Below are 57,671 nucleotides of genomic sequence, written 5' to 3'. Positions count from 1 at the left end.
GCGTCCACCTGCGGCACATGGCTACCGACAACGCCGAGCTGGCCGGCGATCTCGCTGCCGCCGGTCTCGTCGAAGGTGCGGCCCAGCAGGAAGATCAGCTCGCCTGGCCGCTTGAGGTCCGAGGTCACGCAGCGCTTCACGTCCGGCACGATGCCCACCACGGAATAGAGCACCGTGGGCGGGATGGAGATCTTCTTACCGCCGCCGTAGTAGTCGTTCTTCATGGAGTCCTTGCCCGAGATGCACGGCACGCAGAAGGCCCGGCAGTAGTGGTCCAGGGCCTCGTTGGCGCGCACGAGCTGGGCGAGCTTGTACTCGCCGTCGGGCGTCTTCTCGCTCTGCACCGGATCGCACCAGCAGAAGTTGTCCGTGCCGACCATCTGGTCCGGGTCCGCGCCCACGGCCACGGCATTGCGAACGGCCTCGTCGACGGCGTTGGCCGTCATCCAGTAGGCGTCGAAGTCGCTGAACTTGGGGCAGATGCCGTGGGAGATAACCAAGCCGCGCTCGCTGCCCAGCACGGGCCGCAGGGCTCCGGCGTCGGACGGGCCGTCGCGCAGCGCACCCACCATGGGCTTGACCGCGCTGCCGCCCTGGACCTCGTGGTCGTACTGGCGCACGGCGAATTCCTTGCTGCAGACGTTCAGCCGGCCAAGCATGCTCAGCAGCAGCTCGCCATGGCTCTGCTTGGGCTTCGGCAGCTCCTGGCCGCCGATGGCCGGCCGTTGCCACACGGCGGACAGCTCCATCTGGGGCACGCCGTCGTGCAGGAAATTCATTTCCAGAAAGGCCACCGGCTTGCCGCCATATGTAACATGGAGGTAGCCCGTGTCCGTGAACTCGCCGAGATCCGTGGCATCCACGTCCATCTCAGCGGCCAGGCTCAGGAAGGCTTCGATCTTGTCGGCCGGCACGGCCAGGGTCATGCGCTCCTGCGCTTCGGAGAGCAGGATTTCCCAGGGCCGCAAACCGTCGTACTTGAGCGGCGCTCGCGCCAGATCAAGGCGTGCTCCGCCCGTGTCCTGGGCCATCTCGCCCACGGACGAGGACAGGCCGCCCGCGCCGTTGTCGGTGATGGCGTTGTACAAGCCGGTGTCGCGGGCGCGCATGAGGAAGTCGTACATCTTGCGCTGGGTGATGGGATCGCCGATCTGCACGGCCGTGGCAGGAGAGCCCTCGTGCAGCTCCTCGGAGGAGAATGTCGCGCCGTGGATGCCGTCCTTGCCGATGCGGCCGCCGCACATGACGATGCGGTCGCCAAGGAGGGCCTGCTTGTCATGGCCCGGCTTGCCGTTGACCATGGTCGGAATGGTGCCGAGGGTGCCGCAGTAGACCAGCGGCTTGCCCAGGTAGCGTTCGTCAAAGACGATGGAGCCGTTGACCGTGGGCACGCCGGACTTGTTGCCGCCATGCTCCACGCCCTTCTGCACGCCCTGGAGCACGCGTCGCGGGTGCAGCAGACGCGGGGGCAGTTCGCCCTCGTGGAAGGGCGAGGCGAAGCAGAACACGTCGGTGTTGCACACTAGGTTGGCGCCCATGCCCGTGCCCATGGGATCGCGGTTCACGCCAACGATGCCGGTCAGCGCGCCCCCGTAGGGGTCCAGGGCCGAGGGGCTGTTGTGCGTCTCTACCTTGATGCACACGCTCACGTTCTCGTCGAACTTGAACACGCCGGCGTTGTCCTTGAACACGGACAGACACAGGTCGTCCTTGCCCTTGGCAGCGCGGATGGCCTTGGTGCTTCCGGCGATGAAGGTCTTGAACAGACTGTCGATCTCGTATTGCTGACCGTTCTCGCGGTTATCGTAGCGGATCCTGGCCTGGAAAATTTTGTGCTTGCAGTGCTCGGACCAGGTCTGGGCCAGGGCCTCGACCTCGGCGTCCGTGGGCTCGGCAGGCAAGCCCTGTTTGGCGCGGGCCGCGCGCACTTCGGGCCGTCCATAGTAGGCGCGGATGGCCCGCATCTCCTCCAGGCTCAGGGCCAGGGTATTCTCGCGGCTGAAGGCCAGCATCTGCTCGTCGCTCATGGTCGACAGGGGGATGACAGCCACCTCGTCCACGGAGCGGCCCTTGACCTGCGATGCGCGGGGATCGGTGATGGGGCCTTCCTGGCGCGAGCGCACCTCGATGCATTCGATAAGCTCGTTGGCCAGCAGGTCCTTGCCGATATGCTCCACCTGCTCGCGGGACAGCGCGCCCTTGAACAGGTACTGCGTGGCCGTGTACACGGCCAGGCCCTTGGCCTGCTCGGGCGTGAAACCCAGCACCAGGGCTACCGAAGATTTGGCGGTGCGGCCTTCGTTGTCTGTCACGCCGGGCCGAAAGCCCACTTCCAGCAGCCAGTCCCAGTCCAAGGACGCGGCAAGGGGCGTGCGCGAGGCCGCATGCAGCACGGGGTCGTGCAGCACTGCCTTGTCCAGCACCGTGCCGATCTGGGCCTCGTCCACGCCGTCCACGGTGTAGACCTTGACCACGCGCGCCGATTCCACGGCCATGCCCAGGGCGTCGCGTATCTCGCCCGGCAGGCTCCTGCCCCTGGTATCGGCAACGCTCGGCCGCGTCGCTACTTCAACTCGCCACTGCATGACGTCCTCGCTTTGTGCCTGATGTTGCAGTCGGAGAAGCGGAGCTCTGCCCCGCGCCTCGCCAGGGTCTCTATCCCGAGAAGAGTCCCTGAACCCCGCCGCTCGACTCGCTGACCCGCGAGTTTCGGCGCGGATGCGCCCACGGGGTGAGGAGATAAACATGATATGCCCCTTGGCCAAGCGGCCAAGAGGTCGTAACAAGCCAGAGCAATACTGGGAGGAGAGGTCGCTATCCGCTTGGCGGACATGCGCCGGAGCGGCCGGTTGGAAACGGCTGCGCCGGGGCTATCCGTGCCTTGCGCCATGGATTGTCTCTCCGGCCAGGCGCCTCTGTGTCGTTTATCTTCGTGGGGCAGTCAAGGGCAAAGAGAATGGGGCCGCGGACTGCCCGGCGGAGAATGGAATCCCTGCACGGGCCATATGGAAACACCCGAATTGCACATAGGCGGCGCAAGGCGATGGCGGCAGACTGGCGCGCATGCGCTCAGCGGCTATTTTTCCCGCTGCAGGACGAACTCCAGGGCGCAGTCCAGCACTTTTCTTTCCTCGCTCTCCGGGAAGGCTTCCAGGGCGCGGGCAGCCTTGGCTGCGTACTCGCCGGCCAGGGCGCGGGCGCGCTCCGTACAAGAACTGGACTGGATGTCGGCCAGGAGCTGAGCCAGGGCTTCCTCGCTCAGCGCCTTGGAGCGGATGTCCGACAGCAGGGCTTCGCGCCGCGCGGGGCTCAGGGACTCCAGATGATAGATGAGCGGCAAGGTCAGCTTGCCTTCGCGCAGATCTCCGCCGGCCGGCTTGCCAGAGACGCTGCTGGCCGAGGTGTAGTCCATGGCGTCGTCCACGATCTGGAAGGCGATGCCCATGTTCAGGCCGAAGACCGAGGCGGCTTTGATCAGCTCGTCGCTCACGCCGGCCAGCAGTGCGCCGACCACGCAGGAGGCTTCGAGGAGATAGGCGGTCTTGCCCGTGATGATGTGCAGGTATGTTTCCAGGGAGGAATCCATCTCCCGGGTGTTGACGATCTCGGCCACCTCGCCCGCCACGGTGCGCATGATGGCTTCGGAAAGGCAGGTCGTCAGCCGGGGATCGCCGTAGGAGGCCACGAGCTGGTTGGCCAGGGCCAGGAGCACGTCGCCGGCCAGAACGGCCTCGGTGCGCGAGAATACGATGTGCGCCGCGGCCTTGCCTCGGCGGAGCACCGCGCCGTCCAGGATGTCGTCGTGCAGCAGGGTGGCCGAGTGGAGGAACTCCAGGGAGCAGGCCAATGGATAGATCGCCTCGCCCTTGTGTCCCAGGGCCCTGGCGCAAAGAATGGCCAGCACCGGACGCAGCCGCTTGCCGCCGGCCGCGAGCACGTGCGCGGCGGCAGGGCGCACCAGGGGGTCGAGCTTGTCCGTTTCCCTGGCCAGGAAGTCGTTAATGGCCGGGAGTTGCTGCTCGATATAGGCGGCCAGGACTCGCATGGCCGCATGGTACTGTTCATTGGATCGGCTTATCAAGGCATTTTCTCCTGTCCGGAGCTAACCGGAGCGGGGGTCAAGAGCGTTCGCGCCGCGCGTTCCAGCGCTCGAAGCGCCAGGGGCATGTCCCAGCCCTGGGGCGGGCGCAGTCCCACGAAATTTGAGATCGAGCGGATTTCCAGGAACGGTAGTCCGGCCCGCAGACAGCCCAGGGCCAGGGCGAAACCTTCCATGCTTTCCACGTCGGCCGCATGGCGTGCGCGCAGTTTCTGCGCCCGTGTCGCGCAACCGCTTACTCCGGCCACGGTCAGCCCGTGGACGGACGGCCAGCCGGGCAAGTGCAAGCCCATGGCCGAGGCCGCAGCAGACGGCTTCAGGCCGATGCGCCCGAAGACAGGCCCGTCGGGCGTCAGGGCCTGGGCCAGTTTGAGGCCTCTGGGATCAAGGCCGGCTTCGCCGTACAGGCCGAATTCGGGCCACGTCTCGCTGGCCACCACGGCCAAGCTGCCCAGGGGCAAGCGCTCGGGATCGAAGCTGCCGGCCAGTCCAAGGTTGAGCACGCCGCGCACCCTGTGGCGGGCCAGGGCCATGCCCAGGCCGAAGGCTGCGTTGACCGGGCCGATGCCCGTGGCCGTAGCCAGCACTCCACCTGGGATTGCCGGCAGGTCCAGGCGCACAACCAGCCCTTCGCCCGCAGGGAGAGGCTGGCCGGTCCAGCCGAGGGCGGCCTCAAGCTCCAGGAGCGTGGCCGCCACGATCAGGGCTGCCATGGACCTTCCATCACCGAAAGTTTCAAAGGTGTTCTCAGCTATAGTATTACCGAGGCACATTGACGCAAACCGCTTGGATTGTCCATGTCGGACGCCACGAGGGCTGCTGGTTCCGTCTTTCCGGAGCCGCCCGGCGGCGTCGGAAGAGGTCCTCATATGTGTCTCGGCATGCCGTGCGTTGCGGCCTGAAGCCCGAGCGCTTGGATGTGGACAAGCGCGGCGGCCGCGGCTAGGGTTCCGCCATGCACATAGATTGGACGCACGTGCTGACCGCTCTGGGACTGGCCTTTATCTTCGAGGGCCTGCCGTATTTCCTGTGGGCCGAGAAGATGCCCAAATACCTGCTGCTGCTTTGCACCCGCCCGCCATCCATCCTGCGGCGCATGGGACTGGCCGCCATGCTTGGCGGCCTGCTGCTGATCTACATGGCCCAGAACTAGCGCTCTTAGAGCATTTTGCTTTAGAGAATACTCTGCAAGCCATGCGTCAACATGGTTTGCCGCCGCGTAGGCGCAATTCACTTGCGCCGTCAACGCCGGAGCGAGCGTCTTAAAAGTAATCTGCTCTAGGTCGGCTCGCAGGCCTTGCGGGCTACGTGCAGCACAACTATGCCTGACAGCAGCGGCTGCCAGTAGACCTCGGCGAATCCCGCCGCGCGCATCTCCGCCGCCAGTTCCTTGGCGGGAGGAAAGCCGCGAATGGTTTCTGCCAGGTAGGCATATGCGCTACGATCGCCCGAAATCACCCGTCCCACCGCAGGCAGAATCATATCAAGATACAAGTTGTAGAGCCCTTTCCATACGCGGCTCTTGCCCGAACCGAATTCGAGCACGCACAATCGGCCGCCGGGCTTGAGCGCCTGGTGGATTTCGGCAAAGGCCTCGGAGCGGGGCACGATGTTGCGGATGCCGAAGGCGATGGTCGCGGCGTCCAGGCTGGACGCGGGCAGGGGCAGGCGGCGTCCGTCGGCCAGCACCGGCTGCGCGGACCTGCCGCGTGCCGAGGCCTTGGCCTTGCGCTGTCCACGGCGCAGCATAGGCTCGGTAAAGTCCATGGCCAGCACTCGCGCGCCGGGATATTGGCGCAGGATTTCCAGGCTTACGTCCATGGTTCCGGCGGCCAAGTCCAGGACAAGGCCTGCTTCAGGCAGGCGTAAAGTGCGCACCAGGCGGTAGCGCCAGTAGATGTCCTGGCCCAGGCTCAGGGCGTGGTTGAGGAAATCGTACCAGCCGGCGATGCGGCCGAACATGGAGGCCACCCGCCTGCCGTGCTCCTCGGCTGAGTTGTCCGCGCCATACGGTCGCGCCGGTTGATGGCTCACGATTTGCGCTGCTCCTTGGCCTCGTGCTCGCCGCGTGCGGTTTCGCCGGGAGTCGGCTCGGAGATCGTGCGCAGCACCTCGGAATAAATGGGCTTGAAGTAGTCGGCGAAGTTGGCTGGAGAGATTCGGCCGCCCTCGATGAACTTGACCATGATCTCCTTGGCCACCTGCAGCGCCTGAGCCTTGAGTTTGTCCACGTGACCTCCGGCAAAGAAATTCAGAAAACCCGCCCGTGGGAAACGGTCCTGACCGACGCGGACAAGACCGAGCGGGAAAGGGAACGAAACGCTTAACGCCACGCCCTCTTTTTGCCGGGTCTGTAGCACTTCAGGCTTTAGGCGTCGAGGGAAGACTGCGCGCGGCGGCTCGTCGGGATGGGAAGCATGGTCGGGGCATGGGCTGATCGGCATTAATGGAGCGCGAAAAAAAAAGCAGGGGCATGGCCCGTAGGACCATGCCCCCTGTCATGGCGCGGAGCGCCGAAATTACATGCGGCTCTTGATGGCCTCGATCTCTTCGCGAACGACTTTGGCCGTGGCTTTGGGCAGGGTTCGCCGGATCTCGTCCATGAGCTCGTCACGCAGGGAGCCCATGACGGTGCCTTCCAGGAACTCTTCGAGCTTATCGCGCAGTTCCGTGCCAAAGCGTTCGGCAAAGCTGGACTCCAGGCGTTCGGCCAGGGGTGTCTCCAGGCTCTCGGCCAGGGTTGTCTCCAACTCCAGGCCGACGGTCTTGAGGCGCGCGGACAATAGCTGCTCGACCTTGACGGCCATCTGCCGCTCCAGGCTCGGGGCCAGCTTGTCAACTAGTCGCGCGGCCAGGGCCTCCTCGTCCACGGACACCGGAGCCGGAGGCTGGCGCTTGGCCATGATCTCTTCGATCTGGTCGGGCAAGGAGTTCTCCAGACGCTCGATCTGGTCGATCATGCGGCCCGAGAGGACGATTTCCACCCGGTCGAAGACCTTGTCTTCCACCCGTTCGGCTACCTCGGTCACGATTTCGGCCATGGCTGGCTTGGCTGGCGTGGCGGGTTGGGATGCAAGCCCGGATTCCATGGCTGCCAAGCGTTTTTCCAGCTCGGCCATGCGCTCGGCCTGCACGGCTTGCAACCGGTCCTCCAGTCCTTCCATGCGTTCGGTCAACGACCGCACTTGCGTATCGCCTTCGGCGGCGCCAGATTTGCCGGCCGCTTCCGCGGCTTCCAAGGCCGCGAAGCGCTCCTCCAGGCCGCTCAAGGCCGCCGCTGCAGCCTTTCCGTCCAGGCGGACCGTCAATTCATCCAGGCAGGCCACGGTCTGTTGCAGATCGGCGGCCGTGACTTCGGGGGGGCGGGATTCGAGCATGGCCAGGCGACCATCCATGGCGGCCACGCTGGAGACCAGCGACGCGGCTGGGACCAGATCCTCGTACCCGGCCTGCAAATCGGTAAGCTTCTGGCGCAGGTCGTCCAGATTGCCCAGGGCGGCTTCGTCGAGAACGGGCCGGCTCTCCAGGGCCGTAATCCGCTCCTGCAAGGAGGAGAAGGATTCGTCCAGCTGGGCGGAGGAGGCCTTGCCTGCCAGGGCTGACTCCACTTCCGCGATGCGCGGAGCGAGCGAGGCCAGGTCGTCCAGGCGCTTGGCCAGCGGGGTCAGGTCTTCCTGCGTCAAGCCTTCGGGACGTTCCGCCAGGGCGGCCAAGCGCTGTTGTAGTCCGTCGAAATCGGGAGAGGGCAGGACATCCAGGCGCTGTCCCAGCGTCTCAAGAGCTTGGCGCAGGCCCTCGATATCCTTGACGCCGACTTGATTGGCCTGCTCCTCGATACTTTTCAGCCGGTCTTCCAATTCATCGGCGATGGCTGGAGCCTTGGACAGCTCGGATTCAAGCGTGTTCAGGCGCTCGCGCAGGCCGGAAATTTCTTCGGGATCAACGGACGAAGCCGATGGGACAGATCGCAGAGTCGATACGGCCTCCATGATTTCGGTCCATTCCTCAGGCTTGGGCGCGGCCATGACGTAAACTTCGACGTCGGCCACGCGGTCGGCCAGGGTGCGCGCTTTGGCCAGCTCATCCTTGACCAGTGTCTCCAGGGCTTCCATGCGCCAGCCCATACGTTGCTCGGAAGCCGACGTAGTGGCGGGCTTGGAAGGCGTTTGGAGTTCCGGGGCACGCACCTCGTCCACCGTGGCCATGGGAGCTTCTTCCGGCTCGCGGAGCAGATCGCCGGGGCCGCGCGTGGAGGCAAATGCGGCAGTGGCTTGCCAATCGACAAGTTCCACGGGAATTTCGGGCACCGGGCTCTTACTGAAGTCCGGGACCTCGGTCGGCAGTTCCACCACGGGCGCTCCCTGCGTCGCCGCCTCGACAGTGGCGTAATCGTCCACGTCGGTGAGCAGAAGCACATCTTCCTGCGGATGCCGGATATCTTCCTCGTCGTCACCCAGGAGCTTGGCCAGCTGTTCGTCCTCGGTCAATGCGTCGAGTTCCCCCAGCTCGCCCAGCGCATCGGGCTTTGCAAATTCCTCTGCCTCGGACGGTTCGGGCTGCACAGCCACGTTCATGGTGCGCAGTTCCGTGGGGGCCGCCGCATCCATTTTGTCTTCCAACCCGGACAGGATGTATTCCACCGTGGCTGTACCAGGCTCAGGCTTGGCTCCGGCATAGGCCTCCAAGCCAGCGGGAATGAGGTCGGCCTCGGTGTTGCCGCCGTCCTCCTCCAGTTCGCGCAGAAGCGAGTCGATATCGGCGAGGTCAATCTCCTGGTTCGCTCCTGACAGCCCGTGCAGGTTGAGCTCCCCGTCCTCACCCTTTGATGCGGCGGCCAGGGTGTCTTCGTTCTCGATGTCCCTGAGCAGCTCATCCAGTTCGGCCAAGTCGATTTCCTCATCAATCTCCCGGCCGGCGGAGGAGATTTCCTCGGTGCTGGCCCTGGAGACAGGCGCGTCGCCAAGATCCTCGGTGTCATCCTCCAGGGGGTCGGTCAGATCAAGAATGCCTTCATCCTCCACCAAGCCGGAGTCTTCGTCCAAGGCTTCGGTCAGCTCAAGGACATCATCGTCCAAAGGCTCGATGACCACGTCATCCAGGAGCAGGGCGTCGGCCTCTCCGCCGCTGGGGCGCGAGCTCCCGCCATCATGGAGGGCGGTACCTTCCTCCATGACGTCCATGAGTTCGATGATGTCCTCTTCGGGACGGCTGCCGCGCGTGGTCGGGCACATGATGAAGCTCCTTGATGCGTACGGCGCGTACGACGCGTACGAATGCGTAACGATGGCGTTAAGGCTTGGCCGGCGACCGCCTTCGCCTATTAACTATTATCCGATTGGATTCAACGGGTATCGACCCGGCTTCTTTCGCACTCGCACTTGAGAAAAGCGTGAGTGAAAAAAGGGGCCGCTCAGCGGCCCCGATGCGCACTTGAAACTACTTCTGGTTATGGCACTGGGCGCAGGCCGTGGGGCCGGTCGTCTTCTTAGCCGTCTTCATCTCCTTGTGGCAGCCCTGGCAGCTCATGGGGCTTTTGGAGTGGAAGGCGGTCATGAGGAACTTGGGATCCTTTTCCGTGGCCTTGAAGCTGGTCGTGTCGGCATGACAGCCCTCAGTGGCGCAACCGCCGATTTCGCTCTTGCCGTCCCACTTGTGGTGGCACTTCTGACAGGCCGCTGCATCGGTGCCAAGAGAAGCGTGGGCCTTGTGCGAGAACTTGACCTTGTACTCCAACTTGGCGTTCGGGTTGCTGAGATGGTCGATCACGACATCGGCAGGAACTTGAGGAACGGCCTGAGCAGCCATGGCCATGGTGCCAACCAGGGCCGCGGCGACGAGCATGCTGAATAACTTTTTCATCCCGGATCTACCTCCTTACACCGTTGTAAAGCCTCGCCTAAACACAATTTCCGCTTACACCGCATAGGTAAGGTCCGCCGCGCTTGTCAAGGCGGAGCCCTCACTCTCGGACGATTACGCCCGTGTCAATGGGGCGTCTAGCACTTTTTACCGTATTTATCCATATAGCCGCGAGGTGTAAGCATGCGGCGTCCGCCTGGAGCGGACACGAAGCGCGTTGCGTTATTGCCCACGATCAGCAGTGAGAGCATGTCCACGCGCTCGATGTATGCACCATCCATGCCGTCCAACGCGATGACGTCCACGAGTTGATTCTGGCGATAGCCGTTGCGCACATGCCCAACCGGTGTTCGTGGTCCGCGGTGGCGTCGGATCAGCTCCAGGGCGCGGGGGAGCTGCCAGTCGCGTCTTTTTGAGCGGGGATTATAGATGGCCAGCACGAAATCGGCCTGGGCGGCCAGCTCCACGCGGCGCTCGATGACCTCCCAGGGCGTGAGCAGGTCCGACAGGCTCACGGAGGCGAAGTCGTGCATGAGCGGTGCGCCCAACAGCGCGGCGGCCGCGCATAGCGCAGGGATGCCAGGCACCACCGACAGCTCGATGTCGGCCAGCGCGCCGCATTCCTCGGCCAGCTCCCAGGCCAGGCCGGCCATGCCGTACACGCCCGGATCGCCCGAAGAGACGAGCACCGAGTCCTTGCCGGCACGAGTGGCGTCTATGGCGGCTTGCACACGCTGCATCTCGCGCATCATGCCGCTTTCGATGATCTCCTTGCCGGCCAGCAGCTCGGGCTCAAGCAGGTCCAGGTAGGTGCCGTAACCGGCCACTACGTGCGCGGACTCCAGGGCCTGTCTGGCCATGGGCGCGAGGAGCGCGGCTTCGCCGGGCCCAAGACCCATGATCGTCAGTCTCGCCATGTATTCTCCACTGTCAGTGGCTGCGGGCTCAGGGCCACGGCCACAGTCACGTTGCCCATGATTCGCTTGGGGATCAGCAACCGGGCCCCAGGGCCGGCCGCCAGCAGGGCTGAGGCTTCGGATACGCTGGCCGTGCCCACCTTGTCCTTGACGCGCGGCGATGCGCCGGGCGCGTCCATGCGATCGAGTTCGGCCGCCGGGAAGGTGCGCAGTTGCAGATGCAGTTCGCGCGCCGCGGCCACAAGCCCAGGCTCGTGGGCCTTAAGGTCGATGCTGGCCAGGCAACCCAGTCCTGCCAGGGCATAATCCCGCTGCCTCAAGGTCATTTCGATAGCCTCAAGTATCTCGTCCTTGGATGCGCCACGGCGACAGCCCACGCCGGCTGCGAGCACCCGCGGGTGCAGGGCCAGAAGCAGTCCGGCGTTCAGCGCACGAGGCGGCTGCTTCCAGTGCGCCCACACGGAGGGCTGGTCCGGGTCAAGCAGGGCAGGGTCCGACACATGCTCGAAATGCTCGGCCATGGCCGGATCGTCGCGCGCCCCCAGGTGGTCTTCGGGATCGAACAGGGTCACGCGGCGGCCTTCCAGCAGGGCCGCGCTGACATGTTTGATCTTTGAAGCATCGGCCACGGCCATTCCACGTCGCCGGGCCAGCAGGTCCACGGCGGGCACACCGGCGTTGTCCGTGGCCGTGGTCACGACCGGGGTAGCGCCCACCGCCTCGGCCACGGTCATGGCCAAGTCGTTGGCCCCGCCCAAATGGCCGGAGAGCAGGCTTACGGCGAAGCGGCCCGCTTCGTCCAGCACTACCACGGCCGGATCGAGCGCCTTGCTCTGCAGATGCGGAGCGATGGCGCGCACGGCGATGCCAGCCGCGCACACGAAAATGTGTCCTCGAAATGCGTTGAATGTCTCGGCCAAGCACTCCGGCAGCGAGTCGAAGCTTTTAACGCCCGGCTCACCCGCCAGACGCCGAGGCAGGAACTGCTCGCCGTCCAGGGCTTCGGCCAGCCTGCGGCTCAGCCGCGCACCTTTGCGGGTCACGGCGTACACGGCCACGGCGGGCATGATTATTCCTCTGACTCCTTTTCCGGCTGAGCCTGGGCCAATACCTTGTCGATGCGGTTGCCATCCATATCCACCACCTCGAAGCGCAGCTCATGCCAGACAAGCACGTCGCCCGTTTGCGGTATGCGTCCCAGATGGTGCAGAATGAAGCCGGCCAGGGTCTGGAACTGGCCGTTCATGTGCGCCATGAGTGAGGGCGGGATGCCTAGCAGCGAGACCACTTCGTCCATGGGCATGAGCCCGTCCAGCAGCCAGGAGCCGTCCTCGCGTCGCACGGCCCCGGGCTCGGACATCTGGTCCGCGCCGGGGATGTCGCCCACGATGGCTTCAAGAATATCGTTCAGGGTCACGATGCCGCGGATGTCGCCATACTCGTCCAGGACCATGGCGAAATGCATGCGCTCCTCTTGCTTGAATCGCTCCAGCAGAGCCAGCACCCGCGTGGTTTCCGGCACGTAGATAGGCTGGTGCAGGAACCTGGGGTCGGTGAAGCTTACGCGCCTGTCTTCGGCATAGATCGCCAGGAAGTCCTTGGCCTTGATGACTCCAACGGCTTCGGACAAATCCTCCCGCGCCACGGGGAAGCGCGAGAAGGGACTGGTCATGACCTTGCGCACGTTTTCCTCATATGGGTCGTCCAGATCGATCCATTCGATCTTGGCGCGGTGGATCATGATGGCCTCCACCTGCCGGTCGCCCAAGCGGAAGATGCGCTCCAGCATATCCCGCTCGCCGTGCTCGATGGCTCCGGCCTTGACCGCCTCGCCGGCCATGCCGCGCACATCCTCCTCCGTGACGCGCGGCTCCGCGTGCGGGGATTGGCCCAGCAGGCGCACCACCAGCGCCGTGGAGCCGCTCAAAAGCTTCACGGCCGGCAGGGACAGGCGCATGAGCAGGGTCATGAGCGGCGCGCAGAAGGCGGCCATGCGCTCGGGCGCGCCGAAGGCCAGACGCTTGGGCGCCAGCTCGCCCAGCACCAGGGTCAGGTAGGTCACGGGCGCCACCACCAGGGCGATGGCCAAGCCGCCGGCATACGGGGCCAGGGCCGGGAAATCCGTCAACCACAGCTCCAGCCGCTCGGCCAGCGTGGCCCCGCCGAAGGCGCCGGTGAGCACGCCCACCAGAGTGATGCCGATCTGCACCGTGGACAGGAAGCGCTCGGGCTGCTCCTTGAGACGCAGGGCGAAACGCGCCCCGCGCGCACCGTCCCGTGCCCGGCTCTCCAAGCGTATCTTCATGGACGCGACCACGGCCATCTCGGACATGGCCAGAAAGCCATTGAACAGGATGAGCAGCAGGATCGCGCCGACTTCCAGTAAAACCCTCGTCATGAGCACTCCATCGGCCTGCCCTGCGCGGTAGCAGACCCTGGGTTGCGTATACCCGCAGAGCCGCCGAATTACAAATGGGCGGGCGCGGAATTCGTCGGGAGTCCCTTGAGAATCCCACGGGAATCCCAAGATGCAAGGCTGCCGTGTCGGCATTAGCAGGTCGGGGCGGATGAATCCTTGTTATGCCGTGTTCACGCACGTATGAAGGAGAAAGTCCAACTCCCGCCTTCTGATGCGGGACGGGGAGAGAAGGCCGTTCCGAGACTGTAAATTTTGGACGCGACCGTTCGATAACGGAGGCCGACATGGTTAGCGGACCGAATCGTCCAGGCATGCGGGGCAAGGCAGGCTGCGCGCGGAGTGCATTCATGGCCATCCTGAGTGCCTGTACCGCATGTGCTTTCGTTATCGCAGGGTGCTGGCAGGACGAACCCGCGACGCAGCAGGCCCAAGCTCCGATCACGGTTCTAGTGGCCGAGGTCAGCCAGAAGGACGTTCCCATCTACAAGGAATGGGTCGGGGCCACAGAGGGGCTGGTCAATGCGCAGATACGCGCCCAGGTCAGCGGGTATCTCATAAAGCAGGCCTACCAGGAGGGCCAGCGCGTGCGCCAGGGCCAAGTCCTCTTTCTCATCGACGCCCGTTCTTTTGAATCGGCCATGGCCGAGGCCCAGGAGCAACTGGCCGACGCGCAAGCGCAACACGAAACGGCCAAGGCCACGCTCGCGCGCATCCAGGCCTTGTATAAGGTCCGCGCCGTGAGCGAGCAGATCCTGGACGAGGCAATCGGCAACGAGAAGTCCCGAAGGGCTGAGGTCGGCAAGGCCCAGGCGGCTCTGGAGCAGGCGCGTATCGACTTGAGCTTCACGAGAATAGCCTCGCCCATCGAGGGCATCGCGGGGCTGGCCCAGGCGCAGATCGGCGACCTCGTGGGACCGGCCAGCGAGCCCCTGACGACCGTGTCCACTCTGGATCCCATCAAGGCCTATATCGCCGTCAGCGAGCGCGAGTACCTCCAGGCCGCGCAGGGCGAGCGGAAGCAGGAAGGACCAAGGGACATCCCGCTCACACTGACCCTGGCCGACGGCAGCACATATCCGTATGAAGGCCGCTTTTCCTTCGCCGACCGCAGCGTGGACCCCAATACGGGCACCATCAAAATCGCCACCCTGTTCCCAAATCCAGAGTACATATTGCGGCCCGGTCAATACGCCAAGGTCCGGGCGCGGATGCGCACGGCCCAGAAGGCCCTGCTCGTGCCCCAGCGGGCGGTCAGCGAGATTCAGGGCACGTACCAGGTCGCGGTGGTGGGGCCGAACAACACCGTGGAGGTCCGCCCGGTGCAGGTTGGGGAGCAGATCGGCCAGGAGTGGATTGTCACCGAAGGCCTCAAACCGGGCGAGCGGGTCGTGGCCGAGGGCATCCAGAAGGCCAAACCGGGCGCGACGGTGACGCCCAAGCCTTATGTCCCGGAAGAGCCTGCAGCCGGTTCGCAGGCCAGCCCTGACGTCAGCTCACCGCAAGACGCGCCCGGCGCTCCCGCAACATCCGGTAGGAAGGGCTAGGCCGCCATGGCGCGCTTCTTTGTCGATCGGCCCATCGTGGCCATGGTCATTTCCATCATTATGGTCATCGTGGGCCTTGTGTCCATGCTCGGCCTGCCCATCGCCCAATACCCGGACATCGTGCCGCCCGAAGTGCTCATTTCGGGCACATACATCGGGGCCGACGCGCTCACCGTGGAGCAGTCCGTGGCCACGCCCATCGAGCAGCAGATGAGCGGCGTGGACAACATGAACTATATGAACTCCATAAGCTCAAGCGATGGGCGCATGAGCCTGCGGGTCAACTTCGCCGTGGGCACGGACCCCAACACGGACCAGGTCTTGGCCCAGATGCGCCAGTCCCAGGCCGAGTCGCAGCTTCCGGCCGAGGTGCGCGAATACGGCGTGACAGTGACCAAGTCCACGGCCTCCCCGCTCATGGTCATAGCCCTGACCTCTCCTGACGGCGCCTACGACGAGACCTTCCTGGCCAACTACGCCTACATAAACCTGAACGACCAGCTGTTGCGCGTGCCTGGCATTTCGCAAGTCACGATCTTCGGAGCCGGGCAATACTCCATGCGTCTGTGGGTCAATCCGGACACCCTGGCCAGGCTGAACATCACGGTCCCGGAAATCATCTCGGCCGTGCAGGCCCAGAACACGGTCAATCCGGCAGGTAGGATCGGCGACGAGCCCGTGCCCGCGGGGCAGGATTTCACCTACACGGTGCGCGCCAAGGGGCGGCTCACCACGCCCGAGGAATTCGAGCAGATCGTGGTGCGCGCCAACCCGGACGGCTCCATCGTGCGCATCAAGGACGTGGCCAGGGCCGAGCTCGGCGCGCAGGTCTACAACCTCAAGGGCCGCCTCGACGGTCAGCCCGCCGCGGCAATCGCCGTCTACCAGTTGCCGGGCTCCAACGCTATCCAGGCAGCCGACGGTGTGCGCAGGCTCATGGCGGAACAGGCCGAGCGCTTTCCTCCCGGCCTGGAGTTCGTCCTGGCGCTGGACACCACGCTGCCCATCACCGAGGGCATCGATGAAATCGTGCAGACGCTCTTCGAGGCCATGCTGCTCGTGCTCATCGTGGTGTTCATCTTTTTGCAGAGTTTCCGGGCCACGCTCATCCCCATGGTCGCCGTGCCGGTTTCGCTCATCGGCACCTTCGCGGTCTTCCCCCTGCTCGGCTTCACCATCAACACCCTGTCGCTGCTGGGCCTCGTGCTGGCCATCGGCATCGTGGTGGACGACGCCATCGTGGTGGTCGAGGCCGTGGAGCACCACATCAGCCAAGGCCTGTCGTCCCGAGAAGCCACACTGCAGGCCATGCGCGAGGTCACCGGACCGGTGGTCGTCACTTCGCTCATCATGGTGGCGGTGTTCGTGCCCACGGTGTTCATTCCGGGCATAACCGGCAGGCTCTACCAGCAGTTCGCCGTGACCATCGCCGTGTCGGTGGTCATCTCCTCGATCAACGCCCTGACTCTCAGCCCTGCGCTGTCGGCGCTCTTGCTCCGTCCGCGCAAGGAGATGCGCGGGCCGCTGGGCTGGTTCTTCCGTAAGTTCAACGCCGCTTTCGGCAAGGCCACGCATGGTTATGTGGGCCTGAGCGCCGGGCTAATCCGCAAGGCCTTCCTGGGACTGGTCATCCTCGGTCTGGTCGCGGCCGGGGCCTGGCTCGCGGGGCGAGATATCCCGACGGGATTTCTGCCGGAGGAGGACCAGGGCTATTTCTTCGTGAACGTGTCCCTGCCGCCGGGATCGTCCCTACAGCGCACCGATGCGGTCTGTAGGCAGGTGGAGGATATCCTGGCCAAGACGCCCGGCGTAGCGCACACGACCACTATCGTGGGCTACAGCATGCTCAGCCAGGTCTACTCCACCTACTCCGGCTTCTACTTCGTGACTCTCAAGGAGTGGGCCGAGCGCAGCGCGCCCGAGGAGCAGTACAAGGCCATCCTAACCCACGTGAACATGGCCCTGGCCGCATTGCCCGAAGCGAACGCCATGGCCTTTTCGCCGCCGGCCATTCCCGGCATCGGCACGTCGGGCGGCGTGACCTTCATGCTGGAGGACCGCTCGGGCCAGGACATCGAGTTTTTGGCGGCCAACACTGCCAAGTTCGTCCAGGCCGCGCAGCAGCGGCCGGAGATCGCTTCGGCCGTGAGCATGTTCCAGCCTGCGGTGCCCCAGGTCTACGTGGATGTGGACCGCGACAAGGCGCTAATGCAGGGCCTCGATTTGGGCGAGGTCTACAAGACCGTGCAGGCTTTCATGGGCGGAGCCATGGTCAATTACTTCAACCGCTTCGGACGTCAATGGCAGGTCTATGTGCAGGCCGAGGGCGAGTTCCGCACCTCGGCGGAGAACCTCGGCCAGTTCTACGTGCGGAACGCCGAGGGCGACGCCGTACCCCTGTCGGCCATCACGACCACGCAACCCGTGGCCGGCCCGGAGTACACCACGCGTTTCAACCTGTACCGCTGCGCCCAGATCAATGCCGCGTCCAGGCCGGGCGTAAGCTCGATCCAGGCAATGGCCGCGCTGGAGGACGTATTCCGCCAGACCATGCCCCCGGAAATGGGCTTCGACTACATGGGCATGTCCTACCAGGAGAAGCAGGCCCGCGAGGGCGTCCCGGCCTCGGCGATATTCCTGCTTTCCCTCCTGTTCGTATTCCTGCTGCTGGCCGCGCAGTACGACAGCTGGAGCCTGCCTTTCAGCGTGCTGCTCGGCACGCCAATCGCTGTCTTCGGAGCCTTTGCCGCCCTGTGGCTGCGCGGGCTGGAGAGCAACGTCTACGCGCAGATCGGCCTGGTCATGCTCATTGCTCTTGCGGCCAAGAACGCCATCCTCATCGTCGAGTTCGCCAAGCTGGAGCACGAGCAGGGCAAGCCCCTGATCGAGGCGGCGCTGGGAGCCGCGCGGCTGCGTCTGCGGCCCATCCTGATGACATCATTCGCCTTCATCCTGGGCTGTATTCCCTTGTGGACCGCCGCCGGCGCGGGAGCCCTGTCCCGCCGCGTCATCGGCACGGACGTTGTCGGCGGCATGCTCGCGGCCACGCTCTTGGGTGTATTCCTGGTGCCGATGCTGTATGTGCTGGTGCAGGGATTGAGCGAAAGAGTAGGAAGGAAGAAGGGTAAGTAACGCGTGTTGCTCCGGCGCAACACTACAAAAAAACGCGGGGTCCAGGGGAATCATTCCCCTGGCGGGAGAGGGTTCGGGAGAGGGCAGGGCCCTCTCCCGATTTCATTTTCCTACAACTGCGCCGAGCGCACCGCTTCCAGGGTTATGTTGATGTCGCGATCGCTGTGCGCGAAGGACAGGAAGGCGCACTCGTAGCCTGACGGCGCGAGGTACACGCCTTTCTCGCGCATGTGCGCGTAGAAGCGGGTGTAACGCGCCGAGTCGGCCGTGCTGGCCGTGGGGAAGTCCACGATCTCGGGTGTCTGGGTAAAGAAGACGGTGAAGATCGAGGCGATCTGGTTGATGACCACGGGCACGGACTTTTCCGCGAATATGGACTTCAGTTCCGCCCCCAGGGCCTGTGTGCGCTGCTCCAGCCCCGCGTAATCGGCGCGGGAGAGCAGTTCCAGGGTACAGGTGCCGGCGGCCATGGCCACGGGGTTACCGGACAGGGTGCCGGCCTGGTACACGTCGCCGCAGGGCGCGACGCGCTGCATGATATCGCGCCGTCCGCCGTAGGCCCCCACGGGGAAGCCGCCGCCGATGATCTTGCCCAGGCAGGTCAGGTCGGGCTGGATGCCGAAGCGCTTTTGGGCTCCGCCGAAATCCACACGGAAGCCGGTGATTACCTCGTCGAAAATGAGCAGCGCGCCGTACTGGCGGGTGATCTCGCGCAGCCCTTCCAGAAAGCCGGGTTTGGGCAGCACCAGTCCCATGTTGCCGGCCACGGGCTCCACAATGATGCAGGCGATGTCATCGCCGTGACGCTCGAAATGGGCCTTGACCTGCTCCAGGTCGTTGTACTGTGCGAGCAGCGTGTGGGCCACCACGTCGGCGGGCACGCCGGGCGTGCCGGGAATGGCCAGGGTGGCAACGCCCGAGCCGGCCGACGCCAGGAACGGATCGCCGTGGCCGTGATAGCCGCCGATGAATTTGAGCACCTTGTTGCGGCCGGTGTAGCCGCGGGCCAGGCGCAGGGCGCTCATGGTGGCCTCGGTGCCGGAGTTGACCATGCGCACCATCTCCACCGTGGGCAGGGCATGGCAGACGGCCCTAGCCAGGTCGATCTCGGCCTCGCAGGGCGCGCCGTAGCTGGCGCCCTTCTTGGCGGCGGCCACGGCCACTTCGGTCACGTCCGGATGGGCGTGGCCCAGGATCATGGGACCCCAGGAGAGCACGTAGTCGATGTAGGAGGCGCCCTCCACGCTGGTGATCCTGGATCCTTCGGCCTTCTTGATGAACAGGGGCGTGGCGTCCACGGACTTGCAGGCCCGCACGGGGCTGTTGACCCCGCCCGGTATGTACTTCTGGGCTTCCTGGAAGAGAGTTTCAGATAGGCTCATGCTTCGTTCCTCACTTGCCGGATTGGCCTGAGTGGGCCGTCTGTGGGTTTTGGTCCTCGAAGTAGCGCATGGATGTCTTTTTAAGTTCCCGCACGGATTCCAGCACGTCGTACTGGTCCACGCCCGTGGCCACGGCCAGTTCGCGCGCCAGGCGCAGGCAGTCGCCGGGGTTCTGGCCGTGGATCATGGTGTACAGATTGTAGGGCCAGTCCAGGCAGTCCTTGCGGTGGTAGCAGTGGGAGATCTCGGGCCGCTCGGCCATGATGTTGGCCACCTGGTCCATGTCCTTGTCGTCCTCGACATACCAGGCGACCATGGCGTTGTGGCCGTAGCCGGCTTTCTGGTGGCGCAGGGTGGCCCCGAAACGGCGGATGACTCCCGTCGTTTTTAGGCCGCGCAGCAGCTCCAGGACTTCGTCCTCGTCGAGGCCGGCCTGGGCGGCAATGTCCGCGAAGGGCGTGGCGGAGTCGGGCAGGTCGGCCTGGACCATGGCCAGGGCGCGTTTCTGGGCTTGGCTGAAGGTCGGATTGCTCATGTATTGTCCGTGATCATGGTCGGGTTTTGGCGCGGTTTTGTCTTGCAGAGTGCGTAGTGATAACCGCTTCATGACGAGCTGGCAACACGGCTTGCCTGGTTGCCGACACGTCGCGGCCATTATGCCCTGGCGCATGCATCTCTTCAACGGCCTGCGATGGCCGCCCGAAGCGGCGGCCCTTGCGTACATTGGGCGAGCTCGACGTTCCGGCCGCTCCGGGCTTGCCATGCGACCAAGGGCCGCGTACTCTGCCTGTCTTGATCGGCCTGTGCCGCACTAGCTCGCGCATAGAGCCTACGCACAATTCCCTTCCTTTCAAGGAGTGAGCGCATGCGATTTGCTGTCTTAGGCAGTGGAAGCTGGGGCACCACGCTGGCCAACCTGCTGGCCAAGAAAGGCCATGAAACCCGCTTGTTGGTCCGTGAGCAGGAGCTCCTGGCGGAGATCGTCTCCAAGCGTGAGAATTCGTGGTACATGCCCGGCATCAAGCTGCACGAGGGCCTGGAGGCCAGCACCGACCCGGCCGTGGTTATGAAGGACGCGGAGGTCTTCCTGTGCGCCATTCCAAGCCAGTTCCTCCGTTCGGCGCTCATGAGCATGCGCGATCTCATGCCCAAGAAGCCCGTGGTGCTCTGCGCCAGCAAGGGCATCGAGCTGAACAGCCTGCACACCATGTCCCAGGTGGTGGAGGACTCGCTGGCAAGCCTTAAGCCGCGCTTCGCCATGCTCTCGGGACCGAGCTTCGCCCTGGAGGTCAGCCGCGAACTGCCCACGGCCGTAACTCTGGGCTGCTGCTACAAAAAGCTGGGCATCATGCTCCAGGAGGCCCTGGCAACGGATTACTTCCGCGTGTACACCACCACCGACTATCGCGGCGTGGAGTTGGGCGGAGCCATCAAGAACATCATCGCCATCGCCGCCGGCATTGCCGACGGGCTGAGCTTCGGCTCCAATGCCCGCGCCGCGCTCATCACCCGTGGGCTGGCCGAGATGAGCCGCCTGGGCGTGGCCATGGGCGCCAAGCCGGCCACGTTCATGGGCCTGTCGGGCATGGGCGACCTCGTGCTGACCTGCACGGGCGAGCTTTCCCGCAACCGTCAGGTAGGCCTGCGGCTGGGCAAGGGCCAGAAGCTCCTGGATATCCTGGGCCAGATGAAGATGGTCGCCGAAGGCGTCAAGACCACCGAGGCCGTGCATGGCCTGGGCAAGATGCTCGAAGTGGAGTTGCCCATCACCGAACAGGTGTACGAGGTGCTCTATAACGGCAAGGACCCGGAGCAGGCCGTTCGGGAGCTGATGGGACGCGAGCTGAAGCAGGAAGCGTAAGCGCGGCAAGTCAACGTCGATCCAAATACGAACGCCGGCCGGAAACATTTCCGGCCGGCGTATTCATTTCGTCCCCGCACGCTCAGTTCACCCCTCGCTCGACGCGTCCGGCTCCTTAAGTTCATCCGGGGCTGGCGTCTCCGCGGTAAGCTCTTTCGCTTCGCCGGCATGTCCCTCGTCCGCCAGCTTCTGGGCCATTTTGCTGGCCTCCTCATGGTCCGGGTTCAGCTTGAGAGTCTGGGTGAAGTAGAACATGGCCATGGGCAGATTGCCCGCGCGCCAGAAAATATAGCCCAGATTGTAGCAGACCGTGTCGTTGTCCTGGCCGAACTCGCCGTTCGTAACCAGCGCCCGCTCGACTTCAGCCGCTGCATTCTCGTATTCCTCGCCATCCATGAAGGCCAAGGCCAGATTGTAGCGGATAATCTCGTCCTCGGGTGCGATGTCCAGGGCCTTGCGGTATTCCGCCACGGCCTCGCGCCACTTGCCCTGCATGCGCAGCACCAGCCCCAGTGCGTTGAAGGTCTCCATGTCCGAACGGGACAGGATTTTTTGCTTGGCCTCCAGACTGTAGCGCAGGTAGCGCTCGGCCAGTTCCGGGGCTTGGGCCATGCATTGCTCGGCAATGTTGCGGGACAGCCCGCTGATGAGGCTCATGGCCTGGTCCGTGGTGAGCTTGACGGCCTTGCCGAATTCCCGGTCCGCGGCGGACAGGTTGCCGAGCTTGAGCTTGAGGCCGCCGATCTGCACCTTGCGTTCGACATTGAGCGGGGAAAGCCTGTCCAGTCGCTCCAGGTACTCCAACTCCTTCACCGAGTCGCCCAACTCGCTGTAGGTCTGGATGAGCCGCTTGATGGGCTCCAGGTACAGTTCGGCCGAGTGGTGGGCTTCGGCATAGGCGGACAGGGCATCCTCGTGGCGCTCCATGGCCCGCAAGGCGTCGCCCACGAGCATGAGCGCGGACGGGCTGTCGGGCTTGTGGCGCAGAGCTTCCTCGCCCAGAGTCATGGCCATGGACGTGTTGCCGCGCAGCAGGTGGCTCTTGCCCTTTTCCAGCAGGTCTCCGAGCTTGCCCATGGGCCGTATGGCATTGGCCAGCTTCTCGGCCAGGGCGCGTTCTCCAATGGGCTTGGTGATGACGCTGTCCGTGCCGAGTTCGTGAAGGAGGATGAGCAGGTCCTCCTGGATTTCGCGCGTGAGCAGAATGATGCGCACCAGCGGGAAGAAAAGCTTGACGTGTTTGATGAGCTGGATGTGGGAAATTCCCTCGATCTCCCGCTCCACGAGGAGCACGAGCTTGCGGTCGCGCGCGGCGAGTTGGCCGATGGCTTTCATGGCGTCCTCGGCCGAGGTGTGAATGCGGCAGCAGACCGGCTTCAGGGCCAGGACTTGAACCACTGTCCGCGTGAATACGTTCAGGAAGCCGGCATCCTTGGTGAGCAGGAGAAACAGGCCGTTTTCCTGCAAGACGAAATTCTGTACAGGCTGTGCGAGCCTGGTGAGTACTTCCATGGAGGCGACTTGTCCTGTTATGATGTCTTGTGGAGCCCGCCGTGACAGGCGGATCGGAGCGCCAGAGTCTGGCGTTTGTACTCGCGCATGAGCGTGGGCGTCAAGTTTCGCCGGAACCGGCCTGGTTTGGCCTGAAACTGATCGAAAGGTGGGCCGCGCGGGCCGTGATGGCCCGCTGGAAGCTTCGCATCCAACTGTGATACTCGGACAAGGCGTTATCAGCGCGGAATTGGAAAGTCCGGGACGGACTGCGACCGTCCGCCAAACCAGAGGGGTCCATGGATCAGCTCGTGCTCGGCGCCAAGTCACTGGCGCTGCTCCTGTTCGTCAATTTCGTCCCGCCTGCCCTGGCCCTGAAGCTGCGGCGGCGTTGGGATCGTCCACTGGACCTGGGGCGGCGCTTCATGGACGGACGGCCCCTGCTCGGTCCGCACAAGACCGTGCGCGGCCTGGCCGGCTCGGTCCTCGGCGGCGGCCTGGGCGGCCTGCTGTTGGGCCTGCCCCTGTGGCTCGGCCTGGCCACGGGGCTTGCGAGCATGGCCGGAGACTTGCTTACGAGCTTCATCAAGCGCCGCCTGGACAAATCCAGCGGTCAGGACGTGCCGGGCCTGGATCAGTTCCTGGAAGGCTTCTTGGCTGTGATCGTGCTGGCCCATGCGCTGCCGTTGGGACCTGTCGTATCAACGCTGGTTCTGGCCGGCTTTTGCCTGGCTGCCTACTATTCTTCGGCCTGGTACAAAAACGTGTTCTACAGCCGGCCAAGGCCCGGATATCCGCGGCCTTTCCATCCGCGCACTCGCTGGCGCGAGTACCGCTGCTGCCGTCTGTCCAGCCGGCCGCTCATGTACCTGTTCAATCTCAAGGAAGGACTGCTTTATAACGGATTCATCACCAGTGTTTTCCATTTGGCGGGATTGACGCCTCATGGCCGCCGCAATGCTCTGGAAGTTGGCCTGACCTCCATCGCCCCAACCTTGCCTGGGCTGCCGCTGGCCTTTGGCGGCTACCGCATCCTGTTCGCCACGGACCTGCACCTGGACGGCCTGGACGGCTTGGACGAACGGCTGCGGGCGCTGGTGCGCGACGAACGCTTCGACCTGTGTCTACTGGGCGGTGATTTGCGCTACGGGACCTTCGGCAACTTCGGCCCTGCGCTCGATCGGTTGGCCCGCGTCCTGGCCCGCGTCCAGGCCCGCGACGGCGTGCTGGCGGTCATGGGCAATCACGACTGCCTGGAGATCGTGGGCCCGTTGCGCGACATGGGCGTGCAGGTGCTGCTAAACGAGGCATGGCCCATCACACGGGGCCGCCATCGGCTGTGGATCGCCGGGGTGGACGACCCCCACGCCTACCGTTGCGCCGACCCGAGGGCTGCCATGCAGGATGTTCCGCCTGACGAAACAGCCATCATGCTGGCGCACAGCCCCGAGGCGGCCGTGGAAGCCTCGGCCCTTGGCGCGGCGCTCTACCTGTGCGGCCACACCCATGGCGGCCAGATCAGTTTGCCGCGTATCGGCCCCGTGGTGACCAACATGCGCGGCCCGCGTTCCATGGCCGCGGGTTTGTGGAGCCTGGACGGCATGGTCGGCTACACAAGCACGGGCGCGGGGGTGTCCGGCGCACCTGTGCGCTTCGGCACGAGAGGGGAGATAGTGTCGGTGACCTTGCGGCGGGAGGAGCCTGTTATCCAAAAGGATGATGTTGCCTAGGCCACATTGCATTTGACCTGGGAGAGAGCGCTGCCCTCCCCCAGACCCACTTCCGCCAGGGAAATGATTTTCCTAGCTCCCCATTTTATTTGCAAACGGCTTTAATGCTGGGTGCTTACTGCCGCATCTGTTCGATGATGCCCTTTAGCTCCTGGGCCAGGCGGGCCAGGTCGGCCACGGCCTGGGCGGACTGGTTCATGGCGTCGGATGTTTCGGAAGAGATGCGGCTGATCTCCTCGATGCTGCGGTTGATCTGCTCGCTGGCGGCGGACTGCTCCTCGCTGGCTGTGGCGATGCCGCGCACCTGGTCGGCGGTCTGCTCGACCATGGTCACGATGCCCTTGAGGGCCTGGCCCGAGCGGCCGGCCAGTTCCGTGGACTCCTGGATGGCCGAGGTCGTGGCATCGGTGTTGGCGACGCTTTTGCGCACGCTGTCCTGAATGGACTTGATGGAATCTTCCACGTCGCGCGTGGCGTTCATTGTCTTTTCGGCCAGCTTGCGCACCTCGTCCGCCACGACCGCGAAACCTCGACCGGCCTCGCCCGCGCGGGCCGCTTCGATAGCCGCGTTGAGCGCCAGCAGGTTGGTCTGGTCGGCGATGTCCGAAATGACGCCCAGGATCTGGCCGATGCCCTGGGCCTGCTCGCCAAGCTTGGTCATGTCGCCCTTGAGTTCCGTGGCCTTGGAGTTGATGCGGCCGATGACCTGCACCACGGAGGCCACCACGGTCTCGCCGTCCTTGGCCATGCCCTTGGTGCGCTCGGCAAGGTCGGCCACACCGGAGGCGTTGCGGGCAACCTCCAGCACGCTTGAGTTCATCTGCTCCATGGCCGTGGCCGCCTCTCCCGTGCGCGATTGCTGCTCGGCCGCGCCCTGGCTGGACTGCTCCACCTGGGCCGAGAGTTCCTCGGAGGCCGAAGAGACGCGTTCGGAGATCAGGTCGGCCTCTTGGGCCACGCGTGCCATGCTTTCGTTTTGCTGGCGGATGAGTGCTTCCTGTTCCTTGCTCTTGCTCAGATCCACATAAATACAGAACCCGCCAATGATCCGGCCGTCCAGGTCCGTCAGCGAAGCTATGTTGGCAAACGCATGCACGAGTCCACCCTTGTGACCCGTGACCTGGAGTTCCTGGTTGCGTACGGTTTCACCCGTTTTCATGCACTTGCCCACAAGGGTCGAGCGTGTGGCGTCTTTGTAGAAGACCTGAGCCATGATCTTGCCGAGATGACGCTCCGGCGGGCCGTCGAGCTGGAGCATGTCCAGGCAGGGCTGGTTGATGAAAGTGATGTGCTCGTTCGTGTCCACCACGAGGCAGGGCACGGTCATGCCGTGCATGAGGCCCTGACTCATGCCCAGCTTGTTCTTTAGCTCGGCCACCATGGCCGCCACGTTGCCGCTCAGGGCCGAAAATTCGTACTTGAACGTGCCGTCGAGCTTGGCCTTGAAGTCGCCCTGGGCGATGCGCTTAGTGAAATCCTCGATGGCCTGCACGGGCCGGGTCACCGTGCTACGCATAACCAGGGCCAACAGGCCGACAAGACAGGTGATGATGGCCACGCCGATGCCTAGAAGCGCGAGGGTCTGGTGTTTGGCAGTCGCGGTCAGCTCGTCGGTGTAGGCGCTCATGCACACGATCCAGCCCGATTCCGGCTCGTGCAGCACGCTCAGGAACTTATCTTCGCCTTCCCATTCGTACTCGCTATTGCCGTCCTTGGTGCGCAGGGCCTGCCGAACGAAATCGTGCTGCGAGATGTCCTTGAGGAGGAGATTCTTGTCGGCGGCATGGGCGATGAGCACGCCAGTGGTGTCCAAAATGAAGCCGTAGCCCCGCTCGCCGAAGCGGATTGGGTCAAGCATTTTTTCCGTGAAGCGATTCCAGAGCGGCAGGAAAGCCACGCAGCCCAGGATCTGGCCAGTTGCTCCGCGCACCGGCGCGGCCACGGCAAAGACGAGCTGCTCGCCTTCCCGGAATACGGAGCTGGAGATTTGCGGCTCATGGCTGCCCAATGCCGCGCGCACGTAGTCCTTGTCCGACAGGTTCTGGCCGGCCAGGCTGCGCATATTCTGATCGAAGCCCGTCAGAACCACGCCGTTGCGGTCGAGGGCCAGCATGCTCCAGATTGAGTCGCCGTAGGAGCGCATGTAGCTCTCCAGCCGTTCGGTCGCCCGCGCGGGATTGCCTGTTTGCAGGGCCTCTTTGATGGCAGCCTGGCTTGCCAGGGTTGCGGCGCGATCCTTGTGCTCGGCCATTTGCCAGCTCAAGGCATCGGATACGGCGTGGACGGAGTGCTCCATCGATTGTTCTTGCAGCTGCAAGGCAAGTTCATAGGAGGTCTTGCTGACATACATGACCATGGCTGCCACGGCAGATACAATAGCCAGCGAGACAATGGACAAGACGACGGTGCTGATATGCCGTGCTTGAAATTTCATGCAGCATTTCCTTTGGGCAGTTTTATAGTGAATGCAAAATCTACAGTAGCTGAAAATTTGCGTCAACGTGAGAGGCAATAAATAGGTTTTTGACAGTAAATTTATTGATAGTGTATTGTATAGAGTCAAGGCTATGGCAAGATATTGGTTGTGGCAGTTTGAATGCGGCGGTAATTCCTTATGCTATGACGGAAGCGCGAAGGCATGGGCGGTTCGATGAATCCAAAGAAGCGAGAGTGCAATGGCAGGGCGGATGCGTAACGGGACAAGGCAGACGGTAAAGGCCGAATGGTTTAAAACAGGGCTGCCTGCGTGGCAGGCAGCCCTTCAAACCTAGTGCAAGTCGTTACTCGACTGAGCCAGCTGGAATTACACGGTATGATTGCACCGATTGATCGGTAATGCCGTTTGCAAGTTTGTTCAGTTCAAGCTGCTTCCAGCCGTGCGTCTAGATAGGCGGAGCGATATGCACGAGCACGCGCATGTCCGTCGTGGCCCGCACTCCGTGGGGTACGCGGATGTCGCACACGAGCACGTCGCCGGTGTGCGCGGGCATGGCTTGGTCGTTCTCGGCCAGGAATTCGCCCTCGCCCTCGATGATGGCGATGGAGACCTGTCCGTCCAGGTCGTGGGCGTGCACGGGCAGGCTCTGGCCGGCCTTGAAATTGAAGTTGATGATCTTGAAATCCGGAGATTCGTGCACCAGCAGCATGGAGAAGGCCTTATCCTTGAAGCCGTTCTCCTTGAACATCTCGATCTTGCGCATGTAGTCCTCCTTGGCTGTCGTGGCTTCGCGTTGTCTTCGAACAGAATATAACAACACACGTGAGCATTGACCGTGACCCGCGTCACAAGGCATGATTTTTTTAGTCAGGAGAATGCAATGAGTCTAGCTAACACATTGTCCAGCGTGCCGTTGTTCACCGGGCTGCAGCCGGATCAGCTCGAACGCATCGCGCGCATAGCCGTGGACAGGCCAGTAGACAGGGGACAGATGCTCTTTTTCGAGCGCGGCGAGGCCGAAGGTTTCTACATCGTGGCCGAGGGCAAGGTGAAGATCTTTCGTTCCGCGCCCGACGGACGCGAGGCCGTTCTGCATATCTACGGCGTGGGCGAGTCCTTCGGCGAGGTGCCCATGTTCATGGGCGGACGTTTTCCGGCCAGCGCGGCGGCCGTGGAGAAGGGCAAGGTAATTTTTCTGCCCCGGGCGGAACTGGCGCGGCTCATCCGTGAGGACGCGACTTTGGCCATGAACATGCTGGCCTCCCTATCGGGCAAGCTGCGCGAATTCGCGGGTAAGATCGAGGCGTTGACCCTACAGGAGATCCCGCAGCGGCTGTCGGCATACCTGCTGGACCTGAGCGAGCGCGAAGGCGATGCGGATGCGGTGGAGTTGGACATGGCCAAGGGGCTGCTGGCCAGCTTCCTGGGAGCCACGCGCGAAACACTCTCGCGGGCCCTTTCGCGCATGGCCGAGCAGAGCTTTATCGAGGTCAAGGGCCGCACCATCCGCCTGCTGGACCGGGCTGGGCTGGAAGACCTGGCCAGCGGCGAAGTGCGGCTGTAAGCAAGCCTAAGAGCCGGGAAGGGCGTCGCCCTCCCCGGACCCCACCCACCAGGGAGCGCGGCTCCCTGGACCCTTTATTCGGAATCGGCCCTTTCCAAGTGGAGGAACCACTTGGAAAGGGCCGATTCCGCGTGCTCATGTTTCTTTTTCACAAACATTTGAGCGGATTCATAGCCGTTTAGGCTATGAATCCGCTCAAAAAAACGGGGGCTGGGGGGATGATTCCCCCCAGCCGCCGGAGGCCTCTTCATTCTTGATAGCTACAGGGACAAACAAGCCTTTTACCAGTTGGTCTTGAGCAGCTCGAAGTGGGCTTGCGGGTGTATGCAGGCGGGGCAGAGCTCTGGCGCGCTGAAATCCTCGTGCAGGTAGCCGCAGTTGCGGCAGCGCCAGACGACCTTCTCGGGGCGGCGGAACACGAGACCCTTGTCGATGTTCTCGGCCAGCTCGCGGTAGCGGCGCTCGTGGAACTGCTCTGCCACGGAGACCTTGCGGAAGACCAGGGCGATTTCCGGGAAGCCTTCGGACATGGCCACCTCGGCATAGCCGGGATACATGTCCATGTGCTCGTGGCGCTCGCCGTCGGCCGAGGCGATGAGGTTGTCGCGGGTGGCACCGATGATGCCGGCCGGGAAAGCGTACTCGACCATGGCCTCGCCGCCTTCGAGGAACTTGAAGAAGCGCTTGGCGTGCTCTTTCTCCTGATTGGCGGTCTCCTCGAAGATATGCGAGATCTGCACGTAGCCTTCGCCCTTGGCCTTGGAAGCGAAGTAGGTGTAGCGGTTGCGGGCCTGGGACTCGCCAGCGAAGGCGGTCAGCAGGTTTTTCTCGGTCTGCGTGCCGCGCACGGACTTCTGTGACATGCCATCCTCCTGAGGATTGCTGCTTGTTTGCAAAGAAAAGGTCTGATTTAGCAATCAATTTATCAGGTTTTGGGCCATTGTCCAGAGCTTAGGAATTGATGTGCAGCGAATGCGCCGAAAGCTAGGCCGAGCAGCCTCGCACGGGGGCACCGCCCAGTCGGCAGCGGCAGGGCGTGCGGCGGGGGCTTTCTCCGTCGCATCCTCGGCGGAAGGCACAAGCTCCAGATCGGCCCGCAACTTGACCAAGAGCTCGTCGCGGCGGTAGCCGATATCCTTAAGGATGTGGTCGTCCAGCGTCTGCAACTCGCGTAGCAGCGCCCATTCGCGCTGTTTCCGCCGCCAAGACCGCAATCCGGCGGCGATGGTATTTCCCAGCCGCAGCAATACACCACCCTCAATTCCCGAAGCGTTCCTCCCGTTCATGGCCGCACCTCCTTGGTCGCCTTGACTTCCAGGGCACCATGGGTCAAACCTGCTGATAAGACAAACGAATAGGTTTCATGTCTCCAATAAGCACAGCTAATGGAGTGTGCCATGCAACTGCCCAACGACTTGCTCAGGACGTTCATGACCGTAGCCGACACGCAGAGCTTCACGCGAGCTGGTCAGGCGGTTAATCTGACACAGTCGGCAGTGAGCCAGCAGATCAAGCGGCTGGAGCAGGAGCTAGGCCAGGAGCTGTTCGCGCGTAACGGCCGCGAGGTGGCGATCACCCCGGCCGGCGAAGCATTGCTGCCTTATGCCCGGCGCATGCTGCTCCTGCACGACGAGGCTGTTTCAGCTTTGTCCAGACCCGAGATGGTCGGCCTGGTGCGCTTGGGCTCACCCGATGACTATGCCGCGCGCTTCCTGCCTTCAATCCTGGCCCGTTTCGCTCAGGCCTTCCCGCGCGTGCAGGTCTACGTGCGCTGTGAGCCGAGCTCCCGCCTTCACCATCTGCTCGTCGAGGGCAGCCTGGACCTAATCGTGGTTACGGCCTGAGAAGATCCCTGTCCGGGCGAGGTCGTCGCCCACGAACCCGTTGTATGGGCCGCCTCAGCTCATCATCTGGTCCATGAACAGGATCCGCTGCCCCTAGCCGTGTTCCACAAGGGCTGCACTTTTCGGGAGTGGGCCGTGAGCGCCCTCGACGCCATTGGCCGCTCTCACCGCATCGCCTATGTAAGTCCGAGCATCGCCGGCATCCAGGCCGCCATGGCCGCAGGATTGGCCGTGGCACCCATCGGCCTTAGCGCCGTGCCCCATGGCGCGCGGCTGCTCACGCCGGACATGGGCTTCCCGGCCCTGCCCACGGCCCGGCTCATGCTGCGGCGCAACCCCGAATCACGCTCGCCCGCGGTGAACTGCCTGGCCGAGCACATGGCCGAAGGCTTCCGCGAGAACCAGGCCGTGCTGCCATGAGGGCCACCGTCAGGAGTTTTGCACAAGAGCCGGAAAAGGCGCCGCCTTCCCCGAGCCCAGCTATCGAGGGCTATTCCCGTTAAGGGGACGCTCTGGGGCCCACATTTCATTTGCGAACGACTTTGGCGCAAAAAAAGCCCCCGGAATCTTCCCGGAGGCTTTGCCTTTTGGAAAAATGAATCGGCTCTACGTCGTGGGCAAATATTTCTCGATTTCGTAGGCCGAGACGTGCATGCGGAATTCGTCCCATTCGGCTTTCTTGGCCTTTACGTACTCGCGGTGCATGTGCTCGCCGAGGATTTCCTTCAGCACCGCGGACTTCTCCAGATTAGCCACGGCCTCGTTGAGCGAGCCGGGCACGGCCGATATGCCGCGCTTGAGCATCTCATCCTCGGTCATCTTGAAGATGTTGTCCTCCACGGGTGTGCTCAGTTCGTAGCCCTCATCGATGCCCTTGAGGCCGCAGCCGAGCATGACCGCAAAGGCCAGATACGGGTTGCAGGTGGGGTCCGGGCAGCGCAGTTCGATGCGCGTGGCGGCCTCCTTGCCGGGCTTGTACATGGGCACGCGGATGAGCGCCGAGCGGTTGCGGTTGGCCCAGGCGATGTACACTGGCGCTTCGTAGCCCGGCACCAGCCGCTTGTAGGAGTTGACCAGCGGATTGGTGATGGCCACGAACTCGGGCGCGTGCCGCAGCAGGCCGGCGATGTAGCTCTTGCATTCCTTGGACAAGTTATGAGACTCGCCGGCGTCGAAGAAGGCGTTGCGGCCGTTCTTGAACAGTGATTGGTGCACGTGCATGCCCGAGCCGTTCTCGCCGAACAGGGGCTTGGGCATGAAGGTCGCGTATACGCCGTGCTTGCGGGCCGTCTCCTTGACGATGACCTTGTAGGTCACGGCGATGTCGGCCATCCTGAGTGCTTCCTGATAGCGCAGGTCGATTTCGTGCTGCGAGGGCGCGACTTCGTGGTGGCTGTATTCCACGGCGATGCCCATGCGATCCAAGTTGAAGATGATGTCGCGACGGATATCGTTGCCAAGGTCGAGCGGCGGGGCGTCGAAGTAGCCGCCCACGTCCATGATGGTCGGGTCCGTGGGGCTGGCGAAGATGAAGAATTCGAGCTCCGGACCGACGTACATGGTGTAGCCCTTGGCCGCGGCCTTCTCCAACTGGGTCTTGAGTACGTGGCGCGGATCGCCGGCAAAGGGCGTGCCGTCGGGGTTTTTTATATCGCAGAACATGCGCGCCACAGGCCGGTCGCTTGGCCGCCAGGCTGCGAGCTGAAATGTGCTCGGGTCAGGGAAGGCCACCATGTCCGACTCCTCGATGCGTGTGAAGCCGAGGATGGAGGAGCCGTCGAAGCCCATGCCCTCCTCGAAGGCGGCCTCCAGTTCGTTGGGGGTGATCTGGAAGCTTTTGAGAGTGCCCAATATGTCGATGAACCAAAAATGGATAAAGCTGATCTTGTAGTCTTTGACCGCCTTGAGCACATCGTCGGCGTTCTTGCAGTTGAATACTGGCATCTCCATATGCTGTCCTCCTGGAAACCTGTTGCGGGATATGGCCATTTTTCAGGCTTGGCGGCCGCCCCTTTGTGTTCATCAATGGTCATCACCTGGCTCGGGCAGTACATGTTGGGACTCTGGAGCCAAGGAGTCCCAAATATCGATTTCATAGCCTACTTTCCAAGGTTTTCAAAGGCTTTTAGCCTGCAAAGGTTTCAATTCAAGATGGGCATACGGTCTTTTAACTATTTTGTGAATCAATGCCCTATCAAGCCCAACAAGCCATGAAATCCTTTCGGATGAATTGGATATAGTAGGATTCTGCTTGGCTCATTCAGCGCATATCCGAGGAATGCGATATTTGTGATTTGGACACACTGCCGCTTACCAGGCCTGCTGAATTGAATAAACTCACGTTTAAGCCTTGAAAAGTTCTTGAATAAGGGCCAAAAGAGGCCACATCCAAGCACGATGCCCGCTACTGGAAGAGGATGGGCTTGACCCATATTCCAAGCTTGGAAGGCGCTTTTATAGCCAATTCATGATTTGCAAAATTGTGATTATTATTTTGAAAACCTTGTTCATTTTTGCAAGAATCCATAAGTCAAAGCCTAGCTGTCTTTCTATAAACTGTTGATAAATTTGGTTTAATAATTATTGGCGCGGAACATGATATAGAGATGCAACTCCTCTGGGAGTTGGCTGTGGTTCCGAAATTTGGAACCAGGCGGATAATTGTAAAACCATAGAAGGCCCGAGAGCCGGAACGGAGCGTAGTGCCCGTCATGCCGGCCAGGTTCCACCACATCGCGTAAGGAGAGACGAGGCATGAGCGGATCCCAGGCCCGCGTGAAAGCCATCGCGGCCATTACCAAGTACAAGGCCGAGAAGCCCGGCAAGCCTGTCGAAGGGCTCAAGCTCGAGAAGCTCTACGGGGCAAACGTCTTCAGCGAATCGGTCATGCAGGAACGGCTCCCGAAGGCCATCTTCAAGTCGCTGAAGAAAACCATCAAGACGGGAGCGAAGCTCGATCCCACCGTTGCCGACGCCGTGGCCACGGCCATGAAGGATTGGGCCATCTCCAAGGGCGCCACCCACTACACGCACGTATTCTACCCGCTGACCGGCCTGACCGCCGAGAAGCATGACTCCTTCCTCGTCCCCGACGGCAAGGGTGGCGCCATGGCCGAGTTCGAGGGCAAGCAGCTCATTCAGGGCGAGCCCGACGCTTCGTCCTTCCCTTCGGGCGGTCTGCGCTCGACCTTCGAGGCTCGCGGCTACACCGCTTGGGACGTGACCTCTCCGGCCTACATCATGGAGAGCCCCAATGGCACGACCCTGTGCATTCCCACGGCTTTCCTGTCCTGGACCGGCGAGGCCCTGGACAAGAAAACCCCGCTGCTGCGCTCGCTGCAGGCCCTGGACAAGCAGGCCAGGCGCGTGCTCAAGCTCTTCGGCAAGGAGCCCAAGGATCGCGTGACCTGCTTCGCCGGCATCGAGCAGGAGTATTTCCTTATCGACCGCAACTTCTTCTTTGCCCGGCCCGACCTGTTCATCGCCGGTCGCAGCCTGTTCGGCTGCAAGCCGCCCAAGGGTCAGGAGTTCGAGGACCAGTATTTCGGAGCCATCCCGCGCCGCGTGCTGAATTGCATGATGGAAGTCGAGGAAGACCTCTACAAGATGGGCATACCGGTGAAGACGCGCCATAACGAAGTCGCGCCTTCCCAATACGAGATCGCGCCCCTCTTCGAGGAAGGCAACATGGCCACGGACCATAACCACTTGGTCATGCACACCCTGCGCCGCGTGGCCAAACGCTATGGCCTGGCCTGCCTGCTGCACGAGAAGCCCTTCGCCGGCATCAACGGCTCGGGCAAGCACCTGAACTACTCCATCGGCAACTCCGAGCTCGGTTCCTTGTTCGATCCGGGCGATACGCCGCACGAGAACATGCAGTTCCTGGTCTTTTGCGCCGCGGCCATCCGCGCCGTGCACAAGTACGGAGCCGTGCTGCGCTCCACCGTGGCCAGCGCGAGCAACGATCACCGCCTCGGCGCCAACGAGGCGCCCCCGGCCATCATGTCCATGTACCTGGGCGAGATGCTCACCGATGTCTTCACCCAGATCAAGAACGGCGGCGCCAAGTCGTCCAAGGCCAAGAGCGTCATGAACATCGGCGTGGACACCCTTCCGCCGCTGCCCATGGATCCAGGCGACCGCAACCGCACCAGCCCCTTCGCCTTCACGGGCAACCGCTTCGAGTTCCGCGCCGTGGGCTCCTCCATGTCCGTGGCTGGTCCGCAGGTGGCCCTGAACGCCATGATGACCGAGTCCCTGGACTTCATCGCCACCGAGTTGGAGAAGAAGACCGGCGGCGACATGAAGAAGCTGAGCAAGGCCGTGCAGGAAGTGCTGCAGGAGATCATGCAGAAGCACGACGCCATCATCTTCAACGGCGACGGTTACTCCGAGGCTTGGCACAAGGAAGCCGAGAAGCGCGGCCTGCCCAACCTGCGCTGCACGCCCGAGGCTCTGCCCGCGCTGACCACGCCTGAGACTCTCGATCTGTTCACCAAGTACGGCATCTTCTCCGAGCGTGAGCTGCGCTCCCGCCAGGACATCTACGTCGAGTACTACTGCCGGACCGTGATGTCCGAGGCCAACCTGGTGGTCAAGATGGCCAAGACGACCATCTACCCGGCCGCCCTGCAGTATCAGAAGGACCTTGCCGGCACTGGCTCGGCCCTGGAAAAGCCGGTCAAGGACAAGGCCGCTGCTCTGCTCGATGCCGTAGCAAGGCTGGAGAAGGCCATGGCCATGCATCTGCCCGACATCCTGGAAGAGGCCAAGCACCTCTGCGGCGTCGTGCTGCCGGCCATGAACGATGTCCGCGCCGTGGCCGACGATCTGGAAGGTCTGGTGGCCGACGATCTGTGGCCCCTGCCCAGCTACATGGAAATGCTGTTCATCAAGTAGACCCCAAGCCCTGCTTACGTCGAAAGGCCCGCCGCAAGGCGGGCCTTTCCTGTTATTAGAGCATTTGCTTTTGAAAATGCTCTGCAAGCCATGCGTCGGCATGGCTTGTCGCCGCGTAGGCGTAGGCGCAATTCACTTGCGCCGTAAACGCCGTAGCGGGCGTCTTAAAAGCAATCTGCCCTAGCCTGTTGCATAAGAGCCGGGAAGGGATTGTCCTTCCCGGCTCCTTCAAATCATTTCCGCATGCTGATCGCTTGCGTCGCAAGTCCGTGTGTTTTTTGTCCTGAACTAGGCAAGCGACACCTCGCGCGAATCGAAACAGCGTGGCTATATCGCCTCGAAGCTATCCAGCCACACACCCGGGCCGCTCGCACCGGAATTCTCGGCTTCGGCCACGCGAACGACCCGGCCCTCGCGGTAGACGACCACGATATCGGCCAGAGCCTGCACGTCCTCGGGATCATGGGTCACGAGCACGGCGGGGATGTTCAGCATGTCCAGCAGCCGGCGCGTCTCGCGACGCACGCGCACCCGCAGTGGCTGGTCCAGGGCAGAGAACGGCTCGTCCAACAACAGCAGTTCTGGGCTGGGAGCCACGGCCCTGGCCAGGGCTACGCGCTGACGCTGGCCGCCCGAGATCTCCCCGGGCAGGCAGCCCGCCAATTCGGCCAGGCCGAACAACTCCAGAACATCGTCCACGCGTTTGGATTGCGCTGCCGTGAGCCTGCGGAAGAGCCTCCGCAAGCCGAAGGCCGCGTTCTGGCGCACGGTCAGGTGTGGAAACAGGGCGTAGTCCTGGAATACGAAGCCGACCCTGCGCTGACTGGGCGGCACGAACAAGCCTTGTTCCGAGTCGAACAGCACGCGTTCGCCCATGGCGATGCGCCCCCGGTCCGGTCGCAGCAGCCCGGCCAGAGCCAAGAGCGTCAGCGACTTGCCCGAGCCCGAGGGACCGAACAGGGCCAGCCGCTCGCCGTGGGTCGTGATACGGCTTTGCAGTGTGAACTGGCGGGACTGGTTCGAGAGCCGTTTCTCTATATCGATGTGAAACAACATGCTGCACCTACGGCATGGCCGAGCCGCCGGAATTTACGGCTTCTTGAAGCCCCATTTGGACAGGATGGCCCGACCTTCGTCGCTGCCCAGGAAGTCCAGAAAGGACAAGGCAAGATCCTTATGCGTCGAGTCGGCCATGACAGCTATGGGATAAGTCACCGGCTGTTCCAGTTCGATCTCGGACAAGACATAGACCTTTTCCCGTTCTTTGGCCGCATCGGTGGCGTAGACGAAACCGGCGTCCACCTCGTCGCGAGCCAAGTAATCGAGCACCTGGCGCACGGACTCGCCATAGATGAACTTGGGCGCAAGGGCATCCCACTTGCCGGCCTTGACCAGGGCCTGCTTGGCGTACTGGCCGGCGGGCACGGTCTCGGGCGTGCCCAGGGCGATGCGCTGGACACCCTTCTTCTCCAGGTCGGCGGTGGACCGGATCTTGGCCGGGTTGTCGGCTGGCACGGCCAGCACCAGGGCATTGGCAGCGAAGTCCTTGCGCGTGCCGGCTGCAACAAAGCCTTTCTTTTCGGCTTCATTCATCCATTTCTGGTTGGCCGAGGCGAACACGTCCACGGGCGCTCCCTGTTCGATCTGCTTGTAGAGTGGCCCGGAGGCTGCGAAGTTCATGACCAGCGTGTTGCCGTGGTGCGCGGCCTCGAACAATGGTTTGATTTCGTTGAAGGCGTCGGTAAGGCTGGCCGCGGCTGAAACGGTCAACTCCGCGGCTCGCGCCGGGATCACCATGGTCAGGGCGAGGAAACAGGACAGAATCAGGCGTTTCATGGCGTTCTCCTTATTTATGAACGGAACGGCTTATGCCTTGGGCTTCACGAGTTTGCTTGTGATCACGAGGATAAGAGCGCAGACGATGGAGATGGTAACCACCAGGACGTTGGCCAGGTCGTCTTGGCCTGCCTGCGTGGCGCTGTATACAGCCAGTGACAAGGTCTGGGTCCTGCCGGGCAGGTTGCCGGCGACCATAAGTGTGGCCCCGAACTCTCCCATGGCCCTGGCCAAGGCCAACATGGTTCCGGCCATGATGCCGCGCAGTGCCAGCGGCAGCGACACGCGCAGGAAAACCTCCAGTTCGCTCGCGCCCAGGGTGCGCGCGGCGTTCTCCAGGTTTGCGCTTACGCCCTCCAAAGCGGCTCGGGCGGATTTGAACACGAGGGGGAAGGCGACCACGGATGCGGCTATGACCGCGCCCTGCCAGGTGAACATGAGGTTCAAGCCGAAATTGTCGTACAGCCATTTGCCCAGCAGGCCGCGACGGCCGATGAGCACGATGAGGTAGTAGCCCAGCACCGTTGGCGGCAGCACCAAGGGCAGGGTCAGCACGGCGTCCAGCCAGTCGCGGCCCGGAAAGCGGTAGCGCGCCAGGACATAGGCGCAGGCCACGCCCATGAGCAGTGCGGCGGCGGTGGCCAGCCCGGCCACGCGCAAGGTGAGCAGCAGGGGGGACAGGAAGGCGTCAATGCTCATGCACTTCTCCTGGCTGACGAACCAAGGCTGGAACCCTTAGCAGCAACAGGAATGCCAAAGGGGAAATGGCTGTTGAAGAGGCAGAGAATCAATCCTGTCATTCCATATTGGCTACTATAATGTAACTGCATGCTTCAAAAATGAATGCTTAAGCAAGTACCCTTTTGTCACATTGTATAGATAAATAATTTATCATGCTTCTGAATATTAATTCAATCAAAAGTTAGATTGATCACGAATTGAATATGAATCGTGACGGTGTCCATGCCTGCCAATGCATGCATTGGATGTTGGGGATGTGTATCCAGGTGATGGATGTCGCTTGATTTCTTGTTATCAGGGCTGATTAAGGCCACCGAGCCAGTTATCGGTCGTCTGGATGTCAGCTATGATTGATTCAGACGTGCTGATGACTTTCAAATTGTGCCTGAAATACGATCTTTCACACCAAACCTTGGTCATGGTGCAAAAATCATTGAAGTGCGGCCAAGCGTGCATGATGCTTAGGGGAAATAGCGATCTATTGCGCGGTGGTTGGCAAGAGCATATGCATATTTAGAGACGTATCAATGAACATGATGCAAGGCACGCGTGCGATAGGATAGGTTGTTTTTCCGAGTTGAATATCAAATAAGCAGAGGATGACCGCTTGGCCGATCTCGCCAGGGAAAATGAACGTCTCCGCGCGGAAATCGATCGATTGGCAAGCTACCGAGACATGATCGAGAGCTCGCCTGACCTCGTCATGCGCTTCAGCGCGGAGGGGCGCATCCTTTTCGCCAATCCCGCCATCGAAGGGCTGACCGGCCTGCGGCCCGAAATGACTCTTGGCCTTACGCCACAGGAAATCGGCTTCCCCGAGGATGATTCCGAGCGCATTCATCAGGCCGTGCTGGAGGTCATCGCCACGGGCCGGGGCTTTCTGGACGAAGTGACCCTGTACACGCTGCAGGGCGAGGTGATCCTCCAGTTCCGCTATGCCCTGCAACGGGATGCGCAGAGGCATGGCGCGGCCGTGCTTGGCTTCGCCCGGAACATCACCAGGGAAAAGCGCCTTGAGCGCTCGCACAGGCTGGCCAAAGAGCAGGCCGAGGCCCTGGCGAGCGAGGTGTCAACCATTCTGGCCTCCATGGTCGACGGAGTCGGCGTTTACGGGCCGGGCGGCGAATTGCGCTACATGAACCGGGCCGGCGAAGCCATCCTTGACCGCTCGCTCGAAGAGAGGTGCATGAGCATGCGCGATCGCTGGGCTCTGCTGCGCCTGGAGACGCCGGATGGCCATGTCCTGCCCGATGACCAGCGCCCAGTTTTCCGTGCCCTGCAGGGCGAGACGGTGCACTACGAGCGGCTGGTAATTCGCAGGGGATGCGGCGGCAAGTTGATTTGCCTGAGCGCCGCGCCCATCAGGAACGCCGAGGGAACCCTGCTCGGGGCCGTGGCCACGTTCAAGGACATGACCCACAAGCATGCGCTGGAGCAGCAGCGCGAGGAACTCCTGGCCGCGCTCAAAGCCGAGCGGGCCCTGCTGCAGGCCGTGTTTAAGAGCGCGCCCGGGGGCATACTGGTCACGGATCCCTTCGGACGGCTGACCATGGCGAATCCCGCGGCCGATAACATCCGCGGCGAGCCCTATCCGATAGGCAGGACTGTCTGGGAGATTGAGGATTTCACTATTCTACGTCCCGACGGCAGGCCCTGGCCAAAGGATGAACTGCCCCTAGAGCGTTCGGCCCTGCATGGCGAGATCAGTGAAAGGGTCAGGATGTCGTTCGTCCAACCTAATGGCGCTCGTCGCGAGATCCTGTGCAACACCGCGCCCATTCGCGACGAGCAGGATCGCCCTACCGGGGCCGTGGGCGTATTCCAGGACATCACGGAACTCTGCGAAACCATGGAGGCTTTGCGCGTAAGCCGCAACGAAATCCGCACGCTTGTCGAGAACGTTCCGGACCTGATCGTGCGCGTGAACCGGCAGTACTGCCGCACGTACATCAATCATGCCTGGGAAAAGTACACGGGAAGGTCCGCCGCAGAGTATATCAATACGCATATTTCCGAGCCCTTCCTGCCAGAACGTGCGGACTACCTGGTCCCATACCGCAAGGCTCTGGATGAGGCCTTCGCCACGGGCGAGCGCAGGAGTTTCGACTGCTCCTACCTCACCCGCTTGGGTGTGGCCCATTTAAGCACCTTCATCATCCCGGAGTTCTCCTCCGATGGGGAGGTCGAGAGCGCCCTGGTGATGGCCCGCGATGTGACCGCGCTCAAAGCGCTGGAGCACGAGTTGCGCCAAGCCAAGGAGATTGCCGAGGAAGCCAGCAGGGCCAAGAGCGAGTTCCTGGCGCACATGAGCCACGAGATCCGCACGCCTCTGAACGGAATGCTGGGCATGGCCGAACTGGCCGAATCAGCCACCCTTGAGGAGCGGACCAGGCACTTCCTGCACCTTGCGCGCGAATCGGGCAATCATCTGCTGGGCCTCATCAACGACATCCTCGATCTGTCCAGGATCGAGGCTGGGGAGCTGCGCATCGAACGATACGGCTTCGACTTGCGGGCCGAGGTGCGTTTGCTCGCCGAATCCATGTCCGTGCTGGCGGACCAGAAGGGGCTCTTGCTGGAGTGCCGCCTGGATGAGCGCATCCCCAAGTACCTGCTGGGCGATGCCGGGCGACTACGACAGATTCTCGTCAACCTCGTGGGCAATGCCCTCAAGTTCACCCGGCAGGGAGGCGTGCTGTTGCTGGTCGAGTCGGGAGAGGGACAGACCGTCGAACAGGGCGATATCCGGCTGCTGTTTTCGGTCAGCGATACCGGCATCGGCATCGAGAAGGACAAGTTCCCCACGATCTTCGAGAACTTCGCTAAGCTGGACGATTCGGCCGAGCAGGTGGGTACGGGGCTGGGCCTGTCCATCTGTCGGCGGCTCGTGGAGATGATGGGCGGACGCATATGGCTGGAGAGCGAGGTCGGTGTCGGCAGCACATTCCACGTCAGCCTGCCTTTCGGGCAGCAGGTCGCTTCCGCGCAGGCCGTTCAGGAAAGCTTGGCTCCATGCGAGACGAAATCCGCCGTCCGGGTGCGGCCGCTGAAAATCTTGCTGGCCGAAGACAATGAGATCAATCAGTTCTTCGTCTCGACTCTTCTCGAAGACAGGGGACATAGCGTCACCATCGCGGGCAACGGCCTGGAGGCTGTGCAGCGCCTCAAGTCCGAACGTTACGACCTGATTTTCATGGACGCGCGCATGCCGGTCATGGACGGTGTGGAAGCCACGCGCATCATCCGTTCCAATCCGCCAGCGGGCGTCGATCCGGCCACGCCCATCATCGCCCTGACCGCCTATACCTTGCAGGGCGATCGTGAACGGCTCATGGCCGAAGGCATGGATGACTATCTGGCCAAGCCCGTGGATTCGAACGAACTGGATCGAATGCTAGCACGCTTATTTCCGACGGACGAGACGGACGAATAGAGCATTTTGCTTTTGAAAATGCTCTGCAAGCCATGCGTCGGCATGGCTTGCCGCCCCGCAGGCGTAGGCGGAATGTAATTCCGCCGTCAACGCCGAAGGGAGCGTCTGAAATGCAAAATGCTATAATCGACACCAAATGAGAGACACGGCGGCGACGGATAAAAGGGGAGGGCTGGGCCCTCCCCTTTTCTGGTGTGCGTTCGCCGGCTGCTACTTGGCGTTGGGCGTGAAGAGCTGCTTGCCCATGAGCTTGAAGTCGCCGATCAGCTTCTGGGTCTTTTTGCTGGCCATCCAGTCGGAGTACTGCTTGGCAAGCGCGTGCTTGGCATTGGGGCAGTTCTTCTGGCTCAGGGTGACGACGCTGTACTGGTTGAAGAGCACCTTGTCGCCCTCCACCAGGACGACCAGCGGCGGATTGCCCTTGTTGTCGGCTTCGTATTTGATGAACGTGCCGCGATCGGCCATGACGTAGCCGTTCTTCTCCGTGGCGACGGCGATGCTCTGCAGCATGCCCTGGCCCGTGGACACGTACCACTTTTCCTTGTCGGGCGTTCCGCCGCCGACCTTATCCCACAGGGTCAGCTCGGCCTTGTGCGTGCCGGAATTGTCGCCGCGGCTGACGAAGGTCGCGCCATTCTTGCGGATGGCGGCCAGGGCCTCGGCCACGCTCTTGCCCTTTACCTTGGCCGGGTCGGACTTGGGTCCCATGATGACGAAGTCGTTATACATAACCTCGGTGCGTGTATCGCCAAAGCCCTGCTCCACGAACTTCTTCTCGGCCGAGGGCGCGTGCACCAGCAGCACGTCCACGTCGCAGGTTTCGCCCAGCTTGAGTGCCTTGCCGGTGCCCGTAGCGGTCCAGCGCAGCTCTATGCCGGTGTCCTCCGTGAACTTGGGCGCCAGATAATCCAGCAGGCCCGTATCGTCGGTGGAGGTCGTGGTGGCCATCATGAGCGTTTCGGCGGCCATGAGAGGCGCGGCCAGCATCAGTGCCGCGGTCAGTGTGAGGGTCAGGCTCAGGGACAGGATGCGCAGAGTCTTCTTCATGTCCGGAAATCCTCCATGTTTTGGTTAGCCAGACGTAAGACTTCCACTATGGCAAATCTGGCATAAAGAAAAGCCCCAGTCTTTTGTATATGATGCAATCCAAGCCTCACTTTTCGACAGAGACGTGTTGGAGCACCTTGATTTGTCGCCGAGGCTTGCCTTTCCGGCAGATGAGGTTATGTTGGTGCCAAACCATGAGTAATCTACGCGTCTTTGCCTGTAAGCCCTGAAGTATGCAAGTTTCCTATTCAACAGTGGAGGAGCAATGGCGTTCGACTATGATACCGAAAAGCGCCGCTTAGAGCGCAAGTTGGCGGCGGTCGAGAAGAAGGGCTTCCTGCCCAAGGAACTGCTGGACATGGTCGGCCGCACCGCGCGCTTGCAGTTGGAGGCGCAACGCGAGGTGCGCGTGGAAGTGCCCACGGACCTGGGCGACGCCATGCGTGCGGCCCTCGGCGCGCCCCTCTTGCCCAGGGCGGAATTCGGCTGTGACCGCGAACAGGCCCTGCGCCTGTTCGGAGAGTTGCTGAGTGTGACGGCCGATGCCGGCGGAGCCTTGGCCGATGCGTCCGCAACGGTGCGCAAGGCCGTGGAAGAGGACGCGTTGGACCCTGACGAGGCCTTGTCCCGTTTTCTCGCGGGCGACGAGGCCTTTTTCCAGGAGTGGGGCCAAAAGACCCCCGGCGCGCCAAGGCTGTTGTCATTCCTGGTCCAGGCCAGCCTGACCCCGAGCCTGCGCGCGACAGCCGAGGCCGTTGCCGATCGGGCCAAGCTGGACGTGGCCCGGAACAACGGACACTGTCCGATCTGCGGCAGTCTGCCCTTCATCGGTTCTCTGCGCGAGAAGGAAGGCTACCGCTACCTGAGCTGCTCCTTCTGTCACAGCGATTACAGGGCAAAGCGTCTGGCCTGCGCCTACTGCGGCGAGGACAACCAGCAACACCTGGAATATTTCGAGTCCGCTGACGAGCCCGGCTATCGCGTGGAGTTGTGCCACTCGTGCAAACGCTATGTGAAGACAGCGGATTTCCGTAACTTCGATAGGCTTTGCGTGCCGGGCCTGGATGATCTCGAATCCCTGGCCCTGGATATTCGCGCCGTCGAGGAGGGCTACAGCAGGCCGACCCTGTCGGCCTGGGGGTTCTAGCCATGACGGCCAATCCGGCGGAAAATTTGGTCCAGGTAGCTTGTCGCCAATTCAAGAATGGCGCATGGCGCGACTTCGAGGACGTGGTCAGCCGCGAGGAGATCATGGCCGTCGCCGTGGCTGGTCAGCAGCCACGCTTCCTGTGGGCCTATCCCCACGATCTGGAGACGTTGGCCCTGGGCCATGTCAGGCTGGAGGTCTGCGGCGCGCTGCAGGAACCGGTGCTCACCACGCGCCAGGGCAACAACTTCTACCTCGACTTGCGCATGGTCCAGCCGGACCTGTCGGCTCAAGATCAGCAGCGGGCCGATCCGTTTCCCGGGCAGCTTTCGGCTCGGGACGTGCTCACGGCCATGGAGGAGCTCTTCCGCATCGAAGGGTTGTGGCAGGACACGGGCTGTTTCCATCGCGCGGCGCTCTACGATCCTGCGGCCAGGGAGTTCCCCTTCATGGCCCAGGACATCGGTCGCCACAACTGCCTCGATCGCTGTGCCGGCTGGCTGCTGCGCGAGGGGCGCGACCCGGCGTCCCTGGCCCTGTTCGTCTCGGCGCGGGTCACGGCGAGTTTGTGCCTCAAGATCCGCAAGCTGGGCGTGCCCATGGTGGTCAGCAAGTCGGCCGTGACCACAGCGTCCCTGGACATGGCAGCCAAGAGCGGCCTGACCCTGGTGGGCTTCGCCCGCGAGGGTCGCTTCACAGTCTTCGCGGACCCCAAGGGCAGGATCGGCCAATGAACCAAATGTGCGGGCGGCAGTTGGCGGGAGTAGTCCTGGCCGGCGGCAAGAGCAGCAGGCTCGGCCGCGACAAGGCCCGCATACTGTTCGAAGGCCAGGATCTCTTGTCGCGCACGGCCGGGCTGCTGCGCTCCGTGACGCCCGAGGTCTGGGTCATTGGCCGCGACCCGGCGGATCACGGCTTGAGCCTGCCCTGGAGGCTTGACGACGTCCCCGGCAAGGGGCCCGTGGGCGGCATCATCACGGCTCTGCGTGCCCTGAGTCGACCCTGCCTCGTGCTATCCTGCGACCTGCCCTTCATCGAGCGCGACTATCTGGAGCGGCTCATGGAGGCCAGGGCGGCTTGCACGCAGCCGGTGCTCATGACCACCTATGGCCAGGTGGAGACCGAATACATCGAGGCCCTGGTGGCCATCTACGAGCCCGAGGCCCTGCCCGTGCTGGAAAGCGCCGTGGTCAGGGGCGAACACAAGCTCTCGCGCATCGTGCCGCGCGAGCATCGTTGCCAGGTCCCATACAGCCAGGAGCAGGCTTTGCCTTTTTTCAATATCAACTATCCGGCGGACCTGGCGCTCATGCGCAAGCTGGAAGCCAGGGCCGACGGACAGGCGGAGGGCGCGGCATGACCGGCATCGAACGGCTGCACAAGAATGAACGCATCCTGGACAGCCACGGCAGGACCGTGAGCTACCTGCGGCTGTCCGTCACGGATCGCTGCAACCTGCGTTGCGCCTACTGCTTCTCCAAGGACATCCGCTTCATCGATCACCAGAGCATCCTGCGCTATGAGGAGCTTTTGACCATCGTGGATCTGGCCAAGGAACTGGGCATCCGCAAGGTGCGCCTGACTGGCGGCGAGCCTTTCGTGCGCAAGGATTTCCTGTGGCTCGTGGAGCATATCCTGGCCCGCCATCCAGAGCTGGACCTGCGCATCACCACCAACGCCACACTGCTTGCGGGCAAGGTCAGGACTCTCAAGGAACTGGGCGTAACGCATTTGAACGTGTCCCTGGATACCCTTGACCCGCGCAAGTTCGTGGACATCACCGGCCGCGATTTCTTCCGCCAGGTGCGCTCGGCCCTGGACGAGGTCATGGCCGAGGGCATCAAGCTTAAGGTCAATGCCGTGGCCATGCGCGGGGTCAATGACGACGAACTGCCGGCCTTCCTGGCCCTGGCCCGCGACAACCCCTTGGATATGCGCTTCATCGAGTTCATGCCCATGGGCGATGACGACCTGTGGTCGGACATGCGCTATTGGCCGGCAAGCGACATTCTGCGCCAAGCCGAGGAACTGGCCGAACTAGTGCCCGTCCAAAGCTTCGACGGCGGCCCCGACGCCGACCGCGGCCCGGCACGCGTATATTCCATCAAGGGCGGCAAAGGCAGGCTGGGGCTTATCTCGCCTCTGTCGGATCACTTCTGCGGCACGTGCAACCGGCTGCGCATAACTCCTGACGGCAAGCTGCGCACCTGCCTCTTCTCGGACCGGGAGTACCGTCTGCTGCCCATGCTGCGCCACCCTAATCTGGGCCCCGAGGCCGTGCTGCGAGCCATGCGCCTGGCCAGCACGCGCAAGCCCTTGGGCTATAAGCTGCTCGCCGCCAGGGCCAAGGGCCACTCCGTGGCCGGCAAGCGCATGTCGGCCATCGGTGGATAGACGGCGCGAGGTCACCCGCAGGACGGATAACTGAAATGCGGGACTACCACGTGACTCAACAGGTCCCGGAACAACCCGAGAACCAGGATCGCCTGGAGGATTCGGCGGCGATGTCGAACATCCAGCCTGCGACCGAGCTTGCGCAGGGCATCTTCGCTTCCGAGCCGACCGCCAGGCGCTACGTGCTGTCCCATTGCGAGCAGAATGGCAAGCTGCGCTGCCCCAAGTGCGACGAGGCCCGCGTCTATCGGCTGTCCGACGAGCGCCTGCGCTGTTCGCGCTGCCGTTACACGTTCCATGAGCTTTCGCGGCGCTGGATCAATGTGGGCGGTCTGTCCTGCCTGGATTGGCTGCGCCTGCTCAAGCTGTTCGAGCAGGAGTTGACCGCCAATCGCATGGCCCCCCAACTCGGGCTGTCCTACAATACGGTCTACAAGGCTGTAACCACCTTGCGTTTTTCACTGCTGTCACAGGCCCTGGACGCCAAGCAACTGCTTACGGGCGCCTTCGGCCTGGATCTTGGTTTCGAGAACGGCCGCATCGGCATGGAGAAGAGCAAGGAACGCATGGGCTCCTTTCCGGTCTTCGGGCTTATGGAAAAGTCAGGCTGGGCTTTCGTGGACCTGCTGCCCTACATGACCGCCGAGACGGTCCTGCACTTCCACTTCAACTTCAAGCTCAAGCTCGAGCGCATGGGCAACATCGTCTACTCCGACAAATACAAGCATTACGACGCGCTTATCTTCTGCGGCGACGAGACCATCCCCCTGCACATCATCAACGGTCGCGACCGCCAGGCCTACGTGGACTCCCTCGTCAGCGGCTTCTGGCGTTTCGCCCAAGACCGACTCCGCCAGTACAACGGCGTGACATCCCGGCGCTTTCCACTCTACCTTAAGGAGCTGGAATTCCGTTACAATCACCGCAACGAGGAGCTGTTTCCACTCCTCGTGTCCAGTCTGTGCAGGCTGGTGCCGGAGTACGAGTAAGACCTTGTTCCCCCGCCGTATCTTTTTGTCCTTTTGGCCCTGTCTGGTCAGCTTCGCGTGACATTCCGGTGAGATGCTTCAGGTGCCAAAGCTTGAGCAAGTCGATGATTTTTGACCCCGAAGCTATTCAGACCTATGCAGGAGAATACCGGAGTCCCAGTAGGATTACGACTGGACACGGGAGGTAAGTGTATGCCTGACGTCATCATGAACACGCGCTGTATCGTTCCCGCGAGCCTGCCCTTCGGCGGCCTGGGGTTTGATCTTGCGCCTGTCGTGGCCAGGGCGTGCCTGCTCGCGTGCAAGCACGGCAAGGACGCGACCGCCGTCGAGGCAAAGCCGCTCTCGAGCGCCAGATCGCATGCAGGCTACGGCCTGATGCTCTGGCTTTCGCGCGAGACCGGTGGAAGTTGATCCATTTGTAAACGGCTAGAGGAGGAGACATGAGCATCTGTCGCCGCGATTTCCTCAAGCTCTCGGGTGTGGCGGTAGCCGCCACGGCCTTCGGCGGCCTGGGCTTCGATCTGAAGCCCACCGTTGCGAGAGCTCAGCAGTTCAAGCTGCAGAACGCCAAGCAGACCACGAGCGTGTGCTGCTACTGTGCAGTGGGCTGCGGCCTTATCGTCAGCACGGCCAAGGATGGCGCCGGCCGCGCCATCAACGTAGAGGGCGATCCCGACCATCCGATCAACGAAGGTTCCTTGTGCGCCAAGGGCGCCAGCCTCTATCAGCTCGCCGAGAACGACAAGCGAGTCCTGAAACCCCTGTACCGTGCTCCCAATTCCGACAAGTGGGAAGAGAAGAGCTGGGACTGGATGCTCAAGACCATCGCTCGCCGCATCAAGGACACCCGCGACAAGTCTTTCGAGGTCAAGGACGCCAAGGGCAACGTGGTCAACCGTTGCGAAGGCATCGCCTCGGTCGGCTCCGCGGCCATGGACAACGAAGAGTGCTGGATCTATCAGGAAATGCTTCGCGGCCTGGGGCTCACGTATATTGAGCACCAGGCACGTATCTGACACAGCGCAACTGTAGCGGCTCTGGCAGAGTCGTTCGGACGCGGTGCGATGACCAACCACTGGATCGACATCAAGAACGCTGATGCGATCCTCATCATGGGCAGCAATGCTGCCGAGAACCATCCCATCTCCTTCAGATGGGTCATGAAGGCCAAGGACAACGGCGCCACGCTTATCCACGTGGACCCGCGCTTCACGCGCACCTCGGCCAAATGCGACATCTACGTTCCCATGCGCTCGGGCTCGGATATCGGCATCCTGGGCGGCATGATCAAGTACATCCTTGATCAGGGTCTTTACTTCCCGCAGTACGTGGCCGAGTACACCAACGCCTCGTTCATCGTGGGCGAGAAGTACTCCTTCAAGGACGGCATCTTCTCGGGCTTCGACCCCGCGAAGGGCACCTACGACAAGTCCACCTGGGCCTTCGAGAAGGACGAGAAGGGCCTGCCCAAGCGCGACCCGTCGCTCAAGCACGAGCGTTGCGTATTCCAGCTCCTGAAGAAGCACTACGCGCGTTATGACCTGGATACGGTATCCGCCATCTCGGGTACGTCCAAGGAAGACCTGCTCAAGCTCTACAAGGCCTTCGCGGCCACGGGCAAGCCCGACAAGTCCGGCACGATCATGTACGCCATGGGCCAGACCCAGCATACCGTGGGCGTGCAGAACATCCGCGCCATGACCATCGTCCAGCTGCTGCTGGGCAACATGGGCATGGCCGGCGGCGGCATCAACGCCCTGCGCGGCGAATCCAACGTGCAAGGCTCCACGGACCAGTGTCTGCTCGTGCATATCATTCCCGGTTACATGGACACGCCATCGGCCAGCCTGCCCACGTTGGCGGCTTACAACGAGAAGCACACGCCCAAGAGCGCCGACCCCAAAAGCGCCAACTGGTGGCAGAACAAGCCCAAGTATATGGCCAGCCTGCTCAAGGCCTTCTATCCCCAGGCTGATCTGGAGACGGGCTACAGCTACCTGCCCAAGCTGGAGGACGGCCGCAACTACACCTGGCTGTCCTTGTTTGATCGTATGTCCAAAAAGGGCTTCAAAGGCTTCTTCGCCTGGGGCCAGAACCCGGCCTGCGGCGGCGCCAACGCCGAGAAGACCCGCCAAGCCATGGCCACGCTCGACTGGATGGTCAACGTGAACATCTTCGAGAACGAGACCGGCTCGTTCTGGAAGGGTCCGGGCATGGACCCCAAGAAGATCAAGACCGAGGTCTTTTTCCTGCCCTGCTGCGTGTCCTACGAGAAGGAAGGCTCCATCTCCAACTCGGGCCGCTGGATGCAGTGGCGTTACGCTGGCCCCAAGCCCATGGGGCAGACCAAGCCGGACGGCGACATCATTTATGAGCTGTTCGAGGAAGTGCGCGCTCTCTACAAGAAGGAGAAGAAGGGCGCCTTCCCCGATCCGATCATGCAGCTCAATTGGGAGCACGCCACGCACCATGCCTTCGATCCGCACAAGGTGGCCAAGCTCATCAACGGCTACTACCTCAAGGATGTCGAGGTAAACGGCAAGCAGTTCAAGAAGGGCCAGCAGGTCCCGAGCTTCGCCTTCCTCGCCGCCGATGGCTCCAGCTGCTCCGGCAACTGGATATACGCGGGTTCGTACACCGACGAAGGCAACATGGCCGCCCGTCGCGATAAGACCCAGACGCCCATGCAGGCCAACGTGGGCCTGTTCCCCAAGTGGGCCTGGGCCTGGCCGGTCAACCGCCGCGTTATCTACAACCGTGCTTCGGTCGATCCGAACGGCAAGCCCTGGGCACCCAAGAAGGCACTCATCGCCTGGGAAGATGGCAAGTGGGTCGGCGATGTGCCCGACGGCCCATGGGAACCGGGCTCCAAGCATCCGTTCATCATGAAGCCTGATGGCGTCGGCTCCTTGTTCGGCCCAGGCCGCAACGACGGACCGCTGCCCGAGTACTACGAGCCGCTGGAATGCCCTGTGGAAAAGCATCCGTTCTCCAGCACGCTGCACAACCCCACTGCGCTGTCCTTCAAGGAAGAGCGCAAGGCGGTCTGCGATCCGCGCTATCCGTTCGTGTGCTCCACGTACCGCGTGACCGAGCACTGGCAGACGGGCCTCATGACCCGCTACACGCCTTGGCTGCTGGAAGCCGAGCCGCAGATGTTCGTGGAGATGAGCCCCGAGCTGGCCGAGATGCGCGGCATCAAGAACGGCGACAAGTGCTGGGTGGAAAGCCTGCGCGGCAAGGTATGGGCCATCGCCATGGTGACCAAGCGGCTGAAGCCCTTCACGGTGCAGGGGAACGTCATCCATCAGGTCGGCATTCCCTGGCACTACGGCTGGGTTTACCCCAAGAACGGCGGCGAGTCGGCCAACTTGCTCACCCCGTCCGTGGGCGACCCCAACACGGGTATTCCCGAGACCAAGGCCTTCATGGTCAACGTAACCAAGGACAAGGCCTAGCCATAGGAGGACCGACAGATGTCCAAGAGTTTCTTCATGGACCTCACGCGCTGCACGGCCTGCCGTGGTTGCCAGGTGGCCTGCAAGCAGTGGAACAAGAATCCTGCCACGGAGACTACCAACTGGGGCAGTCGGCAGAACCCAAGGGATCTTAACTATCATACGTTCAAGCTGGTGCGTTTCAACGAAGTTGAGACGAACGGCGAACTTAAGTGGCTGTTCTTTCCGGACCAGTGCCGTCACTGCGTCGAACCGCCTTGCAAGATGGTCGCCGACGGCTTTGACGAGCGGGCCATCATCCACGACGAGGAAACCGGCGCGGTTGTGTACACCAAGTACACCGCGGCCATCCCGGAGGACACGGCGTCCACGGACCTGTGCCCGTACGACATCCCGCGTCGTGACGCCAAGACCGGCATGTGGAGCAAGTGCACTATGTGCTTCGACCGGGTGCAGAACGGCATGAAGCCCGCCTGCGTACAGTCCTGCCCCACGGGGACCATGAACTTCGGCGACCGCGAGGAGATGCTCGCCCTGGCCGAAAAGCGCCTGGCCGAGGTCAAGAAGCACTACCCCCGTGCCGAGCTGGTGGACGCCGATGCGGTGCGCGTCATTGTGCTCACCGAGGAGCCGGCCGCGCAGTACCATCAGTACTTGAGCGCGTCGGCCGATACTCCGGGCATGACCCGCAAGCAGATGTTCGCCAAGCTGCTGCGGCCCCTGCGCGTCTTTGGGTAACCCATGAAATGAGTAAGACCGAGGTCCGGCGTATGCCGGACCTCGGAATGCATCCCGCTTCGGCAAAGAAGCAACACTTCCGGCAGAGCCGGGGAAGACCCCCTTCCCCGGCTTTTCATTTACGAATAAAGTGGACCAGGCGAGGTGCTGTGGGGCTGCAAGCCTGTTTGTCAGCGCCGCAAGCCTATGAAGTAGATGGCCGAAAAGGATTCGTAGAAAAGCACGATACCCAGCGTGGCCGTGGACCAGATCGACCCCACCGGTTCACGCTCGGCGTAAAAGATGGTCAGCTCGATGCGGGCCTCTCGAGACCCCCGTTTTTAAAGCAGTTTGCAAATGAAATGAGGGTTCAGGGAAATCATTCCCCTGGCGGGAGTGGGTCTGGGAGAGGGCAGCGCACTCTCCCAGTTCAAATGCAAAGTGCTTTAGCACGCAAAGCTGGTTCTGGCTGGAGAACTCAAAATACATACCTGTGCAGCCCAAGGGGATTCGCCCGCCGGCCATGGCCCAGGCCTTTCTGCCGATATGCATCATGCTGCCTTCGCGCCGCGGTTGGTACTCATGCGGGGCTCACGCCCAGCAGTTCACGCAGGTAGGGGTTTAGAAGCACGCCATCTGGGTCCAGGCATTTGCGCATTCTCATGAACTCTTCCCACCCGGGGTACATGGGCCGAAGCTCCTCGGCGCGCAGGGAGTGCTGCTTGGCCCAATGGGGCCGGCCGCCGAAGTCGCGGAAGATGGGTTCGATGTCCTCGAAGTGACCCTTAAAAGGCAGGCCTGCCTTGTAATGCAGGGACATGGTCGCCGAGTCGCGGCCCGTGGCCGCGCTCAGGTGGGAGTCGTCGGCGGCCACCGTGCGGTAGAGCACGCGCCAGGCTACGTCCGTGCGCCAGCGCTCCCTTACGCGGCGGCGCACCTCGCGGAAGCACTCGGGCCCGGCCTTGCGCGGAAGGAAATACTCCATCTCGTCGAACTTGAGTTCCCGGTGTCTCGGGATGACCTCGTGGCTGTATCCGCGCATCTCCTTCTGCAAGGTGGCGTAGGGGATGCCCCGCATGCCCTGGCCGGGCGAGTTGAGGGTCCTGAGCTTTGCCTCGTCGCTGCGCGGATACCAGTAAAAATCGAAGCTTCGGTTGCCCTCGATGAGCTCGTCCAGATGGGCCAGGCATCCCTCGATGTGCGTGCACCATTCCTTGCGCTCCAGTTCAAAGGCCGGCAGGAGCCGCAGGCGCAGTTCGGTGAAGATGCCCAACGTGCCCAAGGATACGCGCAGCATATTGACGAACTCGGTGTCGTCCTGGATGTCGAAGGCCACGATGGGCCCTCCGCCCGTGACCATGCGGCCACCCACGAGGTGCGAGGAGAGGATCTGCAGGTCCTTGCCCGTGCCGTGGGTGCCTGTGCCGATGGCCCCGGCCAGGGACTGCAGATCCACGTCGTCCAGATTGGCCATGGCCAGGCCCAGGTCGTGGAACGTCCTGCCGGCCTCCTTGAGCGTGATGCCCGCTCGTACCGTGACCTCATTCTCCTGCGCATCATGGGAGACCAGCCCCTGGAAGCGTTCCATGGACACAAGCACGTGCTCCGTGGCCACGAGCGGAGTGGAGGAGCGTCCCGCGCCGGCCACGCGCACGCTGCGGCCGTCCTCGCCCGCCTGGATCACGAGCGCGCGCAGCTCCTGCTCGTCCGCCGGGGTTTTCACACTGCCCGGCGTGAACCTTAGGCTGCTCGACCAGTTGGACCATTCCCGTGGCATGGCTCGCCTCCGCGTCATGGTTTCTCCCGCGTCGAGGGGAGGGCATCCAGGAGGATAGGCTATTAGCGTGCTGTTGAGAACCTGACCCGGACAACTTAATGAGCGGGATCGAACAGTGGCCCTGGCGGTTTACCGCAGGCTAAATGGCAAGGCACGAATTGCTCAAGATCAGGACGATTGGGGTTGTATCGAGGAGCTGGTTCGCCATGTCCTGGGACTTGCCGGAATATCCGGAAGTCGGCGGCCAAACCAGTCAAGGAGGGGGAGAATGGCGAACCGAACGGGAGTCCGCGCGGCCTGCATGGCGCACCCGGAAGCTGGACAGGGGGCCTTCCGGCTTTACCCTGGGTAGGTCAAAGCATCGAGCCGATGCTGAAGGAGGCCCATACCCTCAAGGAACACCTGGAGAACACCGTCACCTGCCGGCAGCGGATCACCAACGGGACTTCGGAGGGCCTGAACAGCAAGATCATGAACATCAAACGAAGGCCTGCGGCCACAGGAACAAGGAGAACGTCAAGACCGCCATCTACTTCTTCTGTGGCGGTCTTGACCTCTATCCGAGAAGCGCCTGAGGCCTCACCCACGGAATTCCCGGCAGGACCCTGAACGCAAAAGGGGATTCCCCCACCGATTCTCTGGCTTCTTTTCTTACTGAAGCCCCAGCTTGCGCGCTATGGCCTTGGCCGCGCGGCGGCCGGCGCCCATGGCCAGGATGACCGTTGCCGCGCCGGTGACGATGTCGCCTCCGGCATAGACGCCCGGCAGGGACGTTTCGCCGGTTTCCTCGTCCACCACGATGTAGCCCCACTTGTTGAGGGTCACTTCCGGCGTGTCCTGGAGCAGCACGCGGTTGGAGCCGGTGCCCACGGCAAGGATGGCCTGGTCGCAGGGCAGCTCGAAGACGTCGCCGGGTATCGCTTCAGGCCGGCAGCGGCCGGAGGCGTCGGGAGCGCCCAGGCACATGCGCTGGAGGCGCAGTGCGGCCAGGCGGTGCTTGCCGTCGCCCACGTAGGCCGTGGGGTTGCAAAGCATTTCCAGGTGCACTCCCTCTTCCAGGGCGTGATGAATTTCCTCGCGGCGGGCGGGCATTTCCTCGCGGGTGCGGCGGTAGACGATGCTCACGCGCTCGGCGCCCAGGCGCAGGGCCGTGCGCGCCGCGTCCATGGCCACGTTGCCGCCGCCGATGACCGCAACGTGCTTGCCCCTGGTCACGGGCGTGTCGTAGGCGGGATAGTCGTAGGCCCGGCCCAGGTTCACGCGCGTCAGATACTCGTTGGCCGAGTAGACGCCGACGAGGCTCTCGCCGGGAACGCCAAGGAACTTGGGCAAGCCCGCTCCCACGCCGATGAACACGGCCTGGTAGCCGTCGTTCAGAAGGTCGCGCACGGCCACGGTCTTGCCGCCCACCCAGTTGCAGCGAATCTCCACGCCCTGGGCGCGCAAGGCGTCGATTTCGCGGCCCACGGTGGCTTTGGGCAGTCGGAATTCGGGAATGCCGTACACAAGCACGCCGCCGGGCTCGTGCAGGGCCTCGAAGATGGTCACCTGCACGCCCAGGGCCGAAAGATAGCCGGCGACCGTGAGGCTGGACGGGCCGGACCCGATGCAGGCAACCTTGAGCCCGTCGCGGGGCATGGCGCACACTGGCTTGCCGGTCAGCTCGTCGCAGGCGCTTTCGGCGGCGAAGGTATCGGCCGCGAAGCGCTCCAGGCGGCCGATGGCCACGGGCTCAAGCTTCTCACCGCTGGCTTTGTCGGTCATCTGGCCCAGGATGCATGCGCCTTCGCACTGGACTTCCTGGGGACAGACCCGGCCGCAGACCGCGGGCAGGCTGTTGGTCTCGCGCAGTATGCCGTAAGCGCCGCGCACATCGCCCTCGGCCAGCCGGGTAATAAAGCCAGGAATATTGATCTCCACGGGGCAGCCCTTGACGCACGCGGGCTTCCTGCACTGCAGGCAGCGCGCCGCCTCGGCCATGGCCTGCTCGCGGGTGTAGCCCAGGGCCACCTCGGAGAAGTTCCCAACGCGTTCGATCGCGGGCTGCTCGCGCATGGCCACGCGAGGCTTCGGGGAGGGTTTGGTCTTTTTCTCAGCCATGGCTGCAGCCGCACTCCTGATAAGACTTGAGTTCATGGGGCTTGTAGGCGCTCAACCGCTCGCGCAGCTCAACGAAATCCACCTGATGGCCGTCGAACTCAGGACCGTCCACGCAGGCGAACTGGATTTTGCCGCCCACGTTCACGCGACAGGCACCGCACATGCCGATACCGTCGATCATGATGGAGTTGAGGCTCACGGTGGTCTTGACCCCATACGGACGGGTCAGGTTGGCCACGGCTTCCATCATGGGCACCGGGCCCACGGCCACCACCTCGGCCACGTCCTTGTGTGCGTCCAGATAGTCGCGCAGGGCGTCGGTGACGAAGCCTTTGATGCCGTGGCTGCCGTCGTTGGTGGCCACCATGACGTCGTGGCTGAAGGTCCGCAGCTCGTTCTCGAACAGGAGCAGATCCTTGGCGCGCGCGCCAATGACCGAGATGACTTCGTGCCCCGCGCGGGAAAAGCCTTTGGCGATGTGGTGCATGGCCGCGATACCCGTGCCGCCGCCCACGCAGACCACCGGCTCGGGGCCGGGCTCGATGTGCGTGGGTCTGCCCAGCGGGCCGCACAGGTCGTTCAGCTCTTGGCCTTCCTCAAGCTGGTTGAGCAGCCAGGTGGATTTGCCGAGCACGAGGTAGACCAGGGTGATGGTGCCCTGTTGCGGATCGGCGTCGGCAATGGTCAGGGGTACGCGCTCGCCCTTGCCGTGGACGCGCAGGATGACGAAGTTGCCCGGCTTGGCCTTGGCGGCCACGTGCGGAGCATCCAGGACCAGCTTGGTGGTCTGGCCCGGAATGAGCACTTCCTTGCGGATGATGCGTGCGGCCATGATATCTCCAAGGAAATACAGCTTGCCGGCCAGCCACGGAATGGCGCCGGTCTTGCGGTGTTGAGGAGGGTGTCCCTCGCTTGTCATGTAGTCCGCGATGACACAGGAGAGGAAGGTCCCGTCAGCGGGTCGGGGCACTTTATACGCCATGCTGTCCGCTTGCAAGACGCAATGCGCTTACTCATGCTTTGGGCGGAATCACGGAGGCGCAAGCCGAATCGCTCTTGGGCACACTCAGTAGGATGCCGATGCTCAACCTTCCTTGGCTTTTTCCTGTGCACTCGCTTCGGGGCGGCCTGAACTCCGAGACCTAGCGCGCCGCATGAGAACCCCGTCTGCTGCTGACCTGCATCAGTAAAGCTAGCCTAAAAGTTCTTGATCTCATGCTCGAGCGAATCGTTTCCAGCCGATGCCGCACGAGTTACCAGCTCGACCGCATGGCCGATCAGGCGTCCGGCATTCAATCTCCTGATCAATCTACACTGCAGCCATTGGTCGAAACGATTTGCCACGCTGCAGGCACTCCCGCATAGATATTCTCCTCACCTTCAATTCTTAGTTTCGACGAGCCAAGGAGCACGCATGACCAACTACACTGATATGTGGGAAAAGCTGAACCTTGACCTCAAGGCCCATGACGGCCTGATGCAGGTTCTGGGCAAGTTCTACGGCGACATCTATCTTTCGCAGCAGGGCAGGCTCAAGGGTGCGGAGTACCTGGACTTCGTGCTGTCCGAAGTGCATGGCTTGCGTGTTCAGGAACTGCAGGACGCGAAGGCACAGGGTCGCAAGATCGTCGGCACGTTCTGCGTGTTCGTGCCCGAGGAGCTGACCCTGGCCGCCGACGCCGTGCAGGTCGGCCTGTGCTCCGGAGCGGACGCAGGCACCGAGCTGGCCGAGACGCTCGTGCCGCGCAATACCTGTGCGCTCATCAAGTCCTTCATGGGCTTCAAACTGGCCCGGCTGTGCCCGTACATCGAGTCCTGCGACCTGCTCGTGGGCGAGACGACCTGCGACGGCAAGAAGAAGGCCTATGAGCAGTTGGCCGAAATGGCGCCGATCCACATCATGGAAGTGCCCCAGAAAAAGGACGACCATGACCGCGTCCTGTGGAAGACCGAGGTCCTGCGCTACAAGCAGGTTATCGAGAAGCTCACGGGCAAGACCATCACGGCGGACAAGCTCAAGACGGCCATCCAGACCGTTAACGCCAAGCGCCGCGCCTTGCAGCGCCTGAACCGCCTGCGCGCGACCGAGCCCGCGCCCATATCGGGCCGCGACGTGCTGCTGGTGAACCAGATCAGCTTCTACGACGATCCCGTGCGCTTCACGGCCAAGATCAACGAGCTGTGCGACGAAATCGAGGCGCGCATCGAGCAGGGCCAGGGCGTGGCTCCCAAGGGCACGCCGCGGCTCATGCTCTCGGGCTGTCCCATGGCCGTGCCCAACTGGAAGCTGCCTTACATCATCGAGTCCTCGGGAGCGGTCATCGTGTCCGAGGAGTCCTGTATCGGCTCGCGCAACACGCGCGATCTGGTGGACGAGTCCACGGATACTCTGGAAGGCATGCTCGACGCCATCGCCGACCGCTACCTGCGCATCGACTGCGCCACCTTCACGCCAAACACAGAGCGGCTGGACAATATCGTGCAGCTGGCCAAGGAATCCAAGGCCGACGGCGTGATCCACTACGGCCTGCTGTTCTGTCAGCCCTATGCCCACGAGTTCTTCAAGGTGGACAAGGCCCTCAAGGACGCCGGCATTCCCATGCTGTCCATCGAGACGGATTACTCCATGGAAGACGTTGGGCAACTCAAGACGCGCGTGGAAGCCTTCGTCGAAATGCTCAAGTAGGCGTATGAGAATATGCCTCCGGCGGCCGGGGGGAGAAACCTCCCCCCGAACCCCCGCATGGGAACACGGCGTGCGTTCGCAATGGTGCAGGCCTGTCTTTCAGGTCTGAATAACTAAATGTTTTTGAGGAAGGGATGGGGGTCCGGGGGAAGGGAAACCCCT

General features: G+C 62.7%; 43 protein-coding genes and 1 pseudogene (1 of these 44 running past the window's edge). 19 read left to right on the top strand and 25 right to left on the bottom strand.

Features of this window, described 5'->3' with window-relative positions; translation table 11 throughout:
• From H585_RS0112015 to mqnB, 3 genes are all read right to left on the bottom strand, one after another.
• A protein-coding gene (locus H585_RS0112015) for an AIR synthase-related protein (protein ID WP_027367999.1) crosses the window boundary here: on the bottom strand, positions 1 to 2,585 show its 5' portion. It extends 403 nt beyond the left edge of the window; only the first 2,585 of its 2,988 coding nucleotides appear in the window; it begins with the start codon at positions 2,583 to 2,585; its stop codon lies off the left edge, out of view.
• Between the two features lie 491 nt (positions 2,586 to 3,076).
• On the bottom strand, positions 3,077 to 4,081 hold the full coding sequence (locus H585_RS0112010; protein ID WP_014259861.1) for a polyprenyl synthetase family protein: 1,005 nt from the start codon (positions 4,079 to 4,081) through the stop codon (positions 3,077 to 3,079).
• The gene (gene mqnB / locus H585_RS0112005) at positions 4,078 to 4,812 is read right to left on the bottom strand and encodes a futalosine hydrolase (protein ID WP_027367997.1); all 735 of its coding nucleotides are present in this window, start codon (positions 4,810 to 4,812) and stop codon (positions 4,078 to 4,080) included. The genes H585_RS0112010 and mqnB overlap by 4 nt, the downstream gene beginning before the upstream one ends.
• 242 nt (positions 4,813 to 5,054) lie before the next feature.
• Between mqnB and H585_RS0112000 the strand changes: the two genes are divergently transcribed.
• Complete coding sequence (locus H585_RS0112000; RefSeq protein WP_005987335.1) at positions 5,055 to 5,252, top strand: DUF2065 domain-containing protein; 198 nt, start codon at positions 5,055 to 5,057, stop codon at positions 5,250 to 5,252.
• Positions 5,253 to 5,377: 125 nt separating this feature from the next.
• Here H585_RS0112000 and H585_RS0111995 read toward each other — a convergent pair whose 3' ends face one another.
• The 7 genes from H585_RS0111995 to H585_RS0111965 form a co-directional block, all read right to left on the bottom strand.
• Positions 5,378 to 6,133: a ubiquinone/menaquinone biosynthesis methyltransferase gene (locus H585_RS0111995; protein WP_027367996.1), complete on the bottom strand. Its 756-nt coding sequence runs from the start codon at positions 6,131 to 6,133 to the stop codon at positions 5,378 to 5,380.
• A complete protein-coding gene (locus H585_RS0111990) occupies positions 6,130 to 6,330 on the bottom strand; it encodes a hypothetical protein (RefSeq protein WP_027367995.1) in 201 nt (66 codons plus the stop codon). The genes H585_RS0111995 and H585_RS0111990 overlap by 4 nt, the downstream gene beginning before the upstream one ends.
• 288 nt (positions 6,331 to 6,618) lie before the next feature.
• On the bottom strand, positions 6,619 to 9,330 hold the full coding sequence (locus H585_RS0111985) for a coiled-coil domain-containing protein (RefSeq protein WP_027367994.1): 2,712 nt from the start codon (positions 9,328 to 9,330) through the stop codon (positions 6,619 to 6,621).
• Positions 9,331 to 9,535: 205 nt separating this feature from the next.
• On the bottom strand, positions 9,536 to 9,958 hold the full coding sequence (locus H585_RS0111980) for a cytochrome c3 (RefSeq protein WP_014259866.1): 423 nt from the start codon (positions 9,956 to 9,958) through the stop codon (positions 9,536 to 9,538).
• Between the two features lie 137 nt (positions 9,959 to 10,095).
• Positions 10,096 to 10,875 (bottom strand): precorrin-3B C(17)-methyltransferase, encoded by a 780-nt coding sequence (gene cobJ, locus H585_RS0111975; protein WP_027367993.1) that lies wholly within the window; start codon positions 10,873 to 10,875, stop codon positions 10,096 to 10,098.
• Positions 10,863 to 11,942 carry a cobalt-precorrin 5A hydrolase gene (locus tag H585_RS0111970; protein WP_027367992.1) on the bottom strand — a complete coding sequence of 360 codons (1,080 nt, stop codon included), beginning with the start codon at positions 11,940 to 11,942 and terminating at the stop codon, positions 10,863 to 10,865. The genes cobJ and H585_RS0111970 overlap by 13 nt, the downstream gene beginning before the upstream one ends.
• A gap of 2 nt (positions 11,943 to 11,944) precedes the next feature.
• Positions 11,945 to 13,273, bottom strand: coding sequence for a hemolysin family protein (locus H585_RS0111965; protein WP_027367991.1), 1,329 nt, complete (start codon positions 13,271 to 13,273; stop codon positions 11,945 to 11,947).
• Positions 13,274 to 13,641: 368 nt separating this feature from the next.
• Between H585_RS0111965 and H585_RS0111960 the strand changes: the two genes are divergently transcribed.
• Together H585_RS0111960 and H585_RS0111955 are read left to right on the top strand one after the other, a co-directional pair.
• A complete protein-coding gene (locus H585_RS0111960) occupies positions 13,642 to 14,838 on the top strand; it encodes an efflux RND transporter periplasmic adaptor subunit (protein ID WP_244432532.1) in 1,197 nt (398 codons plus the stop codon).
• Positions 14,839 to 14,844: 6 nt separating this feature from the next.
• Positions 14,845 to 17,970 carry an efflux RND transporter permease subunit gene (locus tag H585_RS0111955; RefSeq protein WP_027367989.1) on the top strand — a complete coding sequence of 1,042 codons (3,126 nt, stop codon included), beginning with the start codon at positions 14,845 to 14,847 and terminating at the stop codon, positions 17,968 to 17,970.
• A 110-nt stretch (positions 17,971 to 18,080) separates the two neighbouring features.
• Here the strand turns inward: H585_RS0111955 and hemL are convergent, their stop codons facing one another.
• Both hemL and ahbB read right to left on the bottom strand, forming a co-directional pair.
• A complete protein-coding gene (gene hemL / locus H585_RS0111950) occupies positions 18,081 to 19,352 on the bottom strand; it encodes a glutamate-1-semialdehyde 2,1-aminomutase (RefSeq protein WP_027367988.1) in 1,272 nt (423 codons plus the stop codon).
• A 10-nt stretch (positions 19,353 to 19,362) separates the two neighbouring features.
• Positions 19,363 to 19,887 carry a siroheme decarboxylase subunit beta gene (gene ahbB / locus H585_RS0111945; RefSeq protein ID WP_027367987.1) on the bottom strand — a complete coding sequence of 175 codons (525 nt, stop codon included), beginning with the start codon at positions 19,885 to 19,887 and terminating at the stop codon, positions 19,363 to 19,365.
• A gap of 330 nt (positions 19,888 to 20,217) precedes the next feature.
• On the opposite strand from ahbB, the gene H585_RS0111940 reads away from it, so the two are divergent.
• Positions 20,218 to 21,213, top strand: a complete 996-nt coding sequence (locus tag H585_RS0111940) for an NAD(P)H-dependent glycerol-3-phosphate dehydrogenase (protein WP_027367986.1) — start codon at positions 20,218 to 20,220, stop codon at positions 21,211 to 21,213.
• A gap of 87 nt (positions 21,214 to 21,300) precedes the next feature.
• Here the strand turns inward: H585_RS0111940 and H585_RS0111935 are convergent, their stop codons facing one another.
• A complete protein-coding gene (locus tag H585_RS0111935) occupies positions 21,301 to 22,725 on the bottom strand; it encodes a response regulator (protein WP_027367985.1) in 1,425 nt (474 codons plus the stop codon).
• 278 nt (positions 22,726 to 23,003) lie between these two features.
• On the opposite strand from H585_RS0111935, the gene H585_RS0111925 reads away from it, so the two are divergent.
• Positions 23,004 to 24,434 carry a CDP-archaeol synthase gene (locus H585_RS0111925; RefSeq protein ID WP_027367984.1) on the top strand — a complete coding sequence of 477 codons (1,431 nt, stop codon included), beginning with the start codon at positions 23,004 to 23,006 and terminating at the stop codon, positions 24,432 to 24,434.
• Between the two features lie 115 nt (positions 24,435 to 24,549).
• Here H585_RS0111925 and H585_RS0111920 read toward each other — a convergent pair whose 3' ends face one another.
• On the bottom strand, positions 24,550 to 26,868 hold the full coding sequence (locus H585_RS0111920) for a methyl-accepting chemotaxis protein (protein ID WP_027367983.1): 2,319 nt from the start codon (positions 26,866 to 26,868) through the stop codon (positions 24,550 to 24,552).
• Positions 26,869 to 27,316: 448 nt separating this feature from the next.
• Entirely contained in the window at positions 27,317 to 27,634 is a 318-nt protein-coding gene (locus H585_RS0111915; protein WP_014259878.1) for a cupin domain-containing protein, read from the bottom strand.
• A 117-nt stretch (positions 27,635 to 27,751) separates the two neighbouring features.
• Here H585_RS0111915 and H585_RS0111910 point away from each other — a divergent pair, with 117 nt between their 5' ends.
• Positions 27,752 to 28,435, top strand: coding sequence for a Crp/Fnr family transcriptional regulator (locus tag H585_RS0111910; protein ID WP_027367982.1), 684 nt, complete (start codon positions 27,752 to 27,754; stop codon positions 28,433 to 28,435).
• Between the two features lie 281 nt (positions 28,436 to 28,716).
• Here the strand turns inward: H585_RS0111910 and rbr are convergent, their stop codons facing one another.
• Positions 28,717 to 29,298: a rubrerythrin gene (rbr, locus tag H585_RS0111905; protein ID WP_005987301.1), complete on the bottom strand. Its 582-nt coding sequence runs from the start codon at positions 29,296 to 29,298 to the stop codon at positions 28,717 to 28,719.
• Between the two features lie 54 nt (positions 29,299 to 29,352).
• The gene (locus H585_RS0111900; protein ID WP_027367981.1) at positions 29,353 to 29,721 is read right to left on the bottom strand and encodes a DUF1127 domain-containing protein; all 369 of its coding nucleotides are present in this window, start codon (positions 29,719 to 29,721) and stop codon (positions 29,353 to 29,355) included.
• 99 nt (positions 29,722 to 29,820) lie between these two features.
• Here H585_RS0111900 and H585_RS21380 point away from each other — a divergent pair.
• Positions 29,821 to 30,699, top strand: a pseudogene (locus tag H585_RS21380) (LysR substrate-binding domain-containing protein).
• A 186-nt stretch (positions 30,700 to 30,885) separates the two neighbouring features.
• Here the strand turns inward: H585_RS21380 and H585_RS0111890 are convergent.
• Complete coding sequence (locus H585_RS0111890; protein ID WP_014259882.1) at positions 30,886 to 32,229, bottom strand: glutamine synthetase family protein; 1,344 nt, start codon at positions 32,227 to 32,229, stop codon at positions 30,886 to 30,888.
• Positions 32,230 to 33,033: 804 nt separating this feature from the next.
• Here H585_RS0111890 and H585_RS0111880 point away from each other — a divergent pair.
• On the top strand, positions 33,034 to 35,181 hold the full coding sequence (locus tag H585_RS0111880) for a glutamine synthetase III family protein (protein ID WP_027367979.1): 2,148 nt from the start codon (positions 33,034 to 33,036) through the stop codon (positions 35,179 to 35,181).
• Positions 35,182 to 35,508: 327 nt separating this feature from the next.
• Here the strand turns inward: H585_RS0111880 and H585_RS0111875 are convergent, their stop codons facing one another.
• The 3 genes from H585_RS0111875 to modB are packed head-to-tail and all read right to left on the bottom strand — an operon-like array spanning position 35,509 to position 37,716.
• Positions 35,509 to 36,237: an ATP-binding cassette domain-containing protein gene (locus H585_RS0111875; RefSeq protein ID WP_014259884.1), complete on the bottom strand. Its 729-nt coding sequence runs from the start codon at positions 36,235 to 36,237 to the stop codon at positions 35,509 to 35,511.
• A gap of 33 nt (positions 36,238 to 36,270) precedes the next feature.
• Positions 36,271 to 37,017 (bottom strand): molybdate ABC transporter substrate-binding protein, encoded by a 747-nt coding sequence (modA, locus tag H585_RS0111870; RefSeq protein WP_027367978.1) that lies wholly within the window; start codon positions 37,015 to 37,017, stop codon positions 36,271 to 36,273.
• A 30-nt stretch (positions 37,018 to 37,047) separates the two neighbouring features.
• Complete coding sequence (gene modB, locus H585_RS0111865) at positions 37,048 to 37,716, bottom strand: molybdate ABC transporter permease subunit (protein ID WP_027367977.1); 669 nt, start codon at positions 37,714 to 37,716, stop codon at positions 37,048 to 37,050.
• A 649-nt stretch (positions 37,717 to 38,365) separates the two neighbouring features.
• Here modB and H585_RS0111855 point away from each other — a divergent pair.
• A complete protein-coding gene (locus H585_RS0111855; protein ID WP_027367976.1) occupies positions 38,366 to 41,191 on the top strand; it encodes a PAS domain-containing hybrid sensor histidine kinase/response regulator in 2,826 nt (941 codons plus the stop codon).
• 210 nt (positions 41,192 to 41,401) lie between these two features.
• On the opposite strand, the gene H585_RS0111850 is transcribed toward H585_RS0111855, so the two are convergent.
• Positions 41,402 to 42,238, bottom strand: a complete 837-nt coding sequence (locus H585_RS0111850; RefSeq protein WP_027367975.1) for an ABC transporter substrate-binding protein — start codon at positions 42,236 to 42,238, stop codon at positions 41,402 to 41,404.
• A gap of 265 nt (positions 42,239 to 42,503) precedes the next feature.
• On the opposite strand from H585_RS0111850, the gene H585_RS0111845 reads away from it, so the two are divergent.
• The 8 genes from H585_RS0111845 to H585_RS0111805 all read left to right on the top strand — a co-directional run bounded on the left by H585_RS0111845 (position 42,504) and on the right by H585_RS0111805 (position 50,967).
• Positions 42,504 to 43,385 (top strand): formate dehydrogenase accessory protein FdhE, encoded by an 882-nt coding sequence (locus H585_RS0111845; RefSeq protein WP_027367974.1) that lies wholly within the window; start codon positions 42,504 to 42,506, stop codon positions 43,383 to 43,385.
• A 2-nt stretch (positions 43,386 to 43,387) separates the two neighbouring features.
• Positions 43,388 to 44,119 carry a formate dehydrogenase accessory sulfurtransferase FdhD gene (locus H585_RS0111840; protein ID WP_027367973.1) on the top strand — a complete coding sequence of 244 codons (732 nt, stop codon included), beginning with the start codon at positions 43,388 to 43,390 and terminating at the stop codon, positions 44,117 to 44,119.
• Entirely contained in the window at positions 44,116 to 44,745 is a 630-nt protein-coding gene (gene mobA, locus H585_RS0111835; RefSeq protein WP_027367972.1) for a molybdenum cofactor guanylyltransferase, read from the top strand. Before H585_RS0111840 ends, mobA begins: the two co-directional genes overlap by 4 nt.
• Positions 44,742 to 45,779 carry a GTP 3',8-cyclase MoaA gene (moaA, locus tag H585_RS0111830; RefSeq protein WP_014259892.1) on the top strand — a complete coding sequence of 346 codons (1,038 nt, stop codon included), beginning with the start codon at positions 44,742 to 44,744 and terminating at the stop codon, positions 45,777 to 45,779. Before mobA ends, moaA begins: the two co-directional genes overlap by 4 nt.
• Before the next feature lie 110 nt (positions 45,780 to 45,889).
• A complete protein-coding gene (locus H585_RS0111825; protein WP_420834587.1) occupies positions 45,890 to 46,768 on the top strand; it encodes a transposase in 879 nt (292 codons plus the stop codon).
• 192 nt (positions 46,769 to 46,960) lie between these two features.
• Entirely contained in the window at positions 46,961 to 47,182 is a 222-nt protein-coding gene (locus H585_RS0111820) for a hypothetical protein (protein ID WP_027367969.1), read from the top strand.
• Between the two features lie 29 nt (positions 47,183 to 47,211).
• The gene (gene fdnG, locus H585_RS0111810) at positions 47,212 to 50,229 is read left to right on the top strand and encodes a formate dehydrogenase-N subunit alpha (protein ID WP_081678655.1); all 3,018 of its coding nucleotides are present in this window, start codon (positions 47,212 to 47,214) and stop codon (positions 50,227 to 50,229) included.
• An 18-nt stretch (positions 50,230 to 50,247) separates the two neighbouring features.
• Complete coding sequence (locus H585_RS0111805) at positions 50,248 to 50,967, top strand: 4Fe-4S dicluster domain-containing protein (protein WP_027367967.1); 720 nt, start codon at positions 50,248 to 50,250, stop codon at positions 50,965 to 50,967.
• Positions 50,968 to 51,526: 559 nt separating this feature from the next.
• Here H585_RS0111805 and H585_RS0111795 read toward each other — a convergent pair.
• Positions 51,527 to 52,723: a D-arabinono-1,4-lactone oxidase gene (locus H585_RS0111795; RefSeq protein WP_027367966.1), complete on the bottom strand. Its 1,197-nt coding sequence runs from the start codon at positions 52,721 to 52,723 to the stop codon at positions 51,527 to 51,529.
• A 369-nt stretch (positions 52,724 to 53,092) separates the two neighbouring features.
• On the opposite strand from H585_RS0111795, the gene H585_RS23060 reads away from it, so the two are divergent.
• Positions 53,093 to 53,332, top strand: a complete 240-nt coding sequence (locus H585_RS23060; RefSeq protein ID WP_138708185.1) for a transposase — start codon at positions 53,093 to 53,095, stop codon at positions 53,330 to 53,332.
• A gap of 42 nt (positions 53,333 to 53,374) precedes the next feature.
• Here H585_RS23060 and gltA read toward each other — a convergent pair whose 3' ends face one another.
• Positions 53,375 to 54,823, bottom strand: coding sequence for an NADPH-dependent glutamate synthase (gene gltA, locus H585_RS0111785; protein WP_027367964.1), 1,449 nt, complete (start codon positions 54,821 to 54,823; stop codon positions 53,375 to 53,377).
• Complete coding sequence (locus H585_RS0111780; RefSeq protein ID WP_027367963.1) at positions 54,816 to 55,655, bottom strand: sulfide/dihydroorotate dehydrogenase-like FAD/NAD-binding protein; 840 nt, start codon at positions 55,653 to 55,655, stop codon at positions 54,816 to 54,818. Before H585_RS0111780 ends, gltA begins: the two co-directional genes overlap by 8 nt.
• A gap of 582 nt (positions 55,656 to 56,237) precedes the next feature.
• Between H585_RS0111780 and H585_RS0111775 the strand changes: the two genes are divergently transcribed.
• The gene (locus tag H585_RS0111775; protein WP_027367962.1) at positions 56,238 to 57,509 is read left to right on the top strand and encodes a double-cubane-cluster-containing anaerobic reductase; all 1,272 of its coding nucleotides are present in this window, start codon (positions 56,238 to 56,240) and stop codon (positions 57,507 to 57,509) included.
• The last annotated feature ends 162 nt before the right edge of the window (positions 57,510 to 57,671 follow it).

The organism is Desulfocurvibacter africanus subsp. africanus DSM 2603, from assembly GCF_000422545.1.
GTDB lineage: Bacteria > Desulfobacterota > Desulfovibrionia > Desulfovibrionales > Desulfovibrionaceae > Desulfocurvibacter > Desulfocurvibacter africanus.
Note: the sequence above shows the minus strand (reverse complement) of the source record. Positions and strands in the feature narration are given on the sequence as shown.

Coding starts and splice junctions, on each gene's coding strand:
- H585_RS0111925 (WP_027367984.1), top strand. CDS start 23,004: ATGGATCAGCTCGTGCTCGGCGCCAAGTCACTGGCGCTGCTCCTGTTC.
- modB (WP_027367977.1), bottom strand. CDS start 37,716: ATGAGCATTGACGCCTTCCTGTCCCCCCTGCTGCTCACCTTGCGCGTG.
- H585_RS0111845 (WP_027367974.1), top strand. CDS start 42,504: ATGGCGTTCGACTATGATACCGAAAAGCGCCGCTTAGAGCGCAAGTTG.
- hemL (WP_027367988.1), bottom strand. CDS start 19,352: ATGAGCCTATCTGAAACTCTCTTCCAGGAAGCCCAGAAGTACATACCG.
- modA (WP_027367978.1), bottom strand. CDS start 37,017: ATGAAACGCCTGATTCTGTCCTGTTTCCTCGCCCTGACCATGGTGATC.
- mobA (WP_027367972.1), top strand. CDS start 44,116: ATGAACCAAATGTGCGGGCGGCAGTTGGCGGGAGTAGTCCTGGCCGGC.
- H585_RS0111980 (WP_014259866.1), bottom strand. CDS start 9,958: ATGAAAAAGTTATTCAGCATGCTCGTCGCCGCGGCCCTGGTTGGCACC.
- H585_RS0111900 (WP_027367981.1), bottom strand. CDS start 29,721: ATGAACGGGAGGAACGCTTCGGGAATTGAGGGTGGTGTATTGCTGCGG.
- H585_RS0111915 (WP_014259878.1), bottom strand. CDS start 27,634: ATGCGCAAGATCGAGATGTTCAAGGAGAACGGCTTCAAGGATAAGGCC.
- gltA (WP_027367964.1), bottom strand. CDS start 54,823: ATGGCTGAGAAAAAGACCAAACCCTCCCCGAAGCCTCGCGTGGCCATG.
- H585_RS0111775 (WP_027367962.1), top strand. CDS start 56,238: ATGACCAACTACACTGATATGTGGGAAAAGCTGAACCTTGACCTCAAG.
- H585_RS0111985 (WP_027367994.1), bottom strand. CDS start 9,330: ATGTGCCCGACCACGCGCGGCAGCCGTCCCGAAGAGGACATCATCGAA.
- H585_RS0111840 (WP_027367973.1), top strand. CDS start 43,388: ATGACGGCCAATCCGGCGGAAAATTTGGTCCAGGTAGCTTGTCGCCAA.
- H585_RS0111780 (WP_027367963.1), bottom strand. CDS start 55,655: ATGGCCGCACGCATCATCCGCAAGGAAGTGCTCATTCCGGGCCAGACC.
- H585_RS0111965 (WP_027367991.1), bottom strand. CDS start 13,273: ATGACGAGGGTTTTACTGGAAGTCGGCGCGATCCTGCTGCTCATCCTG.
- H585_RS0111850 (WP_027367975.1), bottom strand. CDS start 42,238: ATGAAGAAGACTCTGCGCATCCTGTCCCTGAGCCTGACCCTCACACTG.
- H585_RS0111935 (WP_027367985.1), bottom strand. CDS start 22,725: ATGGAAGTACTCACCAGGCTCGCACAGCCTGTACAGAATTTCGTCTTG.
- moaA (WP_014259892.1), top strand. CDS start 44,742: ATGACCGGCATCGAACGGCTGCACAAGAATGAACGCATCCTGGACAGC.
- H585_RS0111920 (WP_027367983.1), bottom strand. CDS start 26,868: ATGAAATTTCAAGCACGGCATATCAGCACCGTCGTCTTGTCCATTGTC.
- H585_RS0111940 (WP_027367986.1), top strand. CDS start 20,218: ATGCGATTTGCTGTCTTAGGCAGTGGAAGCTGGGGCACCACGCTGGCC.
- H585_RS0111875 (WP_014259884.1), bottom strand. CDS start 36,237: ATGTTGTTTCACATCGATATAGAGAAACGGCTCTCGAACCAGTCCCGC.
- H585_RS0111910 (WP_027367982.1), top strand. CDS start 27,752: ATGAGTCTAGCTAACACATTGTCCAGCGTGCCGTTGTTCACCGGGCTG.
- H585_RS0111825 (WP_420834587.1), top strand. CDS start 45,890: ATGTCGAACATCCAGCCTGCGACCGAGCTTGCGCAGGGCATCTTCGCT.
- H585_RS0111805 (WP_027367967.1), top strand. CDS start 50,248: ATGTCCAAGAGTTTCTTCATGGACCTCACGCGCTGCACGGCCTGCCGT.
- ahbB (WP_027367987.1), bottom strand. CDS start 19,887: ATGAGCAATCCGACCTTCAGCCAAGCCCAGAAACGCGCCCTGGCCATG.
- rbr (WP_005987301.1), bottom strand. CDS start 29,298: ATGTCACAGAAGTCCGTGCGCGGCACGCAGACCGAGAAAAACCTGCTG.
- H585_RS0111880 (WP_027367979.1), top strand. CDS start 33,034: ATGAGCGGATCCCAGGCCCGCGTGAAAGCCATCGCGGCCATTACCAAG.
- H585_RS0112000 (WP_005987335.1), top strand. CDS start 5,055: ATGCACATAGATTGGACGCACGTGCTGACCGCTCTGGGACTGGCCTTT.
- H585_RS23060 (WP_138708185.1), top strand. CDS start 53,093: ATGCTGAAGGAGGCCCATACCCTCAAGGAACACCTGGAGAACACCGTC.
- H585_RS0111890 (WP_014259882.1), bottom strand. CDS start 32,229: ATGGAGATGCCAGTATTCAACTGCAAGAACGCCGACGATGTGCTCAAG.
- cobJ (WP_027367993.1), bottom strand. CDS start 10,875: ATGGCGAGACTGACGATCATGGGTCTTGGGCCCGGCGAAGCCGCGCTC.
- mqnB (WP_027367997.1), bottom strand. CDS start 4,812: ATGGCAGCCCTGATCGTGGCGGCCACGCTCCTGGAGCTTGAGGCCGCC.
- H585_RS0111820 (WP_027367969.1), top strand. CDS start 46,961: ATGCCTGACGTCATCATGAACACGCGCTGTATCGTTCCCGCGAGCCTG.
- H585_RS0111970 (WP_027367992.1), bottom strand. CDS start 11,942: ATGCCCGCCGTGGCCGTGTACGCCGTGACCCGCAAAGGTGCGCGGCTG.
- H585_RS0111795 (WP_027367966.1), bottom strand. CDS start 52,723: ATGCCACGGGAATGGTCCAACTGGTCGAGCAGCCTAAGGTTCACGCCG.
- H585_RS0111960 (WP_244432532.1), top strand. CDS start 13,642: ATGGCCATCCTGAGTGCCTGTACCGCATGTGCTTTCGTTATCGCAGGG.
- H585_RS0111955 (WP_027367989.1), top strand. CDS start 14,845: ATGGCGCGCTTCTTTGTCGATCGGCCCATCGTGGCCATGGTCATTTCC.